Origin of the sequence: Aquibacillus koreensis, assembly GCF_025154055.1 — a bacterium.
Taxonomy (GTDB): Bacteria; Bacillota; Bacilli; order Bacillales; family Amphibacillaceae; genus Aquibacillus_C; species Aquibacillus_C koreensis.
This window is the reverse complement of the sequence record NZ_JAOALK010000018.1, coordinates 1-57,671: the sequence shown is the minus strand read 5'-3', so window position 1 is coordinate 57,671 and position 57,671 is coordinate 1. Positions and strand designations below refer to the sequence as shown.

The 57,671-nt window shown below is 36.5% G+C and carries 54 protein-coding genes and 1 pseudogene (1 of these 55 running past the window's edge); 17 read left to right on the top strand and 38 right to left on the bottom strand.

Translation table 11 applies throughout. The annotated features are described in order from the left end of the window. Nucleotides 1–668, bottom strand: the 5' portion of a protein-coding gene (locus NYQ66_RS05260; protein ID WP_259867628.1) for an FAD-binding protein. Its footprint begins 595 nt before the window's first position; the window shows 668 of its 1,263 coding nt (coding positions 1–668); it begins with the start codon at nt 666–668; the stop codon falls past the left edge of the window. A 101-nt stretch (nt 669–769) separates the two neighbouring features. After that, the gene (locus NYQ66_RS05255) at nt 770–1,615 is read right to left on the bottom strand and encodes an aldo/keto reductase (protein ID WP_259867626.1); all 846 of its coding nucleotides are present in this window, start codon (nt 1,613–1,615) and stop codon (nt 770–772) included. A 400-nt stretch (nt 1,616–2,015) separates the two neighbouring features. Here NYQ66_RS05255 and NYQ66_RS05250 point away from each other — a divergent pair, with 400 nt between their 5' ends. Continuing rightward, a complete protein-coding gene (locus tag NYQ66_RS05250; protein WP_259867624.1) occupies nt 2,016–2,762 on the top strand; it encodes a DUF2161 domain-containing phosphodiesterase in 747 nt (248 codons plus the stop codon). Nucleotides 2,763–2,836: 74 nt separating this feature from the next. Next, entirely contained in the window at nt 2,837–3,181 is a 345-nt protein-coding gene (locus NYQ66_RS05245; RefSeq protein ID WP_259867621.1) for a hypothetical protein, read from the top strand. A gap of 85 nt (nt 3,182–3,266) precedes the next feature. Here the strand turns inward: NYQ66_RS05245 and NYQ66_RS05240 are convergent, their stop codons facing one another. From NYQ66_RS05240 to NYQ66_RS05230, 3 genes are all read right to left on the bottom strand, one after another. Further along, nucleotides 3,267–3,545 (bottom strand): YuzF family protein, encoded by a 279-nt coding sequence (locus NYQ66_RS05240; protein ID WP_407652048.1) that lies wholly within the window; start codon nt 3,543–3,545, stop codon nt 3,267–3,269. Between the two features lie 123 nt (nt 3,546–3,668). Continuing rightward, on the bottom strand, nt 3,669–4,556 hold the full coding sequence (locus NYQ66_RS05235) for a hypothetical protein (protein ID WP_259867619.1): 888 nt from the start codon (nt 4,554–4,556) through the stop codon (nt 3,669–3,671). Between the two features lie 139 nt (nt 4,557–4,695). Beyond that, the gene (locus NYQ66_RS05230) at nt 4,696–5,049 is read right to left on the bottom strand and encodes an NIPSNAP family protein (protein WP_259867616.1); all 354 of its coding nucleotides are present in this window, start codon (nt 5,047–5,049) and stop codon (nt 4,696–4,698) included. Nucleotides 5,050–5,194: 145 nt separating this feature from the next. Between NYQ66_RS05230 and NYQ66_RS05225 the strand changes: the two genes are divergently transcribed. Then, the gene (locus tag NYQ66_RS05225; protein ID WP_259867614.1) at nt 5,195–5,470 is read left to right on the top strand and encodes a hypothetical protein; all 276 of its coding nucleotides are present in this window, start codon (nt 5,195–5,197) and stop codon (nt 5,468–5,470) included. On the opposite strand, the gene NYQ66_RS05220 is transcribed toward NYQ66_RS05225, so the two are convergent. From NYQ66_RS05220 to NYQ66_RS05185, 8 genes are all read right to left on the bottom strand, one after another. After that, nucleotides 5,467–6,075 (bottom strand): transglutaminase-like domain-containing protein, encoded by a 609-nt coding sequence (locus tag NYQ66_RS05220; RefSeq protein ID WP_259867612.1) that lies wholly within the window; start codon nt 6,073–6,075, stop codon nt 5,467–5,469. The genes NYQ66_RS05225 and NYQ66_RS05220 overlap by 4 nt on opposite strands. A 32-nt stretch (nt 6,076–6,107) precedes the next feature. Then, entirely contained in the window at nt 6,108–6,422 is a 315-nt protein-coding gene (locus NYQ66_RS05215) for a hypothetical protein (RefSeq protein WP_259867610.1), read from the bottom strand. A gap of 286 nt (nt 6,423–6,708) precedes the next feature. Further along, a complete protein-coding gene (locus tag NYQ66_RS05210; RefSeq protein ID WP_259867608.1) occupies nt 6,709–6,981 on the bottom strand; it encodes a hypothetical protein in 273 nt (90 codons plus the stop codon). Between the two features lie 234 nt (nt 6,982–7,215). Further along, a complete protein-coding gene (locus NYQ66_RS05205) occupies nt 7,216–7,446 on the bottom strand; it encodes a group-specific protein (protein WP_259867606.1) in 231 nt (76 codons plus the stop codon). Between the two features lie 87 nt (nt 7,447–7,533). Continuing rightward, nucleotides 7,534–7,785, bottom strand: a complete 252-nt coding sequence (locus NYQ66_RS05200; RefSeq protein WP_259867604.1) for a hypothetical protein — start codon at nt 7,783–7,785, stop codon at nt 7,534–7,536. Beyond that, nucleotides 7,782–8,690 (bottom strand): mechanosensitive ion channel family protein, encoded by a 909-nt coding sequence (locus NYQ66_RS05195; protein WP_259867601.1) that lies wholly within the window; start codon nt 8,688–8,690, stop codon nt 7,782–7,784. Before NYQ66_RS05195 ends, NYQ66_RS05200 begins: the two co-directional genes overlap by 4 nt. Nucleotides 8,691–8,761: 71 nt before the next feature. Further along, nucleotides 8,762–8,926 carry a hypothetical protein gene (locus tag NYQ66_RS05190; RefSeq protein WP_259867598.1) on the bottom strand — a complete coding sequence of 55 codons (165 nt, stop codon included), beginning with the start codon at nt 8,924–8,926 and terminating at the stop codon, nt 8,762–8,764. A 170-nt stretch (nt 8,927–9,096) separates the two neighbouring features. Continuing rightward, nucleotides 9,097–9,642, bottom strand: a complete 546-nt coding sequence (locus NYQ66_RS05185) for a CueP family metal-binding protein (RefSeq protein WP_259867596.1) — start codon at nt 9,640–9,642, stop codon at nt 9,097–9,099. 371 nt (nt 9,643–10,013) lie between these two features. Here NYQ66_RS05185 and NYQ66_RS05180 point away from each other — a divergent pair, with 371 nt between their 5' ends. Together NYQ66_RS05180 and NYQ66_RS05175 are read left to right on the top strand one after the other, a co-directional pair. Beyond that, entirely contained in the window at nt 10,014–12,254 is a 2,241-nt protein-coding gene (locus tag NYQ66_RS05180; protein ID WP_259867594.1) for a beta-propeller domain-containing protein, read from the top strand. A gap of 254 nt (nt 12,255–12,508) precedes the next feature. Then, nucleotides 12,509–13,639 carry a CAP domain-containing protein gene (locus NYQ66_RS05175; RefSeq protein WP_259867592.1) on the top strand — a complete coding sequence of 377 codons (1,131 nt, stop codon included), beginning with the start codon at nt 12,509–12,511 and terminating at the stop codon, nt 13,637–13,639. 68 nt (nt 13,640–13,707) lie between these two features. On the opposite strand, the gene NYQ66_RS05170 is transcribed toward NYQ66_RS05175, so the two are convergent. The 4 genes from NYQ66_RS05170 to NYQ66_RS05155 all read right to left on the bottom strand — a co-directional run bounded on the left by NYQ66_RS05170 (nt 13,708) and on the right by NYQ66_RS05155 (nt 19,155). Beyond that, entirely contained in the window at nt 13,708–14,220 is a 513-nt protein-coding gene (locus NYQ66_RS05170; RefSeq protein ID WP_259867752.1) for an RNA polymerase sigma factor, read from the bottom strand. 82 nt (nt 14,221–14,302) lie between these two features. Further along, a complete protein-coding gene (locus NYQ66_RS05165; RefSeq protein ID WP_259867590.1) occupies nt 14,303–15,832 on the bottom strand; it encodes a sensor histidine kinase in 1,530 nt (509 codons plus the stop codon). After that, complete coding sequence (locus NYQ66_RS05160) at nt 15,810–16,502, bottom strand: response regulator transcription factor (protein WP_259867589.1); 693 nt, start codon at nt 16,500–16,502, stop codon at nt 15,810–15,812. The genes NYQ66_RS05165 and NYQ66_RS05160 overlap by 23 nt, the downstream gene beginning before the upstream one ends. A gap of 283 nt (nt 16,503–16,785) precedes the next feature. Continuing rightward, the gene (locus NYQ66_RS05155) at nt 16,786–19,155 is read right to left on the bottom strand and encodes a GH36-type glycosyl hydrolase domain-containing protein (RefSeq protein ID WP_259867587.1); all 2,370 of its coding nucleotides are present in this window, start codon (nt 19,153–19,155) and stop codon (nt 16,786–16,788) included. A gap of 593 nt (nt 19,156–19,748) precedes the next feature. On the opposite strand from NYQ66_RS05155, the gene NYQ66_RS05150 reads away from it, so the two are divergent. After that, the gene (locus NYQ66_RS05150; protein ID WP_259867584.1) at nt 19,749–21,476 is read left to right on the top strand and encodes a diguanylate cyclase domain-containing protein; all 1,728 of its coding nucleotides are present in this window, start codon (nt 19,749–19,751) and stop codon (nt 21,474–21,476) included. A gap of 128 nt (nt 21,477–21,604) precedes the next feature. On the opposite strand, the gene NYQ66_RS05145 is transcribed toward NYQ66_RS05150, so the two are convergent. From NYQ66_RS05145 to NYQ66_RS05135, 3 genes are all read right to left on the bottom strand, one after another. Beyond that, a complete protein-coding gene (locus NYQ66_RS05145) occupies nt 21,605–24,244 on the bottom strand; it encodes a cation-translocating P-type ATPase (protein WP_259867582.1) in 2,640 nt (879 codons plus the stop codon). Nucleotides 24,245–24,487: 243 nt separating this feature from the next. Further along, the gene (locus NYQ66_RS05140; protein ID WP_259867580.1) at nt 24,488–25,435 is read right to left on the bottom strand and encodes a DMT family transporter; all 948 of its coding nucleotides are present in this window, start codon (nt 25,433–25,435) and stop codon (nt 24,488–24,490) included. Nucleotides 25,436–25,595: 160 nt separating this feature from the next. After that, on the bottom strand, nt 25,596–26,357 hold the full coding sequence (locus tag NYQ66_RS05135; protein ID WP_259867577.1) for a CAP domain-containing protein: 762 nt from the start codon (nt 26,355–26,357) through the stop codon (nt 25,596–25,598). Between the two features lie 239 nt (nt 26,358–26,596). On the opposite strand from NYQ66_RS05135, the gene NYQ66_RS05130 reads away from it, so the two are divergent. Both NYQ66_RS05130 and NYQ66_RS05125 read left to right on the top strand, forming a co-directional pair. Next, on the top strand, nt 26,597–27,373 hold the full coding sequence (locus NYQ66_RS05130; protein ID WP_259867575.1) for a carbon-nitrogen family hydrolase: 777 nt from the start codon (nt 26,597–26,599) through the stop codon (nt 27,371–27,373). A 185-nt stretch (nt 27,374–27,558) separates the two neighbouring features. Further along, nucleotides 27,559–28,116, top strand: coding sequence for a hypothetical protein (locus NYQ66_RS05125; protein ID WP_259867573.1), 558 nt, complete (start codon nt 27,559–27,561; stop codon nt 28,114–28,116). Between the two features lie 118 nt (nt 28,117–28,234). Here the strand turns inward: NYQ66_RS05125 and NYQ66_RS05120 are convergent, their stop codons facing one another. The 3 genes from NYQ66_RS05120 to NYQ66_RS05110 form a co-directional block, all read right to left on the bottom strand. Continuing rightward, nucleotides 28,235–28,948, bottom strand: a complete 714-nt coding sequence (locus NYQ66_RS05120; protein WP_259867571.1) for an SDR family NAD(P)-dependent oxidoreductase — start codon at nt 28,946–28,948, stop codon at nt 28,235–28,237. Nucleotides 28,949–29,490: 542 nt separating this feature from the next. Next, nucleotides 29,491–30,315: an alpha/beta hydrolase gene (locus NYQ66_RS05115; RefSeq protein ID WP_259867569.1), complete on the bottom strand. Its 825-nt coding sequence runs from the start codon at nt 30,313–30,315 to the stop codon at nt 29,491–29,493. Between the two features lie 254 nt (nt 30,316–30,569). Next, nucleotides 30,570–31,259: a class I SAM-dependent methyltransferase gene (locus NYQ66_RS05110; RefSeq protein WP_259867567.1), complete on the bottom strand. Its 690-nt coding sequence runs from the start codon at nt 31,257–31,259 to the stop codon at nt 30,570–30,572. A gap of 311 nt (nt 31,260–31,570) precedes the next feature. Here NYQ66_RS05110 and NYQ66_RS05105 point away from each other — a divergent pair, with 311 nt between their 5' ends. Then, complete coding sequence (locus NYQ66_RS05105; RefSeq protein WP_259867565.1) at nt 31,571–32,470, top strand: PhzF family phenazine biosynthesis protein; 900 nt, start codon at nt 31,571–31,573, stop codon at nt 32,468–32,470. A gap of 94 nt (nt 32,471–32,564) precedes the next feature. Continuing rightward, nucleotides 32,565–34,421, top strand: a complete 1,857-nt coding sequence (locus NYQ66_RS05100) for a sialate O-acetylesterase (protein WP_259867562.1) — start codon at nt 32,565–32,567, stop codon at nt 34,419–34,421. Between the two features lie 82 nt (nt 34,422–34,503). Here NYQ66_RS05100 and NYQ66_RS05095 read toward each other — a convergent pair whose 3' ends face one another. Continuing rightward, entirely contained in the window at nt 34,504–36,042 is a 1,539-nt protein-coding gene (locus NYQ66_RS05095) for a DHA2 family efflux MFS transporter permease subunit (RefSeq protein WP_259867560.1), read from the bottom strand. Nucleotides 36,043–36,200: 158 nt separating this feature from the next. Between NYQ66_RS05095 and NYQ66_RS05090 the strand changes: the two genes are divergently transcribed. Beyond that, nucleotides 36,201–37,070, top strand: a complete 870-nt coding sequence (locus NYQ66_RS05090) for a TetR/AcrR family transcriptional regulator (RefSeq protein WP_259867557.1) — start codon at nt 36,201–36,203, stop codon at nt 37,068–37,070. Between the two features lie 83 nt (nt 37,071–37,153). Here NYQ66_RS05090 and NYQ66_RS05085 read toward each other — a convergent pair whose 3' ends face one another. The 4 genes and pseudogenes from NYQ66_RS05085 to NYQ66_RS21475 all read right to left on the bottom strand — a co-directional run. Then, nucleotides 37,154–38,575, bottom strand: a complete 1,422-nt coding sequence (locus tag NYQ66_RS05085) for a PH domain-containing protein (RefSeq protein ID WP_259867555.1) — start codon at nt 38,573–38,575, stop codon at nt 37,154–37,156. After that, nucleotides 38,568–39,047, bottom strand: a complete 480-nt coding sequence (locus NYQ66_RS05080; protein ID WP_259867553.1) for a PH domain-containing protein — start codon at nt 39,045–39,047, stop codon at nt 38,568–38,570. Before NYQ66_RS05080 ends, NYQ66_RS05085 begins: the two co-directional genes overlap by 8 nt. Before the next feature lie 246 nt (nt 39,048–39,293). Next, nucleotides 39,294–39,635 carry a methyl-accepting chemotaxis protein gene (locus NYQ66_RS21480; protein WP_407652051.1) on the bottom strand — a complete coding sequence of 114 codons (342 nt, stop codon included), beginning with the start codon at nt 39,633–39,635 and terminating at the stop codon, nt 39,294–39,296. An 84-nt stretch (nt 39,636–39,719) separates the two neighbouring features. Further along, a pseudogene (locus NYQ66_RS21475) lies at nt 39,720–40,106 on the bottom strand (PAS domain-containing protein); the annotation flags it as partial. 419 nt (nt 40,107–40,525) lie between these two features. Here NYQ66_RS21475 and NYQ66_RS05070 point away from each other — a divergent pair. Further along, on the top strand, nt 40,526–41,089 hold the full coding sequence (locus NYQ66_RS05070) for a cell wall hydrolase (RefSeq protein ID WP_259867548.1): 564 nt from the start codon (nt 40,526–40,528) through the stop codon (nt 41,087–41,089). A 273-nt stretch (nt 41,090–41,362) separates the two neighbouring features. Here the strand turns inward: NYQ66_RS05070 and NYQ66_RS05065 are convergent, their stop codons facing one another. From NYQ66_RS05065 to NYQ66_RS05050, 4 genes are all read right to left on the bottom strand, one after another. After that, nucleotides 41,363–42,268, bottom strand: a complete 906-nt coding sequence (locus tag NYQ66_RS05065) for an alpha/beta hydrolase (protein WP_259867546.1) — start codon at nt 42,266–42,268, stop codon at nt 41,363–41,365. Nucleotides 42,269–42,593: 325 nt separating this feature from the next. Next, nucleotides 42,594–43,211, bottom strand: coding sequence for an NUDIX hydrolase (locus tag NYQ66_RS05060; RefSeq protein WP_259867543.1), 618 nt, complete (start codon nt 43,209–43,211; stop codon nt 42,594–42,596). Between the two features lie 190 nt (nt 43,212–43,401). Further along, nucleotides 43,402–44,316 (bottom strand): protease HtpX, encoded by a 915-nt coding sequence (gene htpX, locus NYQ66_RS05055; protein ID WP_259867541.1) that lies wholly within the window; start codon nt 44,314–44,316, stop codon nt 43,402–43,404. Between the two features lie 509 nt (nt 44,317–44,825). Next, nucleotides 44,826–45,335: a DinB family protein gene (locus NYQ66_RS05050; RefSeq protein ID WP_259867539.1), complete on the bottom strand. Its 510-nt coding sequence runs from the start codon at nt 45,333–45,335 to the stop codon at nt 44,826–44,828. Between the two features lie 297 nt (nt 45,336–45,632). On the opposite strand from NYQ66_RS05050, the gene NYQ66_RS05045 reads away from it, so the two are divergent. Next, entirely contained in the window at nt 45,633–46,667 is a 1,035-nt protein-coding gene (locus NYQ66_RS05045) for an FUSC family protein (RefSeq protein WP_259867537.1), read from the top strand. Nucleotides 46,668–46,825: 158 nt separating this feature from the next. Here the strand turns inward: NYQ66_RS05045 and NYQ66_RS05040 are convergent, their stop codons facing one another. The 5 genes from NYQ66_RS05040 to NYQ66_RS05020 all read right to left on the bottom strand — a co-directional run bounded on the left by NYQ66_RS05040 (nt 46,826) and on the right by NYQ66_RS05020 (nt 51,079). Next, nucleotides 46,826–48,241, bottom strand: a complete 1,416-nt coding sequence (locus NYQ66_RS05040; protein ID WP_259867535.1) for an MDR family MFS transporter — start codon at nt 48,239–48,241, stop codon at nt 46,826–46,828. A gap of 442 nt (nt 48,242–48,683) precedes the next feature. Continuing rightward, nucleotides 48,684–49,520, bottom strand: a complete 837-nt coding sequence (locus NYQ66_RS05035) for an alpha/beta hydrolase (RefSeq protein ID WP_259867533.1) — start codon at nt 49,518–49,520, stop codon at nt 48,684–48,686. 11 nt (nt 49,521–49,531) lie between these two features. Continuing rightward, nucleotides 49,532–50,200 (bottom strand): hypothetical protein, encoded by a 669-nt coding sequence (locus NYQ66_RS05030; protein WP_259867531.1) that lies wholly within the window; start codon nt 50,198–50,200, stop codon nt 49,532–49,534. A gap of 27 nt (nt 50,201–50,227) precedes the next feature. Next, on the bottom strand, nt 50,228–50,422 hold the full coding sequence (locus NYQ66_RS05025) for a hypothetical protein (protein WP_259867529.1): 195 nt from the start codon (nt 50,420–50,422) through the stop codon (nt 50,228–50,230). A gap of 159 nt (nt 50,423–50,581) precedes the next feature. Further along, nucleotides 50,582–51,079 carry an antibiotic biosynthesis monooxygenase family protein gene (locus NYQ66_RS05020; protein ID WP_259867527.1) on the bottom strand — a complete coding sequence of 166 codons (498 nt, stop codon included), beginning with the start codon at nt 51,077–51,079 and terminating at the stop codon, nt 50,582–50,584. A 113-nt stretch (nt 51,080–51,192) separates the two neighbouring features. Here NYQ66_RS05020 and NYQ66_RS05015 point away from each other — a divergent pair, with 113 nt between their 5' ends. Continuing rightward, complete coding sequence (locus tag NYQ66_RS05015) at nt 51,193–52,806, top strand: glycoside hydrolase family 9 protein (protein ID WP_259867525.1); 1,614 nt, start codon at nt 51,193–51,195, stop codon at nt 52,804–52,806. Between the two features lie 50 nt (nt 52,807–52,856). Here NYQ66_RS05015 and NYQ66_RS05010 read toward each other — a convergent pair whose 3' ends face one another. After that, complete coding sequence (locus NYQ66_RS05010) at nt 52,857–54,038, bottom strand: permease (RefSeq protein ID WP_259867523.1); 1,182 nt, start codon at nt 54,036–54,038, stop codon at nt 52,857–52,859. A gap of 211 nt (nt 54,039–54,249) precedes the next feature. On the opposite strand from NYQ66_RS05010, the gene NYQ66_RS05005 reads away from it, so the two are divergent. The 3 genes from NYQ66_RS05005 to NYQ66_RS04995 all read left to right on the top strand — a co-directional run bounded on the left by NYQ66_RS05005 (nt 54,250) and on the right by NYQ66_RS04995 (nt 57,424). Beyond that, nucleotides 54,250–54,840 (top strand): hypothetical protein, encoded by a 591-nt coding sequence (locus tag NYQ66_RS05005; RefSeq protein WP_259867520.1) that lies wholly within the window; start codon nt 54,250–54,252, stop codon nt 54,838–54,840. 419 nt (nt 54,841–55,259) lie between these two features. Further along, a complete protein-coding gene (locus NYQ66_RS05000) occupies nt 55,260–56,816 on the top strand; it encodes an ABC-F family ATP-binding cassette domain-containing protein (RefSeq protein ID WP_259867518.1) in 1,557 nt (518 codons plus the stop codon). A 152-nt stretch (nt 56,817–56,968) separates the two neighbouring features. Next, the gene (locus tag NYQ66_RS04995) at nt 56,969–57,424 is read left to right on the top strand and encodes a S1 domain-containing RNA-binding protein (protein ID WP_259867516.1); all 456 of its coding nucleotides are present in this window, start codon (nt 56,969–56,971) and stop codon (nt 57,422–57,424) included. Nucleotides 57,425–57,671 lie beyond the last annotated feature (247 nt).

The following is a 57,671-nucleotide window of genomic DNA, read 5'->3' as shown; positions in this document are numbered from 1 at the left end:
AACCAGACTTGGTTAAAAGACTCATCTTTCCAATCTGTAAAAAGGCTAACACTATATGCGCTAGAGAAAATATCGTCGAAATGATCTTTTAGATTGGAAAGAGGTAAGTTTTCATAAAGATCTTGCCTCATATGGTAAGTTGGCACCACATCTAGGGTGATTTTTGTTACAACACCTAATCCACCTAGCCCTACTACAACTGCATTGAACTCTTCCGCGTCTTTTTCACGAGAAAAATGTACGAGATCCCCTTCCGCCGTAACGATTTCTAACGATCGAACCACGGTTGCTAGATTGCTATTTTTATCACCTGATCCATGTGTTGCCGTTGTACATGCACCAGCAACAGAAATATGCGGAAGGGAAGCCAGGTTGTGTAATGCAAATCCATGTTCGTTAAGGTACTTACAAAGATCACTATATTTTATACCAGCTTCTACGGTAACAGTCATTTGTTCCGGATCTAATGCTAAAACTTGATTAAGGTTTTCTAATGAAACAATATTCTCCGTTGAGTCCGCAATATTATTAAAGGAGTGCCTCGTTCCCACTACTTTCAACTTACTTAACCGGCTCACTAACTGTTGCACTTCTTCTATATTCTTTGGTACATGCCAGTTCTGTGTACTATATGTAAAGTTACCCGCCCAGTTTTGTTGCTTACCCAATTGAATCATCCTTTCTCAACTTGTTATGATGTTTACTAAGTCAAAAAGAAGCAAGAGAACCGTCCCTCTGTTTCCATGATCTGTCCCCTTGTTTCTGGCTTTTAGAATTCTTCGTATGTTGCTGGGTCTTGGTTGTTTAGTCGTCCGTCTACTCTTGTAAGGCCTGAAATTTGATTCATTTCAGTTTGATCGAGTGAAAAGTCGAATATAGATATATTTTCATGTTGGCGTTCAGGTGATGCAGATTTCGGTATTGCAATTGCACCTAATTGATAATGCCATCGCAGGATGATTTGTGAGTTTGTTTTGCTATGATGTTGTGCAATTTGTTGGATCGTTTCATCATGTAGTATATCATTCGCGCGAGCTAGTGGACTCCATGACTGAGTCCTTATCCCATTTCTTTCATGATATTCTCGTTGTTCTGCTTGGTTAAAATAAGGGTGCAATTCTATTTGATTGATGCTCGGTTTAACGCCAGTTTCTGATTCCAAACGATCTAAATGTACGGGTAAAAAGTTACACACACCTATAGACCGAATATAGCCACGCTTTTTAGCCTCAATCATCGCGTGCCATGCTTCAACATAACGATCTGTAATTGGGTTTGGCCAATGGATTAAATACAAGTCATAATAATCAAGATTAGCTCGGTACAAGGATTCCTGGATCGTAGTAATTGCTTTGTCGTATTCTTGAAAACGTCCTGGTAATTTAGAAGTAATTCGCAACTCCTCTCTTGTAACAGAACTACGTCTTACGGCTTCTCCAAGCGTACCTTCATTTTCATAATTGTAAGCTGAATCTAGTAATCTATATCCAACATCATCAATCGCTGTTTTTATAGATTCAACACCGTCATTTCCTTTCAATTTATAGGTACCCAAACCAATTACCGGTACCGTTAAACCGTCAAGCAACGTAATTTCAGGAACAGAAATACTCACCACTACCCACTCCTCTCTTTAGTATCCTAAGATTACCACATAATGAGGTCCGTTGTCCCGTAAGAGTCTTGATCCGTTTATAGTGAAAAATTAATTTAAATGATACCTAATTCATCTTCCACAATGTCTTACCTATATTTATAATAATTTCTTTACGTTTGCTTTCACTCTTGTTGGCAAAGGTTGCTATAATGCGCTTTTTAATATATTCGGATGTTGAATAGCCTTTTTCCTAAAATAGTTATCGAGTCGACAATGACCCCTCCTACATTTTATAAAATAGCCGAGTATATACAATTTGTCTCTTAGAATGTGCTAAATCAGGAAAGAGGATAATCACTTGTGCCTCTATGATAGAATAATAGATATACAACGTTATAATATGGACGGTGCATACAAAATGAAAGAAACACTAAAGCCAAAAGAAGAAGACTTATATAAACCCATTCAACGCTATTTCAAGCGACATGGATATGACGTATATGGGGAAGTGAAGGACTGTGATATTACATTAGTTAAGGAAGATGAATTGGTCATTATTGAACTCAAGCTAAATTTAAGTGTTGATCTTCTCATCCAAGCAACCAAAAGACAACGAATGACAGAGTCTGTGTACATAGCGGTACCAAAGCCAAAGTACAACTTACGCTCTAAACGATGGAGAGATACGTGCCACTTAGTTCGCAGATTAGAACTAGGGCTAATTCTTGTTTCGTTAAATGGAAGTCGTAAAAAAGTAGAAGTTGTTATGGATCCTACCCCTTTCGATCGAAAAAAAAGTTTAAATCGAAATAAACGCAAACGACAATCTATAATGACTGAGATAAACGGGAGAAGCGGCGATTATAATATAGGTGGAAGTACCCGAAAACAAATCATGACTGCTTATAGAGAAAACTGCATACAAATCGCATGTTACCTTCAACATGCAGGGGAACTATCTCCGAAAGCGTTAGTCCAACTAGGGACTGGTAACAAAACAGCATCTATCTTAACGAAGAATTACTATGGATGGTTTGAAAGAATTCGACGAGGGATTTACATATTAAGTGAAAAAGGAAAGAATGAGGTAGAAGAATACCCAGATCTCTTGGCATATTACAGAAAAAACATTCCTACAACAAAAACAGAAAAAGATAAACTATAGCTTATCTACGGCAGCTAAAGATTGTTTACTAAATAATGAGAAGGGTATTGGCCTACCAAAAGTAGTTTTTAGGAGTGGTATTCATTAGAAAAACGTATTTCATTTCTGTAGATGCTGGAAGACTGGATAAAGAAAAACTGGATGATAATCGCACATATTTCCAAGTGGAAGCAGAAGGACATGATCTATATGATTTAAAATATTTACTAAATCAGGTGAAAGCTTCTGATAAAAGCGCCAAGCCCGTGATCTCTCAACCTCTATCGGAGAGTAAAATTGATAACAAGCGCGATGCCTTTCAACAAAGATTAGAAAAGCTCTATGAAAAAATTTACCAACTAGGAACAGAGGAAACAAGAGCAAGCATACGGTCGTTAGGAATTCTGAATCAGAATCAGAAAACGAGAAGTACCATGTAAGGTATGTAGCCCCTATTTGTAGATTTTTTCTACGAATAGGGGCAAATTCATTGAAGTAGGTCAGTCGACTTATCTGTCCTACTTTCTATTGTATGTCTGGCATAATCCATACGATTTCACATAAGCGAACAAAAAATATAGAGTCACGTTGCTTCAATGCAATATGATCTGGTTTTGCATCGATCACTTCTCCACTAATTGATCCACGTGTTGTCTCAATCACAGCATATTTACCAACCAAACTAGTTGCCGCTTGATAAACATACGGCTCTACAACCATTACAGGAACATTTTGTGATCCAGCTGCTACTTTACCCATCCCCATCATTTGTTGTGGCATGTCTTGACGATACATGTAATTCATTTATTATAACCTCCCACATTTATTACAGGATAGTCTATGTCAACTACTGTACATTTGCCCTAGGCTAAATCACTAATTATATAATACGTGGTGGTTATTCCGATTACCTTGCACCAGTTACATTTAATACACTTCTTCTTCAAAAGTATCACCGTTACTGTAAACTACTTTAATTGTGAGATTCATATTTTCAGATCTTTTGATTTGAGTTGAATTAAAAAATGCATATGGGTGACCTACTGTATGATTATCTGCTTCTGGGTCTAGTTTCTGCTCATCTACAACTGAATTATCTTCATATTTTAATAGATAAACCTCTTCGATTCGGAATGGCGATTCTCCAGCGTCATAACTTTGAATGGTCACATTAAATTCCTCCTCAAACAAATTGACCTGTGTTTCAATTACCCCGTACTGACTTGTACCAATATAGCTTAAATTGTCTGTATGTATCTCACTACTTTTCACAACATCATCGTTAGTCATAGATACAAAATACAAAAAGTCTTGATCGTAATCATCTTTCTTATGTTTTGGTTGATTAAATTCATTGGTACGTTCGTCAAATATACTTACCTCCCATAAAGGTTCAACATGTACCTCAATTGGAATGGTAACATGAAACACACCATCATTTACTTGCTCTGCAGGTATAGATGCATATTCCTCATTGGCACCAAAGGCATAATTAAAATTCACTTCAGCTTCCTTACGCAATTCTTCTATTTTCCATTCGAATGTTGCTAATGTATCCTTGCTTTCATTTATATCTGTGTCAAAATCTACGTTAATCTCACTAATCCAACTATTTTCTTGTCTAATGTTATCCATTGCACTTTGAATATAGCTTATTTGGTCATTTACTCTATTTATATTAATTTGTTGACTAAACTCCAGGTCACTCAGCTGATATTCCACATTTTTTAATTTTGATAATAATGATAGATTTAGTATTACACTAACAACTAACAAAACTACTACAATTCCTGAAATAATTTTCACATTCTTCACGTAGTTTACCTCCTAAAAAGATGAAAAAGTCCATTCAGAAACAGGTTAAGCGTTACGCCACCAAGGAAGATAAATACTAATATAATCATTGCTTTATAATTACTTCCTACTTGATTCAAATTCCCATATAAGAATCTGATCATTCGTTTTGTTCTGTTACCACAGTCGACTCAATCGGCTCATTCCTTACTTCTAAAAAATACTGCTTAAATACATTAGCTTTCCCACCATGCTCTTCATACCAATTTTGGATACGCTTCACATGAGCTTCGTCACTTCTTATGTTAGACTCTATCTCTATGTATGCTTCATGACTGTCATATTCCCAGATAGCAAACACCTCTGTGGTACCATCGTTAAGATCCTTCATCCATCGCCCAACCAGTCGTGATCCATACTTGAGTTGATTCGGCAAATTTATTCGAGTAAAAAGATCGTTAAAAATGTCAACGAACTCACTTCTGACAATATAGAATTTTCTTCTATAAAACATAGACTGCATCCTTTCTTTTCAAGAACGTATCATAAACATTGCGTGTTCCTTTTTAATATCCTGTGCATTCCTAAAGTCCCGTTTGACTGTTCTTTTTATAAATTAGTATGCTAAAATGAAGTAAAAAAAGACAGGGTTGATCACAATGAACATGTATAACATTAGATATATCCTCTATATTCTAGCTTTTTTTATCTATACTTCGTTAATTTTAATCCCTCTAATGAGTAATTCAAATGGAATAGATATGCCTTCATATCTTCGAAAAACCTTAATTAGTGTACCTATTCTATTCATCATCGTTGGAAAGATCATCTCAATAACCGAAAAGAGAAAAAATCAAAAGCGTTACGTTACAGATATTGGTATCGTTCTTGGTTTAACTTTTGCATCAACGTTTTACCTTCTAGATTTCTCTTAAATGTATTCCGGTAGATGATGTTTATACATTTCGATAGCATTTATATGTTTTTGAAGCGTTGCAATCGTTTTTGTATTCGGCTTAGCAAAAATAGTTGGATAATCGATTTCATCAAACACTTCCCTAACGTCAAATGCTAGTTTTTCATCATCTATCGCGAACTCCGCTTCCACTCCAGGCTTATTTCCACGAGCATCTAGTCGAATCCAACAACCCATTGATTGAAGATAAACGCCGTTTAACGTGTGAAGGGAATACCCTTGATCTGGAGTATCAAAGATCATCAACCTCTGATAACAAAAACCCGTAGGAATCCCTTCAGCTCTTAATAAAGCAGCCAACAAATTTGATTTAGCATAACAAATACCCTCTTTATAAAATAGAACGTCAGATGCTTTACACGTGACCCTAGTTCCTTGGATATCCCACGAATGTGAAATCTCATCTCGCACAAATTCAAACGCCTTTTTCACCTTTTCTATTTCTGAATCTTCCCTTGTAAATAACTCATCCACCTTTTTTAGAATAGAAGGATGTGTATAATCTACAACTTCTAACACACGAAGGTACTCTTCCATTACATCCGTTTCCAGTATAAGCTTCATATCATTTCCACCTCTTCTTGGCCAGGTCCCAACTAATGTTGACCCTCTAGTTCATTCACGTTAAAACTTGCTGGAAGAATCTCGATCAAGACAGGATCTTTGTTTCCATACCATTCATATCGAATGAAATACGGTTCATCTTCCTCAATAATCTTCCACGTATTACGATTAGCTACCTTTATTTCTACCTCACCAATTTCCAACCAAAAATTTTCTTTCTCACTATGCTTATTGGTAACCACCGCATTACCTATTGATTTTTCATGTATTTTGTAATGATTTAATAGCGGTGGGATGATGATCATAACCAGTAGAAAAGTTAGAATTATTCTCGCTTTCTTTTTCATTTTACGATCATCCTTTTGTAGTTTCATAGTTTAATAGCATTTCACTCTATGCTCAGTTAATTTTAGAATATCTCATAAAAATCAGTAAAAAATGACAAATATGACTTCAACGGTCCCATGAAGTAATTGAGCACATATCATCATCCATACATATATGTTATATACGACACCGACTTGGAAATAGTTTCAAGTTATGTATAATCGTAACAACATGCTTTCCCTATTCATCTAATATGTCCTTAATAATACAAAAACAGAGTCACCTGAGATAGTGACTCCATTCCCATTACATATTTTGATTTAGAGCATCAAATGTCTCTCTAGATTCCTGAAGCTCACGACGCGCTAATTCTAGCGCACCTTCGTTTTCCTCAACCTTTTCCGCTTGAGCAAGAGACTTCTCGGCTCTCTCCATCGCTTCTGTAATTTGACCAATTATTTCACTAGTCGGATGGCTTTCTGCCTGACTAAGTGCATTTTGCAAATGTTGGATAGATGTTTGTGCTTGGGTAAGCTGTGTTTGATCATGATCACTAGAAAGATTATTACCTTTTCTCAATGACTTTTCCTCCTTATTTCCACATAAATTCTCTTGTATATTTTGCTTAACATAGCGCTATCCTATACACTTTCTAACGCACAAGTTTCAAATCATATTGAAAATAACAATTAATTTCACCTAGGAAGCAAATAGAATTACGTGGAGTAGGAAGACGTTCGAATAGAAATGATCAGAAAGCATGAAAAATGCAACACCCTATGGAAATGACTAGGTATCGCATTTAAAACTGTTCTAACTATTTATCAGATTCCTCATCTTTTCGTTCCTATCACTCTGCTCATCTGTAGATGACAAATCATATTTCTTAAGAAAATGAAATAATTCATTAAGGTTATCTTGGATAGGTGCTTCTTCTAAGTATTGAGTTAATTCATTGTATAAAGTTAACGGTAAAAACTCCTTCTGTGATTCAAGCTTTTTTAAGGTGTCAGTTTTAGAATGATCGATGTTACATTCCCCCATGGTCTCATCCCCTTTCAGAATTAGAGAGCGTTGGTGATCAACGGTTGGCTAGCAATAGATTACAATTTCCATTTAAATTTAAAAGCCTTATTCCCTCGAAAAATCAACGCCATGCTCTTCTTCCAATCGCTTATACAACTCTTTTAATTTTGGTTTCTTTCCTACAATATTTCTGATTTGATACGACAAATTAATAACCTCTTGGTTTTGTTGTTCTTGAGGCAAGTTAGTCTCAGCTTTATATATATCAAGTAACGTATGATCCAATAATGTTAAGATCGATTGTTGAGTTTTTAAAGCTTGGATCAATAACTCTTCTTTTTCATTTTGGTTATTCATGATAACTCTCCTTCTGGCTTGTCCTGGGGCACCGTTCCTGTTCCTTTTTCCCACGTTATGTTTTGGGTTGGCATTTTTAGTTTGTTGTCGTATATTTTTTGAGCCAATATTTCTTTCGCCTGTTGAACTGCTTCTAAGTAGTGTTCGTCGGTGACGGTTGCTTTAATGGAAAAGCGAAAACCGAGTGGACTAACATCTAATGAAGATAATCCGTGAACTTGATAGTCTTCCACATTTCCTCCTGTCACCTTGTCTTTTTTCAGAAAAGCTTGTTGAAGTTCATTTAACTCCACACACACTTCTTCAAGAATCTTTTTTATTTTAGATGGATTCTCATCAAAACTAACGATGACACTCTCAAACACTCTTCGTTTTTCAACATTCCCATTTTCTAGCTTCCTTACTTCTCCATTAGGAACAATCATAAGCTTACCATTTAGCAATCGGATCTTTACAACTCGAAAACCAAGCTCCTCGACTGTTCCACCATTCACTTCACCATTAATATGGACAAAGTCACCTTTTTGAAACTGTCTTTCAAAAAGGAAAAAGCCACCTGCTAATATATCCTGTATTAACTTCTGAGCACCAAATCCAATAACGATCCCGATCACACCACCAGCTAACAAAAGCTCTTGTATGTTAACAAAAGGTTTTATCGCCGCAATGATAATAATAAAGAAAGCAATATAATGTGATGTATTTCTAATTACAGATTCAATGGTCTGCTCTTTTTTATCACTTAGTAAATCTGTTCGCTTAAAAATTTGATGAAAAGTAAAACGAACGATAAACACAACCGCATACGTAACAATAATCGTCAATAAAAGAGATAATGCATAGTCTTTCACTTTATCCCAATCCGTATTAAATAACGAAGATATTTGTTCCCATACCCCATTCATTCAACTACCTCCCAATTCTCTTGTTGGGACAGAGGGACAGATTTATTGTCCCATTTGGTCTGTCGTTATATTTAAGGTGTCACACGCATCGAGATCTCAACCCTTATTTTACCATCTTCTGTATCTCTCAATTGAAACGCTACCCCGTAGCCTTTTTCTAACGCTTTTGTTAGTTCTTTTTTCGTTTGTTGCAAACTCTTTTGATCATCGTTAACGACAAGTACCTTTTTAAGCATACTTTTCACCATCCTACTGATATGCTTAACCCTCTACCCCATTGTTTTTTATAAATTATACTAATTTGACTATACTACTTTTTCTATCATAAGCGGGAAAAATATTATAAAAAACCTTATCCAGTTCATGAATAAGGTTTCCGTCTCTCACAATTCAAATGAAAGAAGTACTATGCACGCTTCTTTTCAGTTAGCTGCATCGTCGTAACACATGTATTGTCATTTTCAAATGTAGATAGCTCTGATTCTACTACTCTGTCATCATGTTCAATCGTCACTTGATAGTTCTTATCTCGAGGTAACCATAGATCAATAAATCCATTTGATAGTGATGTTAATGTTTCATCAACAATAACATTCCCCTCCGTATCCTCTATATATACATCGAATTCTTCTTCGACCATTTCTCCCTGACAACCTGTGAGGCTATGGATTGCACAAGGATGTGTATTATTCACATATGGTGCAATCGAAACAAAAAATTCATCCTCTGGCAATTCATATGTTAGTTGATTATCATCACTTTCAGTCACAATTAATTGTTCTGAAGTAATCGACGCATTCTCGGCTGTTACTTGACGCGTACTATAATCTTGAACCAATTGCTTTACGTCTTCTGTTTCTATTCGTTCACCATTGCCTCCACTAACGGAAAAAATATAAGCTCCTAGTGCAATCGCAATGATACTAGTAATTGTAATCCATTTCCTGTTCATCGTGTCTCATTCTCCTATCTACGTTTTATGCTATTTTAGTAAGAATTATTAACATGTTTGGGACGAGGTCCCCGGAAATTTTATCGAAGGTACGTATGTATATATACCATCCTGATTGAATTGGAAGTGTCTCTCTTTTTCAACAACAAGATGTTCTTTGGAAGGTGAATTTCCTTTTAAAATTATATGCCACCTATAATAATAAAACAAATGAGATGGCATATCATTGCTCATTCCACTCCGTTTATGAACGTTTTGTGAATTTGATAGAACAGAGAGAATAGCTCCTTTGTCGAAACGCTTGTAACTTTTTTCTCAATCAAACGACTAAGTGTATAATGGTAAATAATCCCTAAAAAGAGGTGGATGTGATGAAAAAGTCTCTGCTATGGTGGTTTTGTGGTGGAATCGGAATAATTATTGCTGCTTTTGGTATTTTCTATTTATTTTCAAATGACATAACTGCTCAAATAACTTCAACGTCAAGTTATGCAACGGAATCTAAAGATTGGTCTATTCAGTTTTCTGAACAAATGAATCCAGATACATTTACGAAAGAAAGTGTATCCGTTCTTAATGAAGCAGGCGAAAAAATCACTGTGGAAATGAAATGGAATGCCGACAACACCATTCTAACAATTCTACCACCTAATAATGGCTATACTATTGGTGGAAAATATGCGATTACTATAACTGATCAAGTGCTTACAGCTAACGGAAAACATTTAACTTCTTCTTTTAACCACGAATTTGAGACTGTAGCAAACTTACCCAATATTAAAGACGAAGAACAGTTACTAACATTAATGAGAGAACGAACAGAAAAACAACGCCAATTCTATGAAACATCTGAAGGTACAGAAGAGGAAAGTGCTGATGCAGCATCTGATGGTGCTTCTGCTTTCTCTAGTTCAAGCAATGATACTACAACTTCAGAAACAAACGTGCAAGTCGAGGGAATTGATGAAGGGGATACTGTCAAATTAGATGGTGATTATCTTTATTATGCAAGAGATCACGACATAGTCATTGCATCAACAAATGGGAAAGAGAGTTCTGTAGTAAGTAAAATCGAGGAGCAAGATTATTATGTGCAACAGCTTTATTTGCATAATGATCTGTTAATCAGCATTGGACATAGTAACCGAACAATTCGCAATGATATACTTGAAGATAAAACGTCAGAACTTGATTATCGACATTTTTACACTAATCAATCTACTGTATATATCTATGATATTTCTGATAAACAAAACCCTAAACAAATGAGAGAATTTACGATTGAAGGTTCAATTAACAGTACGAGAAAAATGGACGGTTTCTTGTATCTAGTAGGAAATAACCACCCACCATATTATTATTATCACGAGGAAGAAGACCCCAATATGGAATCTATTGAAATTCGTCCATTTATAAAAGATACAGCAGTAAGTAATCAAGGCAGACCGATTGACTATAAAGATATGTATTTTTTCCCTGAAAGTGATGATGAAACATTTATGGTTTTAAGCTCTATTGATCTAAACGATATGGATAAAGAAGCCAACGTCGAAACATATTTAGGTGCATCCAATCAATTGTATATGTCCAAAAACCACCTGTACACTGCAGTTAACAAGTATGATTTGAATGAAGATACTAGTAATAGCAATATGGTCGATATCGCAATGCCACGGGTAGCTGATACCGAAATAATTCAATTTCACATTAACGACGGGGACATGACATATAACGCTTCTACAGTTGTTAATGGAACATTAATTAATCAGTTTTCCATGGATGAACGAAATGATACATTCCGTGTCGCAACTACAAAAGGAAACATGTGGGAAGGTGAAGAACCTAGTACGAATAATTTGTACACCTTTGATACGGAACTAAATCCATTGGGATCTGTAGAAGGTCTCGCAGAAAATGAAAGAATTTATAGTGTACGATTCATGGAGAATGTCGCCTACATGGTGACATTTAGAGAGACAGATCCTTTGTTCGTTATTGATTTAGCAGATGCCAAAAATCCGGAAGTGCTTGGTGAATTAAAGATTCCAGGCTTTAGTAACTATTTGCATCCATTGGATGATAATCATGTTATTGGGTTTGGTCACCACACCGAATTAGAAGATGTTCCAGGTAGAGATGAACCTCGTGTACTTGATGCCGGTCTTAAAATATCTGTTTTTGATGTAAGTGATCCAACAGATCCGAAAGAAAAGTTTATCGAAATCTTAGGGCAAGGTGGATCCCATTCTGAAATAAGCTATAATCACAAGTCTTTGTACCAACATCCAGACGAAAATCTATTTGGCATCCCTGCCGAATTATACGAAACGAAAACGATTAATAAGGGAGATGCCAGTTACCAGGATCATGTCTATGTATATGAAGGTGCCTTCTTATACAATATTTCACCTGTAGATGGAATTACCCTAAAAGATACCATTACACACCAACCAGATAATGTGAAACAGTATCCAAAATGGGAATCACGAATCCAACGAATGGTGTCCGTTGGCGATACGTTATATACCCTATCCTTTGATCAAATGAAAGCATATAACCTAAACGATGAAACGATCCTGAAAACAATCGAATTTCCAGAACAAAAATATTAGTGGGACATGGGAAAATATATCCTGTCCCCCTTTTTTATTCCATTAAAGGTGTATCAACGTATATACGATCTTTCTTTTAGACTAGTTTTCTTTTAGCACAACGCCTATTTTCTCCTGAATAGTAATCATGACATATTCAAGGCTTTTTGCAACATGGAAATTGTCCTTCAAACCTCGTTTCCATATTTCTTTTGTTGTCTATACTAGAAAGGATTATAATAATAATAATAAAGATTATGACAGGAGTGTCGATTGTGCGGAAACTGCGAAATATCATCGTGATCATACTTATAGCAAGTGCGCTTTGGCATTTCTATGGAGATAACTTTAAACAATCAGGAATTGATGGCGTATATCAAGAAATGAGCAGCGACTTAGAAAAAGTAAAACAAAATCCAACAGTAGTTTCAGTTGTCAATTATGTAAGTGACGGAATACAGCTTTTAATTGATAAAGGACAAGAAAAAATAGGAGACAATCCACAAACGAACAGAGTAATCCCTGATAAACCGGAGCTAAATCTTCCTTCCGAACAATCATTTTCTGTTCATAATATTGAAATTGGTGATCTTCGCTCCGAAGTTGAACAACAAGTTGGACAGCCCAAGCGTTCCTCTCTAAATGAATATGGTGTGGAGTGGGTAACTTATCACGAAAACTACTATAATTTTTTAATGGCCGCTTATAATGCGGAAGATCAAGTAGTAGGATTGTACACAAACCAAGACTTGGTTACTTCCAAGGAAGGCATTTCTTTAAATAGTACAAGAGATTCTGTACGAAGTTTACTAAACGAGCCACTTGAATATTTGCAAAGAGGGTTAGTAAGATATCAAATTCAGAGTAAAGATGAGTATGATGTCTTCCAAATGGATAATAGCTTTGTAACCATTTTTTATGATAAACATGAAAATAGTACAGTAACCGCTATTCAAATGATTAGTGAGGAATTAGAAAAGCAAAGAAAAGATTACTTTACAGAGCCTAGTGATGGATTAAAAAAAGGACTAGAATATCAATTATTCGACCTGACTAATGCTACCAGAGTCAACCACGGTCTGTCTGTTCTATCTTGGGATGAGCTTGTGAGAACAACAGCTCGTGATCATAGCATAGACATGGCAGAAAATAATTTTTTTAGCCATACAAATTTAGCTGGACAGTCTCCTTTTGATCGAATGACCGAAGATAATATTGATTACCGCATGGCTGGAGAGAACCTTGCTTTCGGGCAACCAAGTAGTATTTTTGCACATGAAGGGCTAATGAATTCAATTGGACACCGGGAGAATAAGTTGCAGAATGACTTCGAATTTCTGTCAGTTGGTGTCGCGTTTAACGAAGATTCACAACCATATTATACCGAAAATTTCTTGACCAAGTAGCTGGGACACGAGGACAGGCATCTTGTCCTGGTTTTCTTTTTTAGAAAACCTGATAAGATGCCTATCCTTCAAGCGCTAACTTGGTGATCTTGTAATATGTCTTGTAGTTTGTGCCTTGCTCGATAGATTCTTGTTTTGACTGTGCAGGCTTTCAAATCAAGGAGATCTGCAATTTCTTGTTCTTTTAATCCTTTACCAATCTTCAAGATCATGACAGCTTGGTAATCATTTTTTAGCATGTGTATAGCTTGTAAAATCTCCTCAAATATCCATCCTAATTCGACTTCTTCTTCCACACTCTGTTTCATCTCTTTTGCCAAGATCACCAACATATCTTCATCCATAGGTATGCCTCTTTTTTTCTTTTCTCTGCGAACAAAATCCAATGCAGTTCTCGTCGTGATCACAGATAACCAAGCGCCGATCTTATTTGTATCATGAATGGCTGAGAGATTGTTTAGTGCTTTTATAAATGATTCCTGTACAACATCTTCTGCTAAATACCAGTCCCTCGTAATGGCATATGCAACGTGTTGTAAACGTTTATAATGGACACGATACATCTCTGAGAAATCAAACATTGTTTCCACGTGTTTCACGCTCCTATCTTCCCCTATTATCTGGAAAGGTCCCTCGAAATTGGTACAAGGAACCTATGAACTACTAAACTCGCTGTAGTGTAATACTCACTTTAAATAAATCTCCGTCTGTTTCTATATCTAGTGTTCCTTCGTGAAGATCAACAATTGATTTTGCAATGGCTAATCCCAATCCCGATCCGTCAGTATGTCTGGATGCATCTGCTCGTTTAAATCGTTCAAATAACTCCTCACTATTATCATTTAATTCGTATTTGGACATGTTTTTAAAAGTGATATGCGCCTGGTCCTCCATTGTTGTCGTCGAGATATAGACTCTTGAGTTTTCCATAGAATACTTCAAGATATTACTTATTAAATTGTCAAAAACACGCCAAAGCTTTTGCCCATCGACAATAGTATAGATTGGCTTTTCTGCATTCAATACACGAAACTGTAAACTTGATTCACGAATGGTATTGTCATGCTCCGCTAATGCTTGCTGTAATAATTGGACAAGGTCTACTTTTGACTTGGTTAATTCCATATTCCCACTCGCCATTTTAGAAACCTCGAATAGGTCATCAATCAGTACCTTTAATCTCTTAGACTTTTGATCGATAATCTCTACATAAGAAGCCTGCTCCTCCTTCGAGATTCCCCCTGTTTTTAACAGTTCTGTATAAGTAATAATCGAGGTCAACGGTGTACGCAAATCATGACTTACATTTGTAACTAGCTCTGTTTTCAACCGCTCACTTTTGGCTTGTTCGTTTTGCGAAACTCTTACACCATGTTTTAACGTATTTATGTTTCCTGCAAGCTTGGCCATCACAGATTTACCTTTAACTTTTAGATCATCGCCATGCTTTCCAGCAACAAGCTCACTTGTCTTTTCTAAGATTCTATTAAATTCACCAACCCTTTTAACCAATACAATGAACACAGGCAGTCCAATCACAAGGCCTAAAAAAAAGTAAACTAGGATAAAAAATGGATCGACTAACATGATAAAAGTACCTACACCAAAGCAAAAAACAACCGCTAGCAATAAAAATAATTGTGTACCTGTTTTTCTATTTAAAAAAACATCTTGTAAGTTTTTCATCCCCTTGTGAATAAGTGCATGTTTCCACTGTGTTTTCAAATGTTCTACATCTTTTAACTCATCTAGTAGAAACTTCACTTGGGTAATTACAAGCAAGAATATGAAAGAAGCAAATAGAATTAACCCCACTACGTCACTTATATACGCCGTATTGAAATCAAAAGTTTGTACTATTTTCCACTTGAAATCATGCATAAGAAATAAATATAAAAGCACTGATAGGATTAGATCCCCTACTCGTATATCAATCGTTAACTTTTGATAATACAGTTTAAGAACATCTAACTCACTAGGTATTCCATTCATTTTCTTTAATAAAAGTACACTAATAATTAGTGCAACAATGGATAATGCTGCGTATGTCCAATACAGCATCTGTTGATCGTATCTCCCAGTAAGTATAAAGAAATTGCTATAATTTAAGAAGGATAATAAGCCGCTTAATCCAAACGTAAACAAAACGGACCAGCCAAACACCTTTAAACTATTTCTCCATTTTATATCCAATGCCCCACACCACCTTTAAATACCTCGGATTTTTTCCATCAATCTCGATCTTTTCACGAATCTTTCGAATATGAACAGCCACCGTATTTTCGGCGTTATATCCTGGTTCATTCCAGACACGCTCATAGATTTCATCAATGGAAAATACACGTCCTGCATGCGTCATTAAAAGCTCTACTATTTTATACTCAATCGGCGTGAGCTTGACTTGCTCCCCGTCTACTTTCACCTCTTTTGCAGATTGATCAAGTGTTAGTCCATGTAAGTTTATAGTCTTATTAGCACCTTCATATGTTCCAAATGATACGTACCTTCTTAATTGCGATTTCACACGTGCTACAAGCTCCATTGGGTTAAACGGTTTTGTTACATAATCGTCTGCGCCTACTTGTAGACCTAATATTTTATCCGTGTCTTCACTCTTGGCACTTAAGATAATGATGGGTATGTTCTTCTTTTCACGAATTTTATACGTAGCTGCGATCCCGTCTAATCGGGGCATCATTACATCAAGCAGTATTAAATGAATTTCATTTTCATGGATTTTTTCTAACGCTTCCATTCCGTCTTTTGCCTTAAGAACAGTCACGCCTTCATTTTTTAAATAAATCTCTATCGCGTCACGAATTTCTTTTTCATCATCTACAACAAGCACATTGTACGTTTCCATACATCAACCTTCTTTCTATCAGCCGCTCTTTACATTCTAAATAATACCCTTTAAATCTTAATATTCCCATATCACAAATCTTAAGATTCTCTTAAGATTTGTGATATGGGACCGACCAGTGCCTCCAGCTAAAATAGCTAAGTGGTCTAACGCATTTATTTTATCTTAGTTTTGGTAGTTGTGATAGAGAATGATATAGTGTAATACAATTAAAGAGAAAGCTTACTATCTAGCCAATATAACAACAAAAAATGGGACAGGGTTGCTCTGCCCCCCTATCCCATTATGGTATTTTAACTTGGATGTGGTATGTGGTTTCTTTTTCGATGTCTCTTATTATGTTATCTTTTACTCGTTCTTCGTTTAGATAAACTTCTGTTTGACCTACGTTGTTATCACGTATTACTTCGATATGAAGTGTGGCTCCTCTAAACTCGCGGACGATAGAAGCCTTATCCCAATCAGTCGGTAGTTGCGGCTTGATTTGAAGTCCTTCTGTTACACCTTTCACCCCAAATAATCCATCAATTAAACAGCGATAAACCCATGACACCGTTCCTGTATTAAACAGATGACTAGATCGACCTGCCGTTCTTGGTATTTCTTTATACGCACCACGATAATAGTTAGGAATAAACACTGGTAATTGGCCACGTTGCACAACATCATCTATATCAGGTCCTGGTATCATTTTTCTTAATAAACGATACGCATTATCGGTTTCCCCAACTTCATAAAGTGCATAGATATAAAAAATTGCTGCATGATTATAGACAGCACCATTTTCTGCAGACCCTGGATGCTTTTGTGTGACTCTTCCAACATCTTCGCGCATTGCTGTGAATGGTGGCCCGAGCATTTCTACTCCATACGGAGATTCAAGTTGATCTGTCACAGCCTGAAGCAATTTATTTTTCTGCTCTTCATTTGCCGCTCCACTCAGTAAAGCCCATCCTTGTGAATTAAGGAAAATTCTGCCTTCTACATCTTTACTAATTCCAAAGACAACATTATCGTCCGTGATTCCTCGCGCATACCAATTTCCATCCCACAAGTATTTATTGATTGTCTCATTCGATTTTTTTGCTTCTAAGCGGAATGTTGTAGCCATATCTTGTTGATCCACTATTTCACAAATGTCCGCCCATATTCTAAAGGCATAGGCTGACGCTGTTGTTAACCAACCAGAAACACCTTTTCCTTTGTACCCGACCATATTCATCGGGTCACACCAATCGCCTTGATTGATGTAATTTAGTCCTCTTTCATCTCGATCGTTGATTAGCCATCTCATCGCTAGATTCATATGTTCTAACACCGTTGCATCATTATTTGCACCTGCAAAAGGAACACGCTCGTTAAGGATCGCATAATCATTTGTTTCATCTAAGTAGGCGTGTAAACAAATTGGCAACCAAACACAATGATCGGTATGCGGTACTTGATTGATGTATTTCAACTCTGCATCTTTGTGTAAGATAACGCCATCAGGCATCGCACCATTTTCTTTTTGTTGGCTTAAAGCTGTGAGAAAAGCATCACGTGCAATCTTCGGTTTAATGTAACTCATTCCCATATTGTCTTGTAAGTAATTACGTGTTTGAGGGTCGGTCGATAATCGATTCGTGATCCCGTGATAATACATTTGCCTTGGTAGCCATTGATTGATGAAATGATCGAAATCATGATCTGGTGTTTTTATGTGTAAGCAACCTTTTCCTTCTGCTATGTACCTAGCAAAGTCTTGCTCTGCATCCATAAATCCATCTGCTTCATTGTCTTGCTTTTGTCCAAAATATTGCTGACGTACATGTGTAATTTCTTCTTCATTATTAGCAGGTCCAAAAATAAAACGAAATTCTCTCTCCTCTTCCGGTTTCATGGTTAGTTTATATTGTAGCGCGCTAACCGGTGTTTCGTAACGTGCATCCCCTTTTGATAATGCATCTGCTTCAAGTGCTGTCGGAGATGTGATTCCACCTTCCCCTTCGAAAGTCTCCTGATTCACTTCCCAAGCAAAAGGTTCTTGTTCTGCTAGTAAAAAGGTTTTATCTCGATAATGTTTGACTTTGTCATAATCCGTGTATTTTTGGTAAGGCGTAATCGAGGAGCAAATAATCGCTTGTAATGTTTGATTGTATTCACCAGATTGATTCATCCAAGACATGTATCCTACCGTGAAATAAGGATAAACACTCAATTTTCTCGTTTTGTTGGAAAGGTTTTTCACCTTGATTCGCCATAACTCTAAAGCACCTTCTTTTGGTAAACGCAAGCGCATATCAATTTGGACATCATTCTTTATTACTGTCCAGCTAATATAATCTTTACCAAGATAAAATCGGTAATGATCTGGCAGAACACGAACCGGTTCATACGGTGCAGAGAAAATCTCTCCTTTCTCTTCGTCTTTAACATAGACGAAACGCCCCGGATGATGCGCATAGTAAGGCTGCTCCGGTTGCATAAATGTTTTCGCTTCTAGATTAGGCGCATGTGAATACTTTGCAGGCTCTGGTTGCATAAACTGAGCAACCACATACCCCCTACAATTTACATGAATCATCATCTTATCATTCCATAAAAATCCCGAAGCCTTTGGCATAATTGTTGGACTATCCAACTCATAAGCATTTTCAGACGGTCTAAACATGTCTAGTCCTCCTTTTAGGACAGAGGGACAGGACGCCTTGCCCCTCTAATTATTTACTTGTTAATACGCTTGTAATCGGTGGGACAATGTGCCTGTCCCCGCTTTCCATTAGGTAAAGTGTTTGGTTGGAGAAATAATCTAGGTGAAGGTGTTTTTCCATTCTGGATTGTTAATTCGGTTAATTCATCGATGTTGTAGAGATGGCATAAAATATTGTCACAACTTATGGATATATTACAATTTCTCTTTTGATTGAAATGTTCCTTTAATTTAGTAAAAAAATTTATTAGCATTTGAAAATTCCCTTTCACTTTTCAATTTATAAAACTGTTAGTCCCTAAAGGGGACTAGCATGTGAAAGATCAACTTGTTCAAAACGGAGGCTTATACTTTCCGTTAATTCCAAACTACTTTCTTGCAATACCCATTCATCGCCAAAAATTACTTTTATGTTTATCCTATATTGTACTTCTCAATTCGGCTTGTATTCTAAAAAACATAACAGTCTACTCTGAAGTTGCAGAGGTTGTGCTCATCCAATCTTAGGTGTGTTAAAATGATGATTAGTTATACGAATTAGAGGAGAATATATGATGTTTGCCAAACTAAAAAACTTCAAAAATCTAGACCTTATTTTCAATAGCGTATCTGACATGATCTTTTTAATCTCGATTGATGAAGATGGTTTCTTTAGATATGTAACAGCAAACGAAGTAGCAATAGATTTACTTCAATTACCAAAAGGATTTTCAGGACAAAAAATAGAAGACATTATGCCTCCCAAATCAGCAGAGGTCATTCTTACAAAATACAAATCAGCTTTGGAAACAAACGATGTCATCACGTATGAGGAACAAATCGAGTTCCCTCAAACAGACGAAGTAGCCACTAAAAGAAAGGGATGGTTGGAATCTAAAGTTACACCCGTTTTTGATGACGATGATGAATGTGAATTTCTTATCGTAGTAACAAGTGAAATTACCGAAAGAAAACACCGCGAACAGGAACTGCATCAACTAAAAGAACAATTTGAACTGATTTATAATCATGCTGCCGATCCTGTATTTACTTTTGATGCAGAAGGTGACTTTATTACCGTAAACCCAAGTTTCACGAAAGTATTTGGGTGGTCAACCGACGAATTGATAAATAATAAAATGAGATCCATCCTTCCTTCAAACAACAAATCTGATTTTGCTGAAATTTTACATCGATTAAAAAAAGGGGAAGTAATTGAGAATCATTATGCAGAAAGGTTGACCAGAAGTGGTGAAACGATTCATATTCTATCATCCTACACCCCTATTATGGAAAACGGAAAGATGAAAAAGGGTATTGCTGTGTACAAGGATATTACACATCTTGGTCAATTACGGGATCAATTACGGGAAAGCGAGAGTAAATATCGGATTATTGTTGAAAATTCCAATGATCTAATACGGGTTATTAATAAACAAGGACAAATCGAATATGCATCTCCATCGCATCAAAAGTTTTTGGGTTTAGACCCGAATTTTTTCATTGGGAAGTCCTATCTTTCGTTTGTTCACCGTGAAGATATGGCAAAACTGCACAAATTTGTAGAGAACATGTTTACATCGGAAAAAGAAGTGGATGAAATAGAATACCGCCGACTAAATAAAAACAGAGAAATTATTTGGGTTCATACCAAAGGTGGAGTCGTTTTAAATGCAAATAGAGAGGTCGACCAGCTTATCTTAGTATCCAGGGAAATATCCGATATGAAAGAACGAGAAACGGAACTAAGAACGATGGCTCTGTATGATCAACTCACTGGATTACCAAATCGAACATTATTTAATGAAAATGTCGATGTAGCCATGAAGCTAACCAATCGTAGCGGGAAACTTACTGCACTTCTTTTACTAGACTGTGACAATTTTAAGCGCATCAATGATACGTATGGTCATGATGTTGGTGATGAAGTAATTAAAACGTTTGCTAACCGTGTGCAGAAGAATGTAAGAGCCATGGATACTGTGTCACGAATGGGCGGAGACGAGTTCCAAGTGATACTACCTGATCTACAGGATAAAAGTGATGCAACAGAAATCTGCCAGCATATTGTTGAAGCGATGAAAGAACCAATTGAAGTTGGTGATACCAGATTATCTGTAACAGCAAGTATCGGAATTTCCTATTACACAGGAAAAGACAAGACACAAGAAGAGCTTGTAAAAGAAGCAGATCAAGCATTATACAAATCGAAAGAAAGAGGTAAAAGTACCTTTACCGAATACACAAGCGTTGAAAACAAAAAAAAGATAAACATATTAGGACGTATATTTAAGAAAGAATAACTGGGACAGTGGGATAGCACTGTCCCAGTTATATGTTAAGTTGCATTGTGCAGTCTTTAGTATTCCCATTACCTTGCTATAAAAAAGATGTGGGACAAAGAACTATCCCTTTGCCCCACATGATCACACTATCCTAATCTGTTCCGTAGTTTTTTAATAACTTCCATTAGAATAACGGCTACGAATGCTAGGCCTGTTGCTATTGCCCATTCATTAAGACCGAATGTGAATGGAATATGGAACACTTCTCTTGCGAATGGTAAAATTGTGATTCCATATAGTACAAAGCCTACTACCACAGCACCTATTACGTATTTATTACTAAAGAATCCTGCACCAAATGCTGTTTGTGTATTGGAACGGGCAGCAAATGTTTGTAGTGTTCTAGACAGGATTAAAGTTGTAAAGGCCATTGCGACACCCATTTCATCGGAATGTTGCAAGCCAATATAGTGTGACACAATAACAGCGATCCCGATTAAAAGACCTCGAGTAATGACGGCTTGTAGTGTTCTACCAGAAAAGATACCTTCATCTAAATCACGTGGTTTTCTACGCATGACATCAGGCTCTTCTTTCTCCATCCCTAAGGCAATAGCTGGTAAGGAATCATTAACAAGATTGATGAACAATAGTTGCAGTGCCGTAAATGGAGCAGCCCAACCTGCAATAACGGCAAACAATATCGCAATGATTGCACCTAAGTTACCTGCAAACAAGTAACTAATTGCTTTTTTAATATTATCAAAAACAGTCCGACCAACTCCGACTGCTTTAACAATCGAAACAAAGTTATCGTCTGTTAAGATCATAGCAGAAGCATCTTTGGCAACATCTGTACCACTACCCATCGCAATCCCAATGTCCGCTTGTTTTAAAGCTGGTGCATCATTCACACCATCTCCAGTCATTGCCGTTATACGATCTTTCTTTTGCCACGCACGAACAATTCTAATTTTATTTTCTGGCGAAACACGTGCGTAAACAGCAATGTTTTCAAGCTTTTTATCAAGCTCTTCATCTGACATCTGATCCAATTCCTGACCTGTAACAGCAATATCATCGTCATCCATCAAACCAATTTCACGACCAATTGCTTGGGCAGTTGTTTTGTGGTCACCAGTAATCATTACAGTGCGAATGCCGGCTTGTTTTGACTGTTCAATGGAACCATACACAGCTTCACGTGGCGGATCCATCATGGCAGTTAGCCCGACTAATACAAGATCATTTTCGTCATCATGGTCTACATTGGTTTTGTCTTCAGGTAAAGTTTTATAGCCATAAGCTAGTACGCGTAACGCTTGATGCGAATAATCTTCGTTCGCTTTTTTTAGACTCTCTAGCCATTCATCTGTTAGCGCTTCTTCTTTACCTTCGACTAATACATATTTAGCTCGGTCAAACATAACGTCTGGTCCGCCTTTGGTTAATAGCATTTTTTTGCCATTTAACTCATGAACCGTAGACATTAGTTTACGATCGGAGTCAAACGGAAGCTCTGCTTCACGATCATATTGATTACGAATCTCATGATAATCTTTATTATTTTTATTTGCAAAATTTATCAAAGCTATTTCGGTCGGATCACCGACTTCTTTTCCATCATTATTAATGTAGGAATCGTTACAAAGGACGGCTATATTCACTAATAGTTCTTCCGATGCCGTCCAGTTTGCTGGATCTTCCGCTAATTTCTCATTCGTTCCATTCGGAACATAGTAATCTGTAACTGTCATTTTGTTCTGTGTTAATGTTCCAGTTTTATCGGTACAAATGACACTCGTTGACCCTAACGTCTCTACCGCAGGAAGTCTTCGGATTATTGCATGTTGCTTTGCCATTTTATTTGTTCCAACACTCATTACAATCGTAACAATTGATTGTAATGCTTCTGGAATCGCTGCAACGGCAACGGCAACCGCAAACATTAACGCATTAAGTATCGCAGTAGTAGTATCCACCTCAGTCTCTCCAAACCAGATACTCCCTACTTCAATCGCAAAAATCAAAATACATAGAAGTAAAATACCGATCCCTAATTTTTTACTAAAGACATCCAATTTACGCTGAAGTGGTGTTTGCTTTTCTTCCGCTTTAGATAGCATATCTGCAATTTTACCAACCTCAGTTTTCTCACCAGTTCCTGTAACAACAAAAGATCCACGTCCATACACAACAAGCGAGCTACTATAAACCATATTCCGTCTATCACCGAGTACAGCCTCTTCTTCTATTGCTTCTGTAAATTTCTCAACAGCCTCCGATTCACCTGTCAACATACCTTCATTAACTTTCAGTGAACCACTCTCAAAAATACGACCATCTGCAGGAACAAAGTCGCCCGCTTCCAGTAAAACAATATCTCCAGCAACGAGTTCCCTTGCCGGAATGGTCTGCTTTGTGTCTCCTCGAATGACTTTTGCCTCCGGTGCCGACATATCACGTAGTGCTTCGAGCGAACTTTCTGCCTTTCTTGTTTGTACTACACTGATGACAGAGTTAAGTATAATCACTATAAAAATAATGATTGATTCAACCATCTCACCAAGAATTAATTGGACACCCGCAGCAACTAGTAAAACAATTACCATGGAATCCTTTAGCGTTTCTAAAAAAAGCTTCCATGTTGGTACGCGATCTCTGTCTTTGATCTCGTTGTAACCGTCTCTTTCTAGCCTATTTTGGGATTCCTGTTTCGTTAAACCACTCTTTGAAGACTCTACATGTTCTAAGACTTCATCTGCATGTTTACGGTAAAATTCCAAATTCATTCTCCTCACGTCTATTATCTTCCATTTATTATGTACAACCTACACAATCATATAACTATGAAGAATAATTCAATGTTTTAATAACCAGGTAATGACATAATTCTACAAAATTGAGTCATGTTCCTTTTTTATGCTATGAAAAATATTACATTTTATGAGACACAATGTTGAGGCTCTGTTAAGAAAGATTTGTCATATGGATTTGATGTTCTCAAAAAACATGCAAAAAGGACATCTCTAGCTAGTAGAGATGTCCTTCCTTTTTTGTGTTTGTTTATTTTTATAATTAATAACAATAATACCACTTGCAACCATCGCAATCGATAGCATAATAAATAGGTTCAATTGTTCCCCAGGTATAAAAATAGATGACAATACAGTTCCACTTACTGGAACAATAAATTTATAGATGCTAATTTCCCCGGCGTAATTGAATTTTAATAGTGAATACCATAAACCAAACGCTATGGATGATAATAGTGCAGAATAGAGTAATAGTCCCCATCCAAAGGGAGTAAATGTAATTGCTCCTTCTCCAATTTGTGGAATTCCAATGAGGAGTAGAATGATCGCACCCAGACTTAATTGCCAACCAGTCACTGCAAAAGGATGGATTCCGGTAGCGAGCTCTTTGGCCATAATCGTTGCAATGGCACTAGTAACGCCTGATAAGATCATATAACCTTCTCCATCCCACTGAAAGCTTAATTGAAGTTCTTGTCCCCAGTTGGCAATAGCTATTCCAGTAAAGCCAGCAATAAGTCCAATTGTCTTTTTCCAATTCATCCGGTCATTCTTATAAAAGTAATGGGCTAAGATAACCGTGAAAAAAGTGCCACTTGAAGCTAGTATTGCTCCTTGAACCCCAGACACTTTTGCTAATCCATTATAAAAGAAAAAATATTGTAAGGCTGTTTGCACAACCCCTAAAATAATTAACACCAGAAATTGTCTTCGAGTGACCAGTATTCGTTTCGGACGACTTACGAGTAGGAAACCGAGTACAATCACTCCTGCTATTAAAAATCGGATGCCCGCAAATACAATTTTGGCAATTACATCGTCTGGATCCATTTGTAACTCTTCATAACTAATCTTTAGAACAGGAAACGCACTTCCCCATAAAACAGAACAAAAAATGGCAATCAGTATTACCGATGATTTCCTTTCAAAAATACCTCTCACGTGTGTCATCTCCAGTACAATGTCGTTTACTCAAATATATATCGTATGACACCCCACATTATTTAGCAAAAGATGTGTTTTGGAATGGAGGTGGACAGGCATATTTTGCCTAAAACAAATATAAGTGGGACAATGCGGCAATACGCACTGTCCCACTTTCTTATTTTTGTATAAACATTTGTACCCATTGGTTTCCATTTTCATAAAAACCTACACCTATATGCGTTGATTTATTGCTAAGGATATTCTTTCTATGCCCTTCACTATTCATCCATCCTCTTACTACTTCTTCAGGAGTTGTCTGTCCAGCTGCAATGTTTTCTGAAGCTGAAGTGTAGTCAATTCCAAATTGATTCATCATATCAAAAGGTGAACCATAAGTAGGTGATGTATGAGAGAAATAGTTATTGTCTGCCATATCTTTTGCTTTTACTTGAGCAACTTCCGTTAGTTCTTGATCGGCAGATAATGGTGGTAAACCATTCTCTTGTCTTTTTTGGTTAGTTAACTCAACCACTTGCATTTGAAAGTCACTCATATCCGTTGTATTCTGATTATTATCCGTATTTTGATTTGCCTGATTCATCTGCTTGCCGTTTTGCGTCTCATTTGCTTGTTGGTTTGGCACTCGCTTCTTAAATTGATTGTGGTTTGGTTGGTGTGCCTTGTCATTTGTGTTATCCGTGTTTGCATTGTACTCTAGGCCACTATATCTTTTCTCATCTTCATTCTCCGCTGGTTGTTCGTTTCTTTTTTCCGATTTATCAGTCCAGTAACTTTGCCCAGTTTCAAAATTGACTTGTCTAGGAGTTTCAATATCTTGTCGCCAATCATCCATACCCGTCTCTTGCTCATTGGTATTACATGCTCCTAAAAAGAGGATCAACGTAAACATCGCTATACCCACATATTTTTTCAACATTTATCTCACCTCCTATTTCACTAAGTATTAATACTATCTGTATAAGTACTTGATTTATACTTCCTATCCATTGACTTTTTTATGGGACTTAGCATGTATGATAAAGTAGAGGTATATCTTAAAATTTTAATCGGATTATTAAAATAGAATACGTTTACTTTCCTGGAAATAATAAAGCATTTTTCTTAAAACCTTAAACAGAAGAATGTAAAAACAAAAACAAAGGAGCTGTAACGACGATGAAAGTATCCATGATCCAATACGACATTGTATTTGGTAATCCTAAAGAAAACTATAAAAAAGTGGAGCAGCTAATTAAACAAGCCGTAGATTCCAAACCCGATATTCTTATACTCCCAGAACTTTGGACAACTGGTTATGATCTTAACCGTTTAGACGAAATTGCGGATGAAGATGCGCAGGATACGATAAAGTTCATTTCGAATTTAGCAGAACAATACACCGTCAATATAATTGCAGGATCTATCGCGAAACGTATGGGCGGAAAAGTTAATAACACAATGTTGGTGTTCAATTCTACCGGTAAACTAGTACATGAATATAGCAAAGCACATTTATTTCGATTGATGGATGAAGATAAGCACTTAATTGAAGGAAATAGTAAAGCTTTATTTTCATTAGCTGGCGTACTTTCTGCAGGTTTTATTTGTTACGACATTCGTTTCCCAGAATGGATCCGAAAGCATGCAGTCGAGGGAGCGAAAATCATTTTTGTAAGTGCGGAATGGCCAAAGCCTAGAATAGACCATTGGAAATATTTACTGATTGCTAGAGCGATCGAAAACCAGTGTTATATCGTCGCTTGTAATCGATCTGGTAGTGATCCTGCTAATGTGTTTGGTGGGCACTCAATTGTGATCGACCCATGGGGGCATGTCGTAGAGGAAGCCAGCGAAAATGAATCCATCGTGACAGCAGTTTTAGAAACCGAACTTGTAGACGAAGTGCGAAGCAAAATCCCAGTATTTGAAGACCGGAGAATAGACTTGTATTGAAGTGATGGTAGCGCGTTACAATCGCTAGTTTGATAAAAATGAAACAAGTGGAAAGACACCTCGTCCCATTTATTTTCCTATTTGAAAGAAAACATGTTTTTTTGAATTCCAAACTATTTCTTATGTATGATTCAAACTTTTATGTAAAAACTGACAACAGGAGAATATTATAGGAGTTGATTGAATTGGAGTATAGGGAATACTGGCAAATAATTTCCGAAAAGGGTGAAGAATTAAACACACTTATATCATCCTATTGGAATGATTACTCAGGATTTGACACATGGCAGTTTTGGGTGGTCCTGTTTTTATTAATCAGTCCCCTCCTGTTACTTTATTTCAAAGTCGATCGCACACGAATTTTTGAAGTGCTTTTCTTTGGATATACTGTCCATATTCTTTGGACTTACACAGATATAGCACTTGAACGGTACCGTTTATTTGTTCATACCTATTTTATCAGCCCTGCTTTTCCTAATGCCATTAATATGACTGCATCCGTGATCCCTGTATTTTTTTTACTTTTATACCAGTATTGTACGAATAGAAATAAGAACTTCTTTTTATACGCCATTTTGTTGAGTGCTATTTTAGCATTCCCTACAGCAGCATTTGAAATATACATTTTAGAAATGGCCGAGCTTAAAAAAGGTTTTCAATTGTTTCATATTTTCTTAATAGATATTGCGATCGCATACACTGCTTACCTATTCACAAAGTTACTACTACGATGGAGGAGATAAGAAGCGTGGGGCAGGGCTTTATTTATGATTCACGCCAATTAACATTAAAAAGAACCCAAACCAAAAATGGTAGGGTTCTTTTTGCGTTGATTAGATGTAGGACAAGGTCACTCAGCTCTTACCAGTTCATTTTGTTGCCTTGATAATCAATATACATGTGTTCGTCGATCGACGGGAATTTTAATATTTGTTCGACAATACCGGATGCTGATTCTATTGCGTCTATGGTTGCATCAGGGTTGAACTCACCAAAGATATACGTTCTTACATATCCTGGATGGAATGCTAATACCTTTATATCATGTTCCTCTAATTGATTTTGCATGATTGTTAGTTGCATATTTAAAGCTGTTTTAGACATAGAATAACCATATTCCTTTTTTCTCCAAGAATCTGCTAAGCTTGCTGCTTCAGATGATATATTCGCAAGCATTTTGTCCTTCCCTTTCATTAATAATGGAATAACAGATTTTGACACACGTAAAGGTCCAAATACATTGGTTTCAAACAGTTTCCTCATGTCATCATAATGAAACTCACCAAATATATCTTCAGAACGATCTTTGTAAATAGCAGCATTATTTACTAGGATATCTAATTGACCAGATGTATCTTTTATATAATTTGCAGCTGCATCAACCGATTGTTGATCATTAACATCTAACGTAATAATATCCAAGTCATCCCCAAATTCGTTTTTCAATTCATCAAGTTCAAGCCATTCTTGCATATAACGACCTGCAAACACCTTATAATCCTTTTGCAGAAACACCTTTGTAAGCGCCAACCCTAGACCACGATCGGCACCTGTAATATAAGCAGTTTTTTTCATTAGTACAACACCTCCAGAAGTTTGAAAACAGTTACATCCTTTAATTATATTCTTCACTGAAAGCGTAAATCCTTTTCCATAGTCCGAAAAGTTATGTGTGAGACACGAAGACAGGCACCTTGTCCCACACACCCACTTGAGTAGAACATCTCCTTCATTATGGGAAGCGAAACGGATTTGAACATATTAATAACGAAACATTCATTAAATGGGGAAGCATGAACAAACAAGTAGAAAGCGAGACTAAAGAAGTGATTTCCCTGTTTGAAAAAGCAAAATACAGTAAAGCAGAACTTATAGAAAATGACGTGAACACGATGCAAAAGTAAACACAGCGTATAAAAGCAATCATGCGGGAAAGAGGAACAGATGCCTTATCCAAGTTGGAATTGTGATTGTGGTGGTAACTCTCATCTTGTCCGAATTTATATAGTTTGTAAAAGTAAAACGACATCCGACATATATTTTCTTGCTATCAATTGTTACCTTCGACCTCTAAAACATAAAAAAATTGGGACAGAGTGGCCTGTCCCTCTGTCCCACTAAATATGTTCATCAAGCCATTTGATCATATCGTTTAGAAAATTTTCTTTTCCGATATCATCAAATGGTCTGTGACGCATACCTTCATATTCGATTTTTAACTTATCTGTCGTACCAACCATACTAAAGAACTGACGCAACTTACCTGGGGGAGTAATGTTATCATCGACTCCTAATTGTAATAATAACGGAACTTGTATGGTATTTGCCTGGTTCATCACATTTTTTATAGTCATTATGACACCACGACCTAAGCCCGGGGTAATTGTATTATGACGCAAAGGATCTGTACTGAACTGACCAGCTTTTTTTGGATCCTTTGTTAATAAATGCCCGTTTGTTGTATCTTCAATCGTGTAATCAGGTTTTATTCGAGACATAATAGAAACGAGGATTTTTTCGCCCCATTTCATTTCATAAGATACAGCAGGTGCGATCGTAATGATCCCTGCTATATTTTCTTGAAAAGCTAAAGCGTAATCCAGGCATACTATCCCACCAAGGCTATGTCCAATTAAAAATACAGGCAAATCAGAATCTTCCTGATCTACTATATTCCGAAAAGCCTCCAAGTCTCCTCGATATTCTCCCCAATTACGAATAAACCCGCGAATACCTGTGCTTTTTCCATGCCCTCTTAGATCAAGAGCATATACACTAAATTGATGCTCAATTAAGCTATTTAATAGATTATATAACCCGCCACTATGATCTCCGTGACCATGTACGACAATTACTTTAGCTTTTGGCCTACTAGTAGGCTTTATTATACGATAATAGAGTTCGGCTTCTCCAACTCCACGAAATGTCCCTTCCAAATTCATACCTGATTGTCCTCCTACAACAAATTACAACAATAAATACTAGTAAGAATAAATACAGTAACTACTTTATCATACTTTTACTAACATAACCTGACGTTTGATGATGTTCACAATTTAGCAACAAACTAGAATGCTTATTTTAGGACATGCTACCTGTCCCACCGTCCTAGCTTGTCGGTGTGTAATCATTTGTTTTTAGAATGCGCGATTTATTTTATAGTCTTCCTGAAAGAAAAGCACCTCTAATTATCAACTTAGAGGCGCTTTTCTTCTTTCTTGCGCAACATAAACAGCCACATAAACGTTAGTGATTGTTTTAGTTCTTTCGGATAGTGTTCGATTTTGTTTTCGTCCACTGCACCTCGGTATATTCCAACACCATCCATTACTTCCCATCCATTCTCTACTGCTAATTGCTCAAACTCCCATGGCATCATCGTGTTGCAAATAACTGGCTCATTATAAAGACGACGATAACTGTTTTTTCTTGGATGAGCAGTTGGACCGAGTAATCCTAAACAAAGAAGATGTCCAGATTGCAAGACTCTTCTCATTTCGTTTAATCCTTTCAAAGGTTTCTCTGTCCATTCCAATGAATTGATGGCCATTAAGCCTGTAAACGCGTCATTTTGAAATGGGAGTTGTAATAGGTCACCTTGGAAAAACGCAATGTCTTCTACTCTATTCTTCGCTTTCAAAATCATTTCATCCGATAAGTCTACGCCAACAACCCTGTATCCTGCTTCATGTAATTTTAATGTTCCAAAACCATCGCCACAACCTAAATCCGCCACATAACTGCCTTTAGGGAAGTGCTTTTCAATAAAAGGGATAATGGATTTTCTGATTCCACGTTCCCACATATCCTCACTACTTTGATTCCAAAAATCAGCTCGTTCATCCCAACGTTCTTTCGCTTCCTTATGCCAATTAAACTCTTCCACCTTCTCACACCTCTCTTTTTAGGACAAAGGGGCAGGCACACTGTCCTAATCTTACGGGATCATAAAGTTATAAAAAAACATTTTACTTAATCTCTTACTAACATGTTTTCTATGTATGTAAAAGCAAAAGGCTCATCACTAAAAAAGGACGATTAAGTCTATTTTATTATAAATTGGTACTATATAGAAACTTATCTACTACAGTGGAAGATATTGAAGCGTTTGCCACTACTCATCTCCTCTTTATTATTTACTTATTTTGCTTCCCCTATTAAACTTTGTTTAGATGACAAAAAGTATGGAGGAACACGATGAAGAATATTCCAGTTTATCATGTAGATGCTTTTACCGATCAAGCTTTCGGAGGAAATCCTGCAGGTGTAGTCCCAGAAGCTAGCGATCTAACAGAGAAAGAAATGCAGAATATTGCTAGTGAATTAAATCTATCTGAAACAGCATTTTTATACCATTCAGATAGTCCAGATGCAGATTATCGTATTCGTTATTTTACACCGGCTGAAGAAATTGATTTCTGCGGTCATGCAACCATTGCCACTGCCTGGATTCTTGCGACAAAATATGCTTGGGCTGATAGAACAAATCAAGTAGTTCTTCAAACAAATGGTGGTTTAGTCCCCGTAAAATGGGTGAAGGAACATGGTCGTTTAACCGCTGTATCTATGACACAGCTCCCCCCTAAAACGAATGATATAGTAGAAGATCCAACTGCAATTGCCAGCCTATTAGGAATTAAACCTAGTGATTTAGATGAACAGTTCCCGATAAAAATGAGCAATACAGGAGTATGGCATTTGCTTGTCCCAGTTAAAACTCGCGTAGCGATTGACAAGGCTCAACCTAAACTAAATGAATTAGCCAATATGAACAAGCGCTACAATATCTCTACGACACACCTTTTTACATTTAATACCGATGACAAAAACTTAGATCTTTACACGCGCGATTTTTGCCCAGCTATTGGCATAAAAGAAGATCCCGTTACTGGAGCAGCAAACGGTGCACTAGCCGGTTATTTATACTTAGAAGGTGTTTTAGATGCAACCAAAACTCACGCTCTAATGATTGGTCAAGGTCATGCAATGAACCGACCTGGTTTTCTTTCTGTAACCGTTACTCCACAAGAAGATTATCCAAGAATTGAAGTAGCCGGTTCTGCAGTAATCACCATCGAAGGCACAATGACATTGTAAGTGTAGGAAAGTGGGACTGTCCTTTGTCCCACTTGCTCTTTTATAATTTTGTAGATATCATTAGGATGACTTGTTTTTTGAAAGGCGGAAGATTATGAGACTATCAAGTATATTAAGTGATGGAATGGTTTTACAGAGAAAAGCAAGCGTTACCATTTGGGGTAACACGAGTAGTTTACAAACGGTAACTATCTCTTTTCTAGGTAAACAATACGAAACAAAATCGGATGCACAAGGAAAATGGAAAATTGTTTTTGCAGACTTAGAACCAGGCGGACCTTACCAAATGGAAATAACCGGTGATGAAAAAAAGATGATTCATGACATTTTAATTGGTGATGTATGGTTACTTGGCGGTCAATCAAATATGGAATTACCTGTAGGAAGAACATTAGATTTATTTGAAGAAGAGATAAAACAAGTTAACGAACCTTATATTCGTCAATTTGCGGTACCACAGGAATACAATTTTAAAGCACCACAAGAACAATTGTCAGACGCTAAGTGGATCGCTGCCGACCCAGAACATCTTCTTCAATTCAGTGGAGCTGGTTTTTATTTTGCTCAAGAAATGTATGCAAAATATGGTGTACCTATTGGTTTAATCATGTCTGCTGTTGGCGGTACGCCAATAGAGGCTTGGATGAGCGAAGACACACTAAGAAAAATCGGAACGTACGATGAAACATTAGATAAGTGTAAAGATGATGTATATATAACATCAACAATAAGAAATGAAGAACAAGCAGCAAACGAATGGTATGAGCATTTAAACGCAAATGATAAAGGCTTAAAAGAAACTCCCTGGTATAGTAAATCTATAGACGTATCAGATTGGCAGGATTTTGAACTACCTAAGTCATGGGAAGCCACTGATTTAGAAAACGTTCGAGGTGCTGTTTGGTTTAGAAAAGAAATTGATGTACCTGAATCCATGATTAACACAGAAGCTCGATTGAAATTGGGTACAATCGTTGATGCAGACGATACATATGTGAATGGTGTACGCATCGGTAACACGGCATACAGGTATCCACCTAGAAGATATAAAATCCCTAAAGGATTATTAAAGCCTGGGAAAAATGTTATCACTGTTCGCGTTATCACTACCGGAAACACTGGTGAATTCATTAAAGATATGCCTTACAAATTAATTGCAAACGAACAAGAATTAGACCTGAAGGGAACTTGGAAATACAAAATAGGAGAAGTGACCGAGGCGCAACCTACTACTACTTTTTTCCGGAACATGCCTGCAGGTTTATACAATGGTATGATTTCGCCTTTAAAGAACTTCACGATCAAAGGCGTTCTATGGTACCAAGGTGAATCGAATTCAGGCCAACCAGAAGGATACAGAGAATTATTTCATGATTTAGTTAACGATTGGCGCAACAACTGGAACATGGGTGAATTCCCTTTTATTTTCACACAACTAACCAACTTTGAAGCTGATCCAAAAAATCCAAAAGCGACCAATTGGGCAGAATTACGTGAAGAACAACGCATGTCTCTAGCAATCCCAAACACTGCAATGGCTGTTACCATAGACATAGGAGAGTATAACGAGCTTCACCCACAGGATAAAAAGACGCTAGGAAAACGTTTAGCATTATGTGCTAGAAAACTAGCTTTTAATGAAGACGTCGCATTTAGTGGACCTTTGTACACAAAAATGGTAAGAGTCGGAAGTGCCATTCAACTTCACTTTGACCAAGTTGGTGAAGGATTGGCAAGTAAAGATGGAGAATTGCATCATTTTGAGATTTGTGGATCGAACGGTCAATATATGGATGCAAAAGCGACAATAAAAGGAGATACTATTATCGTTAGCAACGAAGACATCAAAGAAGCCCATCACGTCCGTTATGCATGGCTAAATAATCCTGAAAATGCCAATCTTTATAACAAAGAAGGGCTACCAGCATCACCTTTTAATACGGAATCTTAAACGGTGTTGCAGGAAAGATACTGCGCACATCAATGCTTGCTATAAGAAAAAAAGTGGGACAAGGGGCTATCCCCTCGTCCCACTATTCTACTACGCTTTTCATTGGAGGTGTTGGAACTAGTTCTTCTTTTGTTGTTTCCTCTTGATGTGGTGTTACTCTTTTCATAAATAAAGCCAAGATTAATGCAACAACTGCAATGAAAGTAGAGATTAAGAAAGTAAAGTTAATCCCACTTAACATTGCTTGATTTAATATTTGTTCTTCCATTTGCGCCAAAGCTTCCGCTGTTGGTTGTGCTGCATTTGGATCCGCAGTCGCTGCCGCTTGAGCAACTAACTCCCCTGCTCTAGTCTCCGTCCGATTATTCATCAACGTAATTAATAACGCAGAACCGATTGCGCCTGAAACTTGCTGCAACGTATTATTCATGGCAGTACCATGCGGGTTATTTTTCTGCGGTAGTTGGTTTAACCCATTAGTCATTACTGGCATCATTACCATAGACATCCCAAACATACGTAAAGTGTATAACATAATTAGTGTAAAATAAGTCGTTTCCATACTAATCTTACTAAAGTAGAATGAAGTTACAATGGTAAACGTTAAACCAATGACAGCTAACGATCTCGCTCCATATTTATCAAACAATCTTCCTGTTATTGGAGACATGATTCCCATTACAATCGCTCCTGGAAGCATGAGTAACCCCGACTCCATTGGTGAAATTCCACGAATCGTTTGTACATAGATCGGCATTAAGATCATACCAGAAAACATCGCCATAGCAATAACCATGGAGATCACTGATGATAGTGCAAACATTGGATATTTATATATCCGAAACTCTAGCATTGGTTCATCCATGCGTAATTGACGGAGAACAAATGTCACAAGCGCAATTACACCTACAATGATCGTACCGTAAACGTAAGGATCATTCCATCCTTTATCTCCAGCAGAACTAAAACCGTAAAGCAAACCACCAAAGCCAATACTTGATAATACTAGTGAAAACACATCCAACTTGATCGAACGTTGCGGAGTTACATCTTTTAACTTAAAGAACGCAAAAATCAGTGTTAAGATCGCGATTGGCAGAACGATATCAAATAGCATTCTCCAACTATGATGTTCAATAATCCAACCTGATAGTGTTGGTCCTATTGCAGGTGCAGTAATCATTACGAGACCAAACGTCCCCATTGCTGCTCCTCTTTTTTCTATTGGAAAAGCTGTAAGCATAACATTCATTAGGAGCGGCATCATAATGGCTGATCCGGATGCTTGAATCATACGCGCTGCTAATAACACACTAAATACTGGTGCAAGACTTGCTAATAGAGTTCCTAAAGTAAATAGTGACATCGCAGTAATAAATAATTTTCTATCAGAAAATCGTTGAATAAAAAACGCACTTGCTGGGATTAATATACCATTCACAAGCATATAACCTGTAGAAAGCCACTGAACAGCTGTTGGTTTTACCTCAAATTCATCCATAATCGATGGAAGGGCAACATTTAATAAAGTCTCATTTAAAATAGATACAAATGCACCAATAAATAAAATGGCAATCATACCTATCATTGATTTATTTTGATTTGATTGTAATTCTGACATATAGATCATTCCTACTTTCTATATTTTTAAGCACTTGAATATTTTATACCCAGAGTCCATTAATTGCAATATTTTTTTATCAATAAATAATAAACATTGATATAACAATGTTTAAAACCTATAATAAAAGTAGACTATCATTACAAAAGGGTGATATTATGAGCGCAAAAAGAAAACAAATCATCAGTGCAGCCCATCAATTGTTTGTTGATAAAGGTTTCGCTTTAACATCTATCCAGGATATTTTAGATAAAGCTGGTATCGCGAAGGGGACATTCTATAATTACTTCGAATCAAAAAACCAATGTTTAAAGGCGATATTAGAGTCGATTTCCGAGCAAGTAGAACAAGAAAGAAGAGAAATTGCTATCGGAAAAGAAATGAGCGATGAAGAGGTTTTCATTGAACAAGTAACCGTACGAATAAAAATGAATCGACAGCATCACTTACTGACTGTTTTTGAAACGGTTTCTTTTTCTGAAGATTCGGAGTTAAAGCTATTTATGGAAGAGCAACACCGTGCTGAGTTACAGTGGATTGGTAGTAGATTTAATGACCTCTATCCTGATAAAGCACAAGATTACACATTGGATTATGCTGTCATCTTCACAGGCATTACGCATCACTTGATACTTACTTGGAAACTAGGATCATCTCAAGAATTAGATATTGAGAAGGTCATTCGTTATGCATTAAATAGTGTTAAATCCCTCTCCAATAATCAATCTTATATCATTGATCCATTTTTACCGGTTAGTTGGCTTGATGGCGATGATAACTCAAAGGAAGTGGACATTACATCTGTTATTAAACGTTTAGAAGAATTAAACGAGCAATTAACCAAACAAAAAGGAACCAGCAAACAAAAAGAACTTACTCAATTTTTTATCGCTGAACTCCAAAAGACTACACCTCGCGCTTTTTTACTAGAAGGTGTAATCATGTCAACGAAGAAAGCTTTCCATCAAACTAGATTTGAACATGAAGTAAAACAAATTACCGAAAAGATCTGGAAAATCATCCAATAACGGAACAGAAAGACACCTTTGTTACAACATTCTGTCCAACCCAATTGAAAAAGTGGGACAAGGTTGTATGCCCCTTGTCCCACTTATTTGCGGCAGGAGAACCAATCTACGATTCGATCGACGTCCTCCACTGTTAATTCTTTTATGCTATAGTGTCTTCCTGTAAAATTATTTAAGATGGAAGCCTCCATGTTAGCTAATTTTTGTTTACGGTGCAGCACATGTTGCTGCTTTTCAAACGCTTGAATCCTGCGCTGTTTTAACACTACTGTTTCTTTACTGAACAATCGCATTTGAAGTGTTAATTGATTTTTGGTTAAATGAATTCCAGCCGTACGATAACGAGCAAATCCAACTAATAGTGACAAGATCACTAGAATACATGGAATAAAAACAAAGTCTGGTAACATAATTGCTAAAGGTATGATCGCAAGGATCGGAAGGATCGATGCCCGAAATAGATAATATGGTAACCCTCGTTTAGGTATGTGCTTAAATGTACTTGGTACATCTTGATACTCTGGAACTATATCCTGTAAGAATGAAGAAATCTCTTTTTTCTTCAGGAGTGGAAAAATCAGCGTTTCCGTAGGTTGATTATCATGGACACCACCTGCAATCTCAACAGAAATAGATGCAAATCCTAATGGTTGCCGAATAAGTGATTCTTTTATAGACACTGCCTGTATTCGCTTTATAGGAATAGTCATTTGTCTTTTTTCTAATAATCCTCTAGTAATAAACAACTCGTCTTCGTATCTGGTTACCGTAAACTTTCCATGTTTAATTACCACACCTAAAATACCAATTGCCCATGTAAGAAGTACAAGCACCAAACCAAGAACACTTAATAACTGTATTGTTTGAGAAATTAACCAATTCGTGGTTCTTTCATACGTAGACTCAGGAATTAGGTTCTCCACTTCTGAAAACGCAAATGCGAAAATACCCAAAATAACACCAAAGCTTCCAGATGTAGAACCTGCTATTAACAGACGTTTAAAAGAAATATTTCTTACATTGTGATGTTCTGGCTCAGTTGAGTCATCATTAGTAACACTAGGTTCTTTTTTCCTTTTTAATTCCTGATGTATGTATTGTCCTTCATCAAAGGTGACTGCACTTAGTGTGGCATCTACATTGCTGTCGCTACCTGCAGTTTCTATTTGTACTTTTGTTAAGCCAAAAATACGGTGAATTATATTCTGTGTGAGATCAATTGATTGAATTCTATTTTTTGAGATGGTGCGATTCTTTCTAATAAAGACGCCTTGTTCGATCAGCAACTGGTCATCCTCAATCTTATATGTAAACCGAAACCAGTTAAGAACACTATGTACAATTACTAAAATACATAATACACTACCACCTAACATCACATAGATGAAATGAGCATCCCCTATGGATAAAACAATAACCGGAATAAGTGCATATACAAACTGCCTGATCAAGTTAATAACATTAAATATCATAGCTGCTGGATGGAGTCTCTTCGAATTAGACATCGTCTTGATCCACCCTTGCAAGATTAGAAATTTGATCTCTTAATGCAGAAGCTTCTTCCTCTATGAGTGCAGGTATTTCATGTGTAGTTGCAGCAGTTGAAATGGTTAAACTTGATAGTCCGTATTTTTTTAATATCGGACCTTGTTTTGTATCTACATGCTGGACACGAATCATTGGAACCAGTGTGCGTGTAACAATTAGTACACCATGTTGAATATAAATTTCTTGATCAAACAGCTCGTATCGCCACCTTTTCCAACGCAAAGTCGGAATAAGAAAAACCGTAAGTATTATCTCTATTAAACTAGCCACTAGTAAACCAATACCATACCAATAAGAAAATTGTAAAAAGTAAGCTAACACAAATAATGTAATTGTAATGATTACCGGAAAAATACTCCATAAACCAGCTGATAACATCCAAGCCTTTTTAGCTTCAATCGCAATTCTTTCCTTTGGCGGTTGCCTCATAACGAACACCCTTTCTATATTAAATAAGACAGTAGGATAAGCCCTTGTCCATCTTTTCAATTAATGTACATTATACATGATTTCCCAACTATTATTAGACAAATATATAAATTTCACACACTTTAGATAGAAACTTAACTATTCTCAATTACATCATACACACTCAATACTACACAGACAAAAATAAGACTACTCTTCTGAGAATAGTCCTATCTTTATATAAAGCAATAATATGCTATAGTAACATTAATTTGTAACGTCCTTGAACTCATCAATCGTTTTATTGAAATTTGTTTGTGTTTCCTTAACGACCTCTTGCAAATCATTTGTAATTTCACTGACTTTATTTACTTCATTAGATATGTTTACTACATTTTCATCGACACTTTGTATAGCTTTTTCCACATTTCCCGCTAATTTACGCACTTCATCTGCTACAACCTTAAACCCTCTACCTTGATCACCAACGCGAGCAGCTTCTATAGCAGCATTTAAAGCCAACATATTGGTTTGAGAGGATATATGACGAATCATTTTAGACACTTCTGTTATAAGATTTGTTTGCTCTTTTAGTGTTTCGATCGCCATCATTTTTTCATTCGAATTGGAAACTACTATATCCACTAACTCTAACGGCATACTTTTTAACTTTGTAATAATTTCATTCGTCCTATTTTCACGTTCCGTTATATCAGTTGCAATTTTTAATACTGCATCTACAAGCCCTTCTTCACTTTGTATTGGGATATAGGTTGCCTCTAACCAAAGCAAATCACCATTTTTGTTTACGCGTTGAATCTTCTCTTGGAACCTCTTTCCATTTCTTAAATTCGTCCAAAGCTCTTCATACTCTTCACTTTCAATCAAATCGCGGGTGCAAAATTGCGTATGCTTCATCCCTTGCATTTCACTCGCAGTATAACCCATTGTTGAAGCAAAATTATCATTCACCCAAATGACTTCTTTGTTTAGATTGAATTCAATCATTGCTAAATTAGATTCTAAAGAAGTTAGAACAGCTTGCTCGTCTAGCACCTGTGTACTTTTATGTTTATTCATGGTTTGAGACATTTCAAGGCTCCTTTTGCTTTCTATTTCGTAATCTACGGTATAAAATCTATCTACTATACCCATAAACCTTCTCATATAAACTATTATCCGATTTTTTTTGGAACAGAGGGACAGGAACTGCTTAGTATCTAAAACAGTCTAATCTTGAACACGTCGGTCCCAGCATTCCAATTACATCTTGTAACACGTTTGTCAAACTTGTAAAGATAAAGGAATCTTCTTCTATTACACTTATTTTTTGGATGGATTTTTTTAGCGGAAGAATTTAACTGTATTTTTATTTCTTCATCGGCGACATTGCTTGAGCCTCCTTTTCGTTTTACTTGGTATAATTTGGGTAATGATAAACTATATTACAGTTGTTAGGCTATATACAATGACAACTATTAAACTAGGAGGATTGAAGTATGAACACAAAAAAGGTACTTCTTCTCATAACTATAGCTTTAGTTAGTGTTCTGACACTACCAAATATAACAAGTGCCGCTTCTCAAATAGAAGAACATGAAGCATCATTCATAGAAACGATATTTACACAACAGGCTAATCACCATGTTGGAAGTTTAGTTGAGCCAGATCAAAAGGTAATGATCGAGCATTCAGTTTCTGAAAAAGAAAAAGAACTAATGGAAAAAATAGTACAAGCTGAAGCAAAAGGTGAACCTTACGAAGGCAAAGTAGCTGTAGCTACAGTCATTCTAAATCGTGTTGATCATCCTGACTTTCCAGATTCTATTGAAAAAGTAATTTATCAAAAACTAGGACAGATTTACGCATTTTCACCTGTTCAAAATGGCATGATTAACAATCAACCTAGTACAGAAGCAAAACAAGCAGTCAGGGAAGCCCTTGATCAAGGAAGTAAAGGTCACGATGCCGTCTACTTTTACAACCCCAAAACTGCACAAGACAAATGGATTTTTTCAAGAACTGTTATTAAAACGATTGGTAATCATACCTTTGCCAAATAGCTTTTATCACATTAAAATACCACATGCAAACAAATGGCTTGAGTATAAACTCTAGCCATTTTTAATTTTAACGGTGTTAATGAACATGACCAAAAGGGAATAAGCGTATCGCACTTAAGGAAAAAATAATTGCCTATCTCGAAAAAAATAAGCAAAGAAGAAGATTTCCTCACTTGCCCTACAGCGGAAGCGATACATAATAGCACAGACTTTAAGACAGATGAGGCGCATACGCGCACTCTGTCCCTCTTCTTACCTACTCTCAATTCACATTCATCTTACACTTTCTAAAAAACGGTCAATATTACTGAGGTATTCTTTATTGGATAGGTGGTTTTTTACATGGCCCCCTTTATTCGTAATCCATAAGCGCTTCCGTCCTTTATAGTTATGGTACATTCTTACGGAACACGTATGCGGGACTTTATCGTCATCTTGATTATGAATAAAATACACGGGACAATTCACGTCATCTAGACTTTTGGACGGATTCACCATTCTTGGATGATTACCGAAGCTAAGAAAAGGAAAGAAAAATAAAATAAACGGATTCACGAGCTTTGGTAAGTTCGTCCAGTTGGATAGATTGTTATTTAAATAAGATTCTAAATCATCAAACGCACTGTCAACAATGATCGCATCAGCTTCTTCTTGAGCTGCAGCCATAATCGAACATGATCCACCCGTCGACCAGCCCATGAGAATTAACTTCTTATAATCTACCTTTTGTTTTGTATATCGAATTGCTCCTATCAGATCCTTTGTCTCGAAAAGACCAATCGTAGACTTCTTCCCCTCTGACTCACCACAATTACGATAATCAAATGTTAGAATGTTATAGCCCTTTTTTACATAATAAGCTGCTAATTTAAGGGATTGAATTGGTGACCTAGTTCGACTTCCACGATAGCCATGAGAAAATATAATTGTACCAATTGGTTTTTCAGCCTCTATAAGCCATCCTTTCAAACTCGTTTTATTATCCGCACTTTTAAACTCAACATCTTTATAAGCCAAACCATAAGTCCTTGGACTTCCTTTCACTTTGCTTCGCTTTGGATGAGACAATTTCCACGCAACAATGAAACCCATAATCATTAAAATAGGTGACAAAATCACTTGTATAATGACTTCGATAAATTTCATTTTTGGAAAAACACTTATTGTTTTCACTTCCATCCCGCTCGTCCCCTCCATTATTAAAATCATGTAGATAGAATTAATTAATACCCTCTATTAGTTAGTTTCTAGGCGTAGACACCTTCACCCTTTTCCATATTAAGGCAATAATACTGTTAATGTTATTCTACTACATTAGATTTATGTAACCATCCATCTGTCAGCAATCTTAACAAACAATTAAAAAAGTTAACACTTGTCATATTGTTTAATACCGGAACAAACCTAAACCACGTGACGCCACTATACAAGTAAAATAATAAAAACGAGCAATGTACCATTATTTAAGCGGTACCTTGCTCGATTTTTTGATGGGACCATTCATTTAATCTTGAATAATATCAATAAAATGTGCAACAATCCTCGCAGTAAGACCCCAAATCACCTTACCCTCATACACATAAAAGTACTCTGGTAATTTAAACGAGCGAAAGTCATAATCTTCTCCACCTTCAATAAGATCAAATGGGAAGGTATCGTCTGGCTTTACTTCTAAATTCACGTAATGAACTTGAGGCTTGTTGTCTAGAAAATAGGCTAATGGAACAGTAAATACTTCCCCTACTTCTGCTGGGTTTGGCTTTAATGCCTTCATATCTTCAATAACCCCAACATAAGGAGAGACGATCATTCCAAAAGGAGAAACAAGATAGTCGATAGGATAAACATTGGAAATCGATTGATCCAACACCCCTAACTCTTCTGTCGTTTCTCTTATGGCAGCAGCTTTTGCTGAACGATCGCTCTTATCAATTCTTCCACCCGGAAAACAAATTTCTCCAGGTTGTCTTCTTAACGATTTTGAACGAACTTCAAAAATAAGATGAATGCCGTCACCTTTTTTCATCAGCGGAACAAGAACAGCATACTTATTAAAACTACCACTACCCAATATCTTTGGTTCATGGCTTTTCACTTTACTTATAATAGTTTGCGTATCCAATTCTTCCACCTCAACATAATTATCATTTATCTTATTGTACCATTATTAAAAACCTGCTTTGAACTATTTGATTTCAATCTAAACTAGATTTATGTTTTTTCAATCAAACGTAAATACAAGGATTGAATTCAATTGCAAATTTAAAAAAACTGCCCTGTAAATAGGACAGTTTCAGTTTCTATAATAAAGTTTACATTTGCTCTAATCGTTTAATTCTATCATCTAAATCAGGGTGTGTAGAGAATAATGTTATTAATCCACCTTTAGAATTGATTTTCATCGTCTGAATCGCAGAATCATCCGAACGATCATTTACACTCGCAACTTTTACATAAGATTTTAAAGAACGTAACGCATGTGCCATTTTATCTCGACCAGCTAAATCTGCGCCACCACGATCCGCATGATACTCTCGATGACGTGAATACGCACTAACAACAATGCTTCCAAGAATAGAAAATAAGATTTGGAAGATAATAATTGCCGCAAATTGTACTATCCACCGTAGTTCATCACGAACAAAACGTGAAACAATAATAGCTGCTATTCTAGAGAAGAATACAACAAACGTATTCACTACACCTTGAAGCAACGTCATCGTTACCATATCACCATTCGCCACGTGTGCAACCTCGTGAGCAATTACACCTTCTACCGCATCTTCGTCCATTGCATGTAATAAACCAGACGAAACAGCAACAAGAGATCGTTTCTTTGAAGGACCTGTCGCAAACGCATTTACCTCAGGAGATTGATAAATCCCTACTTCTGGCATATGCATTAAACCTGCAGTTCGCGAAAAACGGTGTACTTTTTCAACAACTGCACGTTCTTCCGCAGAAAGTTGTCCATTTGGATCAAGCACTTTTACCTTCATCATCATCTTAGCCATCCAACGCGACATCGCTAAGGAAATAAAGGAGCCTGCGAAACCAACGAGAATACTAAATATCATCAATGATCCATAATCAATTCCTAAACCTGGACCACCTGTTTGAAAAGACCCATTAACACTTGTAAACGTTGTAATTAGAGTCCATACGATTACAATTGTAGTCATTACTAAAATATTTGTTAAAAGAAAGAAAAAGATTCGTTTTCCCATTCAGTTACCTCCATCATTATATATAAATGTATTTTACCATGTCTCTAATCTGCGTGAAAGCTTTCCAACCTATACTTTTATTCTGGTTAGACATCAACTCCTTTACCAACTTGTTTATCTAGGAACAAAAGCGCTGGCGCCTTGACTTAAGACCTCGAGGGGGAGGCGCCGGATCTGGACATGACTGATTCTACATGTTATCCACATCAAGCATATTTTATAATTTTCTAAATAAAAAACCCTTACCGTTAATTGGTAAAGGCTAAAAAATAAAGACCTCTACCACTTGGTAAAGGTCTTGCTAACAACATACGTTGCCAATAAAGCCGAGAGCAAATGCTCCGAAATGACGACTTTACTGCTAAAGCTACTCCCCTTTAGGAGAAAACATATTCAAGTTTAATATAAAAAATATAGCGTTAATTTCTTAAACTGTCAACATTTTCTTGAATTATAACCCATTAAGGTAAACGCTTACATTTAAATGTTAGAGTAAACCAAATCAACCGCTATCTGTGAATAGGTACCATCCCTTTCTTCTCACCATAGTAGTCCAACCACTTCACAACACCCTTGTTATGTTCTCTTAATATACTATTGCAATAACCAACATGATGTTGAACATGTCGTACCTGCCCAAAAATGATATCTAAGTTAGTAAGACTTTTAAATACAACAGATCTTTTTTGTAACCATGCATCATCTTTATTTGCAAAATAAGCCTCTACTGTTGCTTTAACCTCTTCTTTATAACTAAACAACTCTTGTCTACTTAACGGATCTTCCGCTACATGTTGTAATTCCGGATAAACCTTCTTATTTTCAAATGGTTCGATAAACGTTTCATTATCTAATCTAAACCAGAAATTCATCCCTGTTAGAGCATGCAATAGTTGTTGCCAAAAAACAAATCCATCTTTTTGTTCATACCATAAATCATCTGGACACATGTCAATCATTTGTTCTAACATCGAAAACGACAAGTAAAATTGATTTTTTGCTATCTCTAATAGCCTCATCTTCTATCAACCCTCCCAGTTTTTGTTAGTTCCAATGATAGTATAGCACCATTATACAAGGTCTGGATAAACGACAGAAATATGTACTATTTTTGTAAAAAATACGTTTTCAAATTTGACATATATTTTAATCACGTGAAAATTTATGAACCTTTCATCAATAAAGTCCCTAAGTGTTCTGACAAACTGTCATAAACTAGTTGATAGATGAGGTTCTTTTGTTCTAATATATAGGAAAACCAATTACATTTTTAAAAATACTACTAGAAAAGAACATACTTTCTTAAACGTCTTTAGATGGGAGAGATCCATATCACTTTTGGCCCAAGAATCTTAAAAACAGGTTTAGCTGTTACACTATCTATTTATATCTGTATTCTGTTTGGTCTGGAAAACTTTGTTTTTGCTGGGGTAGCTGCAATTTTAGCTGTTCAACCTTCCGTTTACCGTACATGGAAGCAATTATTGGATCAAATCATAACCAATACTTTAGGAGCTTCTATTTCTTCATTTTTTATATACTTCTTTGGAGCAAATCCAATTACAATTGGATTTGTTATTACCTTAATGATCGCTTTAAATATTAAGCTAAAGATGGAAACCACTATTCCGTTAACCCTAGTTACAGTTCTTGCAATCATGAGTGCGACGGGAAGTGAAAACTTTTATTTTGCCTTGGAGAGATTTGTAGTCATTCTGATTGGAACGTGTACTGCGATAATAGTAAATATAATCATTTTCCCTCCAAAATATAAAAAGAATTTTATTCAAGATATTAACGCAACTTTTCAAAATATGTCATTATTAATGAGAACCGTTATCTCAAATGAAATGAAGGAAACATCTTATCAGGAAATCGATAAAAAGTTTAAAAAAGATTTATCCAAGCTAGAGGAACGATTCAAGTTATTTGAAGAAGAAAGAGAAAAGTTAGGGAAGACAAAACAGTTAAATACAAGAGAAATTATTGTATTTAAACAAATGCTCAAGGTATTACAAGAGGGAAACCAACTTCTAGATAATATCGATGAACACTACATACAAAGTAAATCTCTCTATGATGAAAGTAAAGTATTCGACCAACAACTAGAAGACTTAATAAAGTATCATGAATACTTACTATTAAAATACTCAGGGAAGATAAAGGAAGATTATAACCAAAGAGAGGGCGAAATAGTACAAGATAAAGATAAATTTTATGACCAAGTGTTGGAGTATTATCAGCTAAACAAAGAACAAAAACTCCGTAATATGATTATCGCTTCCTCGATCATTGATTATTCTTTTCACCTAGAGCGACTTGAGAAATTAATTAATCAGTATCTTAAATAGAAGTTAAGTTCTTTTGTCAGATCTAGAAGGGCTTTTATTTTGGTAGACCTAGTTAATTCAATTAAAAGATATAAAAACAACAAACGCCTGTTTACAAACGTTTGTTGTTTATTTTTATACTATTATTGCTTGTGATTTTAGAATTAGTGACACATAACTTAATCTGTTTTTTCTTTTTCAGGGCTTGTTTTCTTTAAGAAAAATGCTAATACAACACCTATCCCACTAAGAACACTTGCTACAATAAACGCAACGTTCACACCATGAATCTCACCTTCTATTCCATATTCCTTCGTATCTAATGCACTACTTGTCATGATTGTAACTAATAGTGCCGTTCCAATTGAACCAGATACTTGCCTCATCGTATTGCTCATCGCTGTTCCATGAGGAATAAGTCTACCAGGCAATTGATTTAAGCCTGCCGTAGTTACCGGCATCATAACCATAGAAATACCTAACATTCTACATGCATTAACAACCACAAGGTATGTAAAAGAAGTTGTTCCTGATAAATCGGTAAATAAAATAGTCGCTATCGTAACAATCGAAAGTCCGGTAATTGCTAACCATTTCGCACCAACTTTATCAAAAATCCATCCATTGATCGGGTTCATTATTCCCATTAGGATGGCACCCGGTAAAAGCATCAATCCAGATTCAAGAGCAGTAAAATCATGCATATTTTGCATATAGATTGGTAGAATCGTCGCACCGCCAATCATCGATATAAAAACAATCACACCCATAATTGTGGATAATGTAAAAATGCCATAACGAAAAACTTTGAATTCCAAGATTGGTCGCTCCAAACGGAATTGTCGTGTAATGAATAGGATTAGAGATACAATACCTACGATGATCGATAGCATAACATGCCAACTTCCCCATCCTGCATCACCTGCACTACTAAAACCGAAAAGGATACCTCCAAAACCAAATGTAGATAAAATAATAGACAACACATCTACTTTTGGAAATGAACGCTTGGTTACATTTTTTAATAAGAAATATGCCAAAATAAAATCAATAACTGCAATAGGAATAATCACATAAAATAACGATCTCCATGGATAGTTTTCTACGAGCCAACCGGATAAAGTTGGACCAATAGCCGGCGCAAAAGCGATTACCATCCCAAATAACCCCATTGCTTGTCCTCGTTTTTCAAGTGGAAAGATAACAAAAAAAACAGTTTGCATCAGTGGCATCATAATACCTGCCCCAGATGCCTGTACAACTCTTCCTAGAATCAGGATAGAAAATGTAGGTGCGATTGCACAGATGATCGTTCCAATTCCAAACAATCCCATTGCCGTCAAGAATAACCCTCTAGTTGTAAACTTCTCAATTAAAAAAGCAGTGATTGGTATCATCACACCATTAACGAGCATAAACACGGTCGTTAGCCACTGCGCAGTGTTAGCAGTAATCGCTAAATCATCCATTATATGTGGGATCGCCGTTGCTAACAATGTTTGGTTCAAAATCGCGGCAAACGCACCCGTAATTAAGATAGCAATGAGTGGTGCTTTTCGAATGGACTCTAAATCCTGGGTCTTTGTCTTTTCCATTATTTTACCTCTGTTGAATTTATTTACTTAGTTGCCCACTAAGTAGTCATGTGTATAGTTTGCTCCTACTTTCTGGATAAATCAACCACTTTTCTTGATCAAAGCGTTTTTTATTCTATTACTCTTTCTAGTTAATTCTTCTATTCCATTCTGATCCCCATAAGTATATCTCTAAGGACTTGCAACATTTGCTTGTATTATACATTAAGGCTTCTGCATTTGCTGTTGCGGAGATACATTTGGATTCGTGTGCGAATTAACCGACCATAATTCTCAAACCAATTTGGTGGAAATTTGATGACCCGTATTTGGCATTGCTGACACATATGGATTGTACCCATAGCTTATGACAAAGAATATTCATCTATAATGGGTATTTATATTAATTGAATCAAAGAGATTGGGAATTAACAAAATTACAAATCGGATTACTAAAAATAATTCACAAAAACTTTTTCATATTTTTTAAACACTCTTCTCCAGACCAGTGGACATAGTGGTGGGAATCTAACTTCAATAACGTTACATTATTTTTAGTAACAAGCCTCTTGACCGCCTCCTTTGTTTTTGTAGCTCTTTCTGGATCGTAGTTAATGTAGGATGCGTATATGAGAAGGCAAGGTGAGGTTATTTGTTGAAGCAGTTGGGGAAGGTTTAAGCGATAATAACCAAAATACAGACGCAACCCCTCCTGTGTAAAAACAACATCTTCCTTTAATGCCTCTCTAATATAATCTGACTCTTCCACATGAAACCTTTGACAAAATTCTTTCAACTCATCTTGGAACAATTCTTTTGTCCCATTATTTTCTATATGTATATAGAACTTATGCAATAGCTTAACAAAAGGCTTACCAATCGTTCTTTCTAGTACACTTATGATTGGTAGTAAATAACCGAATACCCCGAACTCCTTCGTGGGAAACCTAGGAATTATTATATGTCCCTGGTCTAATAGAACTAATTTCTCTACATTCTCTGAAAAGATAGAAGCAAAACACATAGCGACAGCTCCTCCCATAGAGTGACCGATTAATGTTATAGCATCGAAACGACACTGGTCTACATACTGTTTTAACCAGATCGCGATATCATGGATTGACACCTTTCCTTTTATCCCTTCACTTTTTCCAATTCCAGGTAGATCAAGCAAATGGCATTCGTATGTATTAGACAGTGCATCTGCAATATTTAATCCTTCCTTACCAGAGAATCCAAATGCAGGTAGAAAAATTAAGGGTTTCCCCTTACCTATTATAATAGATTGATAGTTTGGCATATTACTGTGACCTACTTTCTATTTCTTACTAAAACGTGAAATAAAGTTTTTAAAGGTGATTCTGTTGAATTATGTTTAGACACTTGATCACAGAAAGGAAAGTTACTCGGGCTTACGTTTATTTTAGCAAGTGGTGTGACATGTTGATTCGTTATCCACTCACTTTTCACTCCACCTTGTTCAAAGGTACACTTGGGTAATATATAAATGGTTCCATTTGTCCAATAACGATCGTTATTTTGCTTAGCAATAGAAAAATAATAATACCGTTTGATCCCCTTTTGTGTTGGGATCGTAATGCACATATTTCGTAATGAATGAACGCTCTTTCTATTTACAACTGCAAAAAACAATGACCAAATACCATCCGATGATGCAAAAACTGCTTTTACTGGTATTCCGTTAGCAAGCGTTTGTGTTCTTGGCTCAAATTGTGTTATTCCTCGGTTGTTAGATCCATGGACAAGCACTTGCTTGTTTTCAACGATATAATTCAGAAATACATGGATTGGTATGTTAGAAGAGTAGGTGAAAAACGCACCCTTGGCGTCTAAGATCTTATAAAACACTTGATTCAATTCATTTTCTTGCTGCGAATTGAGCTTTAATTCGGCCTCTTTTAAAAAATGTAGTCTATGAAAGAAAAAGATTTTTATTGCATTTACGAATTGACGGATCACAAAAAATACCTCCATAAAAAACAGCCATTAGACGATATCGAAAAAGTCACCTATAATCCTTCCAAATCCTCTTAATAACCAAAAGATCATGCGCAATGGTAATAAGAACAATTCCGGTACCCAAAACAGAATATCCCAAAAAAGGTCAAAAAGGGTATAATCATTTGGGTGCTTCCTTCTCTTTCGAGTTCTTGCTCGTTTTTTATGCCACCATTCTTTCATACTACTTTTTCTCCCTTCACTAGAAACAAATTAAAAATATCAAGTGACAAACACTTCCCCACTTACCCATTTTAACATAATATTCCATATACTTTCTGATAATTCTAATAACAAGTAAAAAAGAGAATCAACAAAGATTCTCTTCATTTGGCTATTCATTTAAGTTGTTGATACGTGGTACGTCTCTACAAAGGAAGGGCGCGGAAAAATTTGCGGTTGTTGTTGGTCAATCCCTTCTGACGTTCCCCGTTTTTTATGGGCATGCTTATACGCACTAGATTGTCTCCACTCCTCATAATCTGTTTGTGATTTCCACAAAGTTATAACAACATACGTATCGGAATGCAGCGGCCTACATACTCTAATCGCAACAAACCCTGGCTCATGTTCTATTTTTCGAGCTCTGTTTAAGAATCTTTTCTCAAATTGACTTCTACCATCTTCCGTCACCGGTATATTATTAAATACAGCAAACGAAGGAGCTTTCATTGTGCCCGTTGCATCAATCACTTCATATGCTTTCTGATCAATACCAGTAATGTCTTCATCTGTTGCTCGATCGGTTTCGTATAGATATATTGTTTGTTCGAATCCTTCCATTTTTAATGGTGGGACTTTCTGTTGATTTTGGTTTTGTTGGCTAATATAAATATTCACCTTACTTACACTCCCTCACTCCATTAATTATTTACCTTCATATTAACTACTAGACTTGTATTTGTCATTTTGTAAGCGTTATAATTTTATCAAATGAAGGGGAGTGTATAGCTATGAACATGCAAGAAGCGAGAACGATAACGGTTAATCAACTAGGGTATCCAGCAACAGGAAAGAAGATCGCTGTATTTACAAGTCCAACTGGTCCTTATCAGATTATCAATGAGTCTGGAGATACCGTGTACGATGGTATTACTACAGTTGCTAGATTTGATCCTATTAGTGGAACTACCGTTTGTTACGGAGATTTCTCCGACATTACTACCAAAGGAAAATACCAAATAAAACAAGGTAATGCTACTTCATCCATGTTCGAAATATCTAGCCTACCCTATCAATCACTCCATCACGGATTATTAAAAGCCTTTTATTTCTTCCGCTGTGGTATGGAACTAGACGAAAAGTTCGCTGGTCCTTGGAAACATAAAGCATGCCACACAGCAGAGGGGATTGTACACGGTGAACCCGATCGTAAACGCGATAGTTCTGGTGGGTGGCATGATGCAGGTGATTACGGCAAATATACCGTTGCAGCAGCAAAAGCGATCGCAGATCTACTCCTTGCCTATGAACTCTATCCTTCTGCATTTGATCAAGCCATTCCGATACCAGAAACGGATGGTCAAACACCGGATTTACTACACGAATGTCGATATGAACTCGAATGGTTATTAAAGATGCAGGATGAGAAAACTGGTGGCGTCTTTCATAAACTAACAACCTTAAGGTTTCCTGGGTTGGATGTGATGCCAGAAGATGATCATGCAGATTTATATTTTTCACCGATCTCTGCTACTTCCACAGGTGCGTTTTCGGCAATAATGGCGATTGCGGCTCGAATATATCGACCATTTGATAGTTCCTTTGCAGATCTTTGTTTAGAAAAATCAGTCATTGCAGCTAATTGGTTAGAAAACAATCTTGATGTGCCTGGATTCACTAATCCATCAGATGTACATACGGGAGAATATGGCGATGATCAAGACAAAGATGAACGCTATTGGGCGATGGCAGAGCTTTATCGAACGACTGGTAAACAAAAATACCATGATGCTTTTCTGCAATTAGCACAACAATCATTTAATAAATACAGCCTCGGTTGGGCAGATGTTAGTGCTTATGGTACACTGGCATATCTCTTAAACGGAGAGAAGCACACAGACCCGACACTTTTTGCTACGTTTAAGACTGGTCTGATTGCAGAAGCAAACACGCTTGTTACTAAAAGTGAAACAGATGGCTACCTCATTTCCTTATCAGAACAGCAATATGTATGGGGAAGCAACATGATTGTCATGAATCATGCCATGATATTATTACTTGCACATCACTTTACTGACGATGACATATACGAAGATTGTGCACTAGAACACGTCCATTACTTATTAGGGCGAAATGTACATGACATTAGTTTTGTTACAGGATTTGGAGACAGATCGGTGATGCATCCACACCATCGCCCTTCCGTCGGAGATGTTGTGTTTGAACCAGTTCCTGGTCTTGTGTCTGGAGGACCAGATCGGAATTTGGATGATGAATATGTGCGTGAAACTCTTCAAGGGAAATCAGCTGCACAATGCTTTGTTGACCACAAAGAAAGTTACTCTACAAATGAAGTTACAATCTATTGGAATTCACCAGCTGTGTTTGTTGTTTCGGTAAAATAATCTAAACATAAAGATAGGCTTCCACATATTAGGAAGCCCATCTTTATGTTTTATATCCAATGTACAAATAATCCAAAGCATAAGTAAGCAATACATAAATACGTTATAATCGTTTTTAACTTGGAGTCACCTTCATGCATATGCATCATATGTTGATGGGAATGTAATTGCTTAAACTTCTTGTTAAGAAAGAGTGCAAACATCGCAACAAATATAAATACAACATTTAACCAAAAGGTATAATTAATCTGAAATGGGTTATGTTCCATAATTGAGTTAGCTGAATCTGGAAGTACTCCTAGAGCTTTAAAACCGTAGTGAATACCAATAGAGGTTATTAAAATAGAAAGATAGAACGTACCAGCGATATAAAGTGCCGTTTTTAACCCGTAATATTTTTTATGAACAGCTACAATCGGTGGCACTACCAAATCTGAATAAATAAAAGCCATAATTCCGGCAAACGCTACACCACTTGAAGCCAAAATGGTCGCAATTGGAATATTACCCATCGATCCAATAAACGTTAACATGGCAACAAGTGGCCCAACTACAGCATTCTCTAGTACTTTTAAAAAACCATCCTGTTGTTCAACTAAAAAGAAAGATTTCCATGTTTGATCGCTAATAAAGGTTGCCATCATACCTGCTAAGGTAAAGCCAATCGTAATTTCTTTCCATACCATTTGCCAATTCATCACAAATTCGTGACCTACCTGTAACCAACCTTCTTTTGTTTTGATTTTTTCTTTCCAATCAAAATCTTCTTCCATATGATCATCCTGCACATTTTCGCGAGCTTCTTCTACTAATTTTTTGGGATATGTCAATTTTACTAGTCCCCATGTAACAAAGATCAAGATAATTCCACCGATAATTTCTGCAATAACAAATTGCCAACCTAGAAAAATATATATTAATATACCTAACTCAATGACTAGGTTCGTAGAGGCAAATAAAAATGCAAGCGTCGGTATAAAATGAGCGCCTTTTTTAAATAAGCTCTTTCCTGCAGCTAATGCTGCAAACGAGCAGGAAGAACTTATAGCGCCGAAGAATGTTGATAATCCTACTGATTTAAGCTTAGCATTTCCCATATATTTAACCATTTTAGTTTGTGGTATAAAAGCTTGTATCATAGAACTAATAAAATAACCCAATACAAATGCCCAGCCCGCCTTCCAAAAGAAGCCTAAACTAGTTATTGCTGCATTCCCTATCAGATCGAACATGTAACTTGCTCCTTTCGTTAAGCTATACAACTTTTTTTACCACAATTTATACGAAAGCAAACTAACAACATAAAGAACACTAATCTTTTCTTTGATAACTTTTGATATAATAATTGGAACAGGGGCTCCGCGGTTAAATAAACAATGCAAGAAATGATGCGACAATCCATGAATAACAATAAAAAACAAAGGTGAAAGGTGGTGGGATTCGATGAGAAAAGTTCATGTTGGCATCATCTCTGTCATCGCTTTACTCTTATTTGCAGTTATTGTAAATTTTCAAGTCGATAACGACAAACCAAACTCGACAGTGGTTGCTTACGAGGATCATCCTAGTTTGGATGCTCATCAAGTAAGAATTGATGATCTATATGTTGAAATTCCCTTTCGAAAAAGTACTGTCGACATCCAGAAACGGTTAGCGAATGATTACGCATATATTGATATAACTGATCAGGAAACTGGCGAGGTTCTATTTACTTATGGTGAATCCATTGGTAAAGACCGGGAGCAAATTGTATTTCGCGAAATAAAAACGGACCAAACAACAGTTAGGGTTCAAGCACTTTTAGATATCAATAAAGGAAGCGGAATGATTATAGAAGTAATAGATACTGTTGGATTATTTGATCCAGAACCGGATCATGTTTCAAATAAAAACGTATTTGCTGGACCTAACTCAAGTGAGTTCCCGTCAGAACAGGTTTCTATCTTAGCACTTTTCGATTTGGAGTGGGGTGATCCACAAGACTATCAAAATATGTATGAGGGATATATAGTGGGCGTCATAAAAGATAACTAAAACAAAAAAACGATAAGTATTTTTATAAATGCTTATCGTTTTTTTCTTCTACACTGTCACAAAAACAGTGTACTTTTCTTTTCTGACTTATACTTATTTTGTCTTTGGGAACTTGTTTTCTTTCTTTTGAACAATTTAAAACAAGAAATTACCCACTATTCCTAACAAAGTAATAAGTACAATCCCGCCGAACAGAACACAACCAATAATCTTTATTGGTAATGGTAGCTTTCCGCTCTTTCCAATTGGTGCACCTTCCATATGATTCATATGGTCTATTGCATCACCGTGAAAAATATAGTGTTAAACACTTCTCAACACAAATTTTAAGGAGAAAACATTTAATTCCACTATCACTTTTGCCAATTCACCTTTATAATAGGAAAGGATGATTTTTTAAAAGAAAAGGTGTATAAAAGATGAGTTTATTATCAGTAAGTAACTTAAGTCATGGATTTGGTGACCGTGCCATATTTGATGACGTTTCTTTTCGTTTATTAGCAGGGGAACACATTGGGCTTATTGGTGCTAATGGCGAAGGAAAATCTACATTTATGAATGTTATCACTGGCAAGCTTGAGCCTGATGCAGGAAAAGTAGAATGGTCAAAACATACAAGAGTTGGTTACCTTGACCAACATACGGAATTAAAGCAAGGCATGACTATTCGTGACGTGTTGAGGACTGCTTTCCAGTATTTATATGATATGGAAGAGGAAATGAATGGACTTTTTGCAAAGATGGGAGAAGTAGACCCAGAAGAACTTGAAAAACTGTTGGAAGAAACAGGCCGAATGCAAGATGCACTGACAAATAATGACTTCTACACGATCGATGCAAAGGTTGAAGAAGTAGCAAATGGTCTTGGATTAAATGATTTCGGGTTAGATCGTGATGTACATGACTTAAGTGGTGGACAGCGTACAAAGGTTCTTCTTGCCAAGTTGCTACTTGAAAAACCAGATATATTGCTACTTGATGAGCCAACAAACTATTTAGATGTTGAACACATTGAATGGTTAAAGCATTATCTATTAGCATACGATCATGCATTTATTCTCGTATCACACGATATCCCATTTTTAAATAGTGTAACTAATTTGATCTACCATATGGAAAATCAAAAGGTCACTCGTTATCCTGGTGACTATAATGAATTCTTGCGTGTTTATGAGATGAAGAAGCAGCAGCAAGTTTCTGCATATAAGAAGCAACAAAAGGAAATTGCCAACTTAAAAGATTTCGTAGCTAGAAATAAAGCAAATGCTGCAACGAGTAAAATGGCAATGTCTAGACAGAAAAAATTAGATAAAATGGATGTTATCGAACTAGATGCAGAAAAACCAAAACCACAATTTAACTTCAAGCTAGCTCGAACTCCAGGTAGATATTTATTTGAAACAAAGGATTTAATCATTGGTTATGATGAGCCATTATCAAGAGCCCTAAATTTAACAATGGAACGCGGACAAAAGATTGCCTTGTCTGGTGCAAATGGCATTGGTAAAACAACATTATTACGGAGCATTCTTGGTGAGATTAAACCCGTATCGGGATCTGTTGAATTAGGTGATCACTTGCATATTGGTTATTTTGAGCAAGAGATTAAAGTTGCGAATCAAAATACTTGTATAGAAGAAGTGTGGGAAGAATTCCGCCACTTCACCCAATATGAAGTACGCGCTGCATTAGCCAGATGTGGATTAACGACAAAGCATATTGAAAGCCAAGTCCAAGTGTTAAGTGGTGGTGAGAAAGCGAAAGTTAGACTTTGCAAATTAATAAACAATGAAACAAATCTTCTTGTTTTAGATGAACCTACCAATCACTTAGACCAAGATGCAAAAAAAGAATTGAAACGTGCTCTGCAGGAATACAAAGGTAGTGTTCTGCTCATTTCACACGAACCGGAGTTCTATCAAGGTATTGTAACGGATGTCTGGAACTGTGAAGATTGGACAACAAAAGCCTTTTAGGGTATTTTTATGATAGACTAATCGTTTATTTACCTTTAAAATTGGGTACATTTATATTGATTTCGCCATATTTAATAGGCAAATCTTAATTGATATTATTTTATTTAATTGTTATAATAAGATGGTTTTAAAATTATTGAGGAGGAAATCTTTTGTCAGTAGAAATAGGCAGTAAGGTACAAGGTAAAGTAACAGGTATCACTAATTTTGGAGCGTTTGTAGAATTACCAGGAGGCTCTACTGGTCTTGTTCACATCAGTGAAGTTGCGGATAGTTACGTGAAAGACGTTAACGACCATTTAACTGTAGGTGACGAAGTAGAAGTTAAAGTAATTAGTGAGAAGGACGGCAAGATAGCCTTGTCCATCAAAAAGGCGATTGATAAACCAGAAGGCCAGACCTCATCTTATTCGAAACGCCCTCAACGTCAGGGAGGAAGAGATCAAAGAGGTTCGAGAAATTCTTCTAATCCAAGAGGCAATTTCAAACCTAAAGAAACGTTTGAAGACAAATTAAGTAAATTCTTAAAGACTAGTGAAGAAAATATATCTAGCCTTAACCGTAGTACGGAATCAAAACGAGGCGGTAGAGGCGGTAGACGCGGATAGTCTACTTTTCACTTCAACCAAAATAGAGACAAAGGCAAGCTAATTGATTAGCCTGCCTTTTTTATTATCCTAAAATTGTATTGCTTTCTAGTCCTTCGTTGTTGATCCATACTGTGCAGTTAAAAATTTCATTACTTCCTTACGGTCTTAATTAGATGAGTGGTAATACGCCGCTACGGAAAAACACTCGCTTTCCGTGGGGAACGCCTCAGCCTCCTCATTCGCAAAGAGCGCTCACTGCGGGGTC

Bases quoted from the DNA above. Each gene is read 5' to 3' on its own strand.
- NYQ66_RS05170 (WP_259867752.1), bottom strand. From the start codon at position 14,220: ATGTTTGATTTCTCAGAGATGTATCGTGTCCATTATAAACGTTTACAA.
- NYQ66_RS05150 (WP_259867584.1), top strand. From the start codon at position 19,749: ATGTTTGCCAAACTAAAAAACTTCAAAAATCTAGACCTTATTTTCAAT.
- NYQ66_RS05225 (WP_259867614.1), top strand. From the start codon at position 5,195: ATGAACATGTATAACATTAGATATATCCTCTATATTCTAGCTTTTTTT.
- NYQ66_RS05005 (WP_259867520.1), top strand. From the start codon at position 54,250: ATGAGAAAAGTTCATGTTGGCATCATCTCTGTCATCGCTTTACTCTTA.
- NYQ66_RS05100 (WP_259867562.1), top strand. From the start codon at position 32,565: ATGAGACTATCAAGTATATTAAGTGATGGAATGGTTTTACAGAGAAAA.
- NYQ66_RS05130 (WP_259867575.1), top strand. From the start codon at position 26,597: ATGAAAGTATCCATGATCCAATACGACATTGTATTTGGTAATCCTAAA.
- NYQ66_RS05155 (WP_259867587.1), bottom strand. From the start codon at position 19,155: ATGTTTAGACCGTCTGAAAATGCTTATGAGTTGGATAGTCCAACAATT.
- NYQ66_RS05080 (WP_259867553.1), bottom strand. From the start codon at position 39,047: ATGAGGCAACCGCCAAAGGAAAGAATTGCGATTGAAGCTAAAAAGGCT.
- NYQ66_RS05120 (WP_259867571.1), bottom strand. From the start codon at position 28,948: ATGAAAAAAACTGCTTATATTACAGGTGCCGATCGTGGTCTAGGGTTG.
- NYQ66_RS05050 (WP_259867539.1), bottom strand. From the start codon at position 45,335: ATGAGGCTATTAGAGATAGCAAAAAATCAATTTTACTTGTCGTTTTCG.
- NYQ66_RS05135 (WP_259867577.1), bottom strand. From the start codon at position 26,357: ATGTTGAAAAAATATGTGGGTATAGCGATGTTTACGTTGATCCTCTTT.
- NYQ66_RS05070 (WP_259867548.1), top strand. From the start codon at position 40,526: ATGAACACAAAAAAGGTACTTCTTCTCATAACTATAGCTTTAGTTAGT.
- NYQ66_RS21480 (WP_407652051.1), bottom strand. From the start codon at position 39,635: ATGGCGATCGAAACACTAAAAGAGCAAACAAATCTTATAACAGAAGTG.
- NYQ66_RS05200 (WP_259867604.1), bottom strand. From the start codon at position 7,785: ATGAATAACCAAAATGAAAAAGAAGAGTTATTGATCCAAGCTTTAAAA.
- NYQ66_RS05190 (WP_259867598.1), bottom strand. From the start codon at position 8,926: ATGCTTAAAAAGGTACTTGTCGTTAACGATGATCAAAAGAGTTTGCAA.
- NYQ66_RS05205 (WP_259867606.1), bottom strand. From the start codon at position 7,446: ATGGGGGAATGTAACATCGATCATTCTAAAACTGACACCTTAAAAAAG.
- NYQ66_RS05085 (WP_259867555.1), bottom strand. From the start codon at position 38,575: ATGTCTAATTCGAAGAGACTCCATCCAGCAGCTATGATATTTAATGTT.
- NYQ66_RS05010 (WP_259867523.1), bottom strand. From the start codon at position 54,038: ATGTTCGATCTGATAGGGAATGCAGCAATAACTAGTTTAGGCTTCTTT.
- NYQ66_RS05195 (WP_259867601.1), bottom strand. From the start codon at position 8,690: ATGAATGGGGTATGGGAACAAATATCTTCGTTATTTAATACGGATTGG.
- NYQ66_RS05250 (WP_259867624.1), top strand. From the start codon at position 2,016: ATGAAAGAAACACTAAAGCCAAAAGAAGAAGACTTATATAAACCCATT.
- NYQ66_RS05115 (WP_259867569.1), bottom strand. From the start codon at position 30,315: ATGAATTTGGAAGGGACATTTCGTGGAGTTGGAGAAGCCGAACTCTAT.
- htpX (WP_259867541.1), bottom strand. From the start codon at position 44,316: ATGGGAAAACGAATCTTTTTCTTTCTTTTAACAAATATTTTAGTAATG.
- NYQ66_RS05180 (WP_259867594.1), top strand. From the start codon at position 10,014: ATGAAAAAGTCTCTGCTATGGTGGTTTTGTGGTGGAATCGGAATAATT.
- NYQ66_RS05105 (WP_259867565.1), top strand. From the start codon at position 31,571: ATGAAGAATATTCCAGTTTATCATGTAGATGCTTTTACCGATCAAGCT.
- NYQ66_RS05040 (WP_259867535.1), bottom strand. From the start codon at position 48,241: ATGGAAAAGACAAAGACCCAGGATTTAGAGTCCATTCGAAAAGCACCA.
- NYQ66_RS05185 (WP_259867596.1), bottom strand. From the start codon at position 9,642: ATGAACAGGAAATGGATTACAATTACTAGTATCATTGCGATTGCACTA.
- NYQ66_RS05045 (WP_259867537.1), top strand. From the start codon at position 45,633: ATGGGAGAGATCCATATCACTTTTGGCCCAAGAATCTTAAAAACAGGT.
- NYQ66_RS05025 (WP_259867529.1), bottom strand. From the start codon at position 50,422: ATGAAAGAATGGTGGCATAAAAAACGAGCAAGAACTCGAAAGAGAAGG.
- NYQ66_RS05090 (WP_259867557.1), top strand. From the start codon at position 36,201: ATGAGCGCAAAAAGAAAACAAATCATCAGTGCAGCCCATCAATTGTTT.
- NYQ66_RS05160 (WP_259867589.1), bottom strand. From the start codon at position 16,502: ATGGAAACGTACAATGTGCTTGTTGTAGATGATGAAAAAGAAATTCGT.
- NYQ66_RS05015 (WP_259867525.1), top strand. From the start codon at position 51,193: ATGAACATGCAAGAAGCGAGAACGATAACGGTTAATCAACTAGGGTAT.
- NYQ66_RS05095 (WP_259867560.1), bottom strand. From the start codon at position 36,042: ATGTCAGAATTACAATCAAATCAAAATAAATCAATGATAGGTATGATT.
- NYQ66_RS05000 (WP_259867518.1), top strand. From the start codon at position 55,260: ATGAGTTTATTATCAGTAAGTAACTTAAGTCATGGATTTGGTGACCGT.
- NYQ66_RS05240 (WP_407652048.1), bottom strand. From the start codon at position 3,545: ATGAATTACATGTATCGTCAAGACATGCCACAACAAATGATGGGGATG.
- NYQ66_RS05220 (WP_259867612.1), bottom strand. From the start codon at position 6,075: ATGAAGCTTATACTGGAAACGGATGTAATGGAAGAGTACCTTCGTGTG.
- NYQ66_RS05035 (WP_259867533.1), bottom strand. From the start codon at position 49,520: ATGCCAAACTATCAATCTATTATAATAGGTAAGGGGAAACCCTTAATT.
- NYQ66_RS05230 (WP_259867616.1), bottom strand. From the start codon at position 5,049: ATGTTTTATAGAAGAAAATTCTATATTGTCAGAAGTGAGTTCGTTGAC.
- NYQ66_RS05215 (WP_259867610.1), bottom strand. From the start codon at position 6,422: ATGAAAAAGAAAGCGAGAATAATTCTAACTTTTCTACTGGTTATGATC.
- NYQ66_RS05065 (WP_259867546.1), bottom strand. From the start codon at position 42,268: ATGGAAGTGAAAACAATAAGTGTTTTTCCAAAAATGAAATTTATCGAA.